This is a genomic window from Microbacterium sp. ZW T5_45 (assembly GCF_044987415.1).
Taxonomy (GTDB): domain Bacteria; phylum Actinomycetota; class Actinomycetes; order Actinomycetales; family Microbacteriaceae; genus Microbacterium.
Genome location: NZ_JBJDRJ010000008.1, coordinates 56177 through 113847, shown reverse-complemented (window position 1 = coordinate 113847; position 57671 = coordinate 56177). Strand labels below are relative to the sequence as shown.

51 protein-coding genes, 2 tRNA genes and 1 other RNA gene (2 of these 54 running past the window's edge) are annotated in these 57671 nt (G+C 69.1%); 17 read left to right on the top strand and 37 right to left on the bottom strand.

Annotation, left to right across the window (positions count from 1 at the left end; translation table 11 throughout):
- From pstA to ACI3KS_RS06190, 3 genes are all read left to right on the top strand, one after another.
- On the top strand, positions 1-1027 hold the 3' portion of the coding sequence (gene pstA, locus ACI3KS_RS06200) for a phosphate ABC transporter permease PstA (RefSeq protein ID WP_404916291.1). Its footprint begins 65 nt before the window's first position; the window shows 1027 of its 1092 coding nt (coding positions 66-1092); the start codon falls outside the window, past its left edge; its stop codon occupies positions 1025-1027.
- A 23-nt stretch (positions 1028-1050) separates the two neighbouring features.
- Positions 1051-1830 carry a phosphate ABC transporter ATP-binding protein PstB gene (gene pstB, locus ACI3KS_RS06195; protein WP_404916289.1) on the top strand — a complete coding sequence of 260 codons (780 nt, stop codon included), beginning with the start codon at positions 1051-1053 and terminating at the stop codon, positions 1828-1830.
- A gap of 251 nt (positions 1831-2081) precedes the next feature.
- Positions 2082-2930 (top strand): type IV toxin-antitoxin system AbiEi family antitoxin domain-containing protein, encoded by an 849-nt coding sequence (locus ACI3KS_RS06190; RefSeq protein WP_404916287.1) that lies wholly within the window; start codon positions 2082-2084, stop codon positions 2928-2930.
- Positions 2931-2992: 62 nt separating this feature from the next.
- Here ACI3KS_RS06190 and ACI3KS_RS06185 read toward each other — a convergent pair whose 3' ends face one another.
- The 5 genes from ACI3KS_RS06185 to ACI3KS_RS06165 form a co-directional block, all read right to left on the bottom strand.
- Positions 2993-3877, bottom strand: a complete 885-nt coding sequence (locus ACI3KS_RS06185; protein ID WP_404916285.1) for an aminodeoxychorismate lyase — start codon at positions 3875-3877, stop codon at positions 2993-2995.
- Positions 3878-4052: 175 nt separating this feature from the next.
- Positions 4053-4682, bottom strand: a complete 630-nt coding sequence (locus ACI3KS_RS06180; RefSeq protein ID WP_404916283.1) for a DNA-directed RNA polymerase subunit beta — start codon at positions 4680-4682, stop codon at positions 4053-4055.
- Positions 4683-4711: 29 nt separating this feature from the next.
- Entirely contained in the window at positions 4712-5590 is an 879-nt protein-coding gene (locus ACI3KS_RS06175; RefSeq protein WP_404916281.1) for an anti-sigma factor domain-containing protein, read from the bottom strand.
- Positions 5587-6186, bottom strand: coding sequence for an ECF RNA polymerase sigma factor SigK (gene sigK, locus ACI3KS_RS06170; protein WP_404916279.1), 600 nt, complete (start codon positions 6184-6186; stop codon positions 5587-5589). Before sigK ends, ACI3KS_RS06175 begins: the two co-directional genes overlap by 4 nt.
- 30 nt (positions 6187-6216) lie before the next feature.
- On the bottom strand, positions 6217-7926 hold the full coding sequence (locus ACI3KS_RS06165) for a cytochrome c biogenesis protein DipZ (protein WP_404916277.1): 1710 nt from the start codon (positions 7924-7926) through the stop codon (positions 6217-6219).
- A gap of 141 nt (positions 7927-8067) precedes the next feature.
- On the opposite strand from ACI3KS_RS06165, the gene ACI3KS_RS06160 reads away from it, so the two are divergent.
- Entirely contained in the window at positions 8068-8733 is a 666-nt protein-coding gene (locus ACI3KS_RS06160) for a fasciclin domain-containing protein (protein WP_404916275.1), read from the top strand.
- 589 nt (positions 8734-9322) lie between these two features.
- The gene (locus tag ACI3KS_RS06155; protein WP_404916273.1) at positions 9323-9871 is read left to right on the top strand and encodes a type 1 glutamine amidotransferase domain-containing protein; all 549 of its coding nucleotides are present in this window, start codon (positions 9323-9325) and stop codon (positions 9869-9871) included.
- Between the two features lie 15 nt (positions 9872-9886).
- On the opposite strand, the gene ACI3KS_RS06150 is transcribed toward ACI3KS_RS06155, so the two are convergent.
- A complete protein-coding gene (locus tag ACI3KS_RS06150; protein ID WP_404916271.1) occupies positions 9887-10405 on the bottom strand; it encodes a CGNR zinc finger domain-containing protein in 519 nt (172 codons plus the stop codon).
- A 25-nt stretch (positions 10406-10430) separates the two neighbouring features.
- On the opposite strand from ACI3KS_RS06150, the gene ACI3KS_RS06145 reads away from it, so the two are divergent.
- A complete protein-coding gene (locus ACI3KS_RS06145) occupies positions 10431-10634 on the top strand; it encodes a hypothetical protein (RefSeq protein ID WP_404916269.1) in 204 nt (67 codons plus the stop codon).
- Here the strand turns inward: ACI3KS_RS06145 and ACI3KS_RS06140 are convergent.
- The 12 genes from ACI3KS_RS06140 to ACI3KS_RS06085 all read right to left on the bottom strand — a co-directional run bounded on the left by ACI3KS_RS06140 (position 10624) and on the right by ACI3KS_RS06085 (position 21321).
- Positions 10624-11163, bottom strand: a complete 540-nt coding sequence (locus ACI3KS_RS06140) for a DUF1697 domain-containing protein (RefSeq protein WP_404916267.1) — start codon at positions 11161-11163, stop codon at positions 10624-10626. The two genes, ACI3KS_RS06145 and ACI3KS_RS06140, sit on opposite strands and share 11 nt — an antisense overlap.
- Positions 11160-11741: an isochorismatase family protein gene (locus ACI3KS_RS06135; RefSeq protein WP_404916265.1), complete on the bottom strand. Its 582-nt coding sequence runs from the start codon at positions 11739-11741 to the stop codon at positions 11160-11162. Before ACI3KS_RS06135 ends, ACI3KS_RS06140 begins: the two co-directional genes overlap by 4 nt.
- A gap of 65 nt (positions 11742-11806) precedes the next feature.
- Positions 11807-11882: transfer RNA gene (locus ACI3KS_RS06130), tRNA-Thr, on the bottom strand.
- A 51-nt stretch (positions 11883-11933) separates the two neighbouring features.
- Positions 11934-13487 carry an alpha/beta hydrolase gene (locus tag ACI3KS_RS06125; protein WP_404916263.1) on the bottom strand — a complete coding sequence of 518 codons (1554 nt, stop codon included), beginning with the start codon at positions 13485-13487 and terminating at the stop codon, positions 11934-11936.
- Positions 13484-14641: a DNA polymerase III subunit delta' gene (locus tag ACI3KS_RS06120; RefSeq protein WP_404916261.1), complete on the bottom strand. Its 1158-nt coding sequence runs from the start codon at positions 14639-14641 to the stop codon at positions 13484-13486. Before ACI3KS_RS06120 ends, ACI3KS_RS06125 begins: the two co-directional genes overlap by 4 nt.
- Positions 14642-14855: 214 nt before the next feature.
- The gene (gene tmk, locus ACI3KS_RS06115) at positions 14856-15488 is read right to left on the bottom strand and encodes a dTMP kinase (protein ID WP_404916259.1); all 633 of its coding nucleotides are present in this window, start codon (positions 15486-15488) and stop codon (positions 14856-14858) included.
- Entirely contained in the window at positions 15485-18337 is a 2853-nt protein-coding gene (topA, locus tag ACI3KS_RS06110; protein WP_404916257.1) for a type I DNA topoisomerase, read from the bottom strand. The genes tmk and topA overlap by 4 nt, the downstream gene beginning before the upstream one ends.
- 78 nt (positions 18338-18415) lie before the next feature.
- Positions 18416-18745, bottom strand: a complete 330-nt coding sequence (locus tag ACI3KS_RS06105; protein WP_404916255.1) for a helicase — start codon at positions 18743-18745, stop codon at positions 18416-18418.
- Between the two features lie 64 nt (positions 18746-18809).
- Positions 18810-19157: a TadE family type IV pilus minor pilin gene (locus ACI3KS_RS06100; RefSeq protein ID WP_404916253.1), complete on the bottom strand. Its 348-nt coding sequence runs from the start codon at positions 19155-19157 to the stop codon at positions 18810-18812.
- Complete coding sequence (locus ACI3KS_RS06095) at positions 19157-19354, bottom strand: DUF4244 domain-containing protein (protein ID WP_404916251.1); 198 nt, start codon at positions 19352-19354, stop codon at positions 19157-19159. Before ACI3KS_RS06095 ends, ACI3KS_RS06100 begins: the two co-directional genes overlap by 1 nt.
- A gap of 60 nt (positions 19355-19414) precedes the next feature.
- A complete protein-coding gene (locus tag ACI3KS_RS06090) occupies positions 19415-20314 on the bottom strand; it encodes a type II secretion system F family protein (protein WP_404916249.1) in 900 nt (299 codons plus the stop codon).
- Entirely contained in the window at positions 20308-21321 is a 1014-nt protein-coding gene (locus tag ACI3KS_RS06085) for a TadA family conjugal transfer-associated ATPase (protein WP_404916247.1), read from the bottom strand. The genes ACI3KS_RS06090 and ACI3KS_RS06085 overlap by 7 nt, the downstream gene beginning before the upstream one ends.
- Before the next feature lie 411 nt (positions 21322-21732).
- Here ACI3KS_RS06085 and acs point away from each other — a divergent pair, with 411 nt between their 5' ends.
- The gene (gene acs / locus ACI3KS_RS06080) at positions 21733-23700 is read left to right on the top strand and encodes an acetate--CoA ligase (RefSeq protein WP_404916245.1); all 1968 of its coding nucleotides are present in this window, start codon (positions 21733-21735) and stop codon (positions 23698-23700) included.
- A 140-nt stretch (positions 23701-23840) separates the two neighbouring features.
- Here acs and ACI3KS_RS06075 read toward each other — a convergent pair whose 3' ends face one another.
- Both ACI3KS_RS06075 and ACI3KS_RS06070 read right to left on the bottom strand, forming a co-directional pair.
- Positions 23841-24299: a RidA family protein gene (locus ACI3KS_RS06075; RefSeq protein WP_404916243.1), complete on the bottom strand. Its 459-nt coding sequence runs from the start codon at positions 24297-24299 to the stop codon at positions 23841-23843.
- Positions 24296-24520, bottom strand: a complete 225-nt coding sequence (locus ACI3KS_RS06070) for a hypothetical protein (protein WP_404916241.1) — start codon at positions 24518-24520, stop codon at positions 24296-24298. Before ACI3KS_RS06070 ends, ACI3KS_RS06075 begins: the two co-directional genes overlap by 4 nt.
- A gap of 78 nt (positions 24521-24598) precedes the next feature.
- Between ACI3KS_RS06070 and ACI3KS_RS06065 the strand changes: the two genes are divergently transcribed.
- The 5 genes from ACI3KS_RS06065 to ACI3KS_RS06045 all read left to right on the top strand — a co-directional run bounded on the left by ACI3KS_RS06065 (position 24599) and on the right by ACI3KS_RS06045 (position 29558).
- Entirely contained in the window at positions 24599-27187 is a 2589-nt protein-coding gene (locus tag ACI3KS_RS06065; protein WP_404916239.1) for a transglycosylase domain-containing protein, read from the top strand.
- Positions 27187-28122, top strand: coding sequence for a metallophosphoesterase (locus ACI3KS_RS06060; protein ID WP_404916237.1), 936 nt, complete (start codon positions 27187-27189; stop codon positions 28120-28122). Before ACI3KS_RS06065 ends, ACI3KS_RS06060 begins: the two co-directional genes overlap by 1 nt.
- Before the next feature lie 53 nt (positions 28123-28175).
- A tRNA-Pro gene (locus tag ACI3KS_RS06055) sits at positions 28176-28252 on the top strand.
- An 80-nt stretch (positions 28253-28332) separates the two neighbouring features.
- Positions 28333-28806, top strand: coding sequence for a VanZ family protein (locus ACI3KS_RS06050; protein WP_404916235.1), 474 nt, complete (start codon positions 28333-28335; stop codon positions 28804-28806).
- Positions 28803-29558: an HAD-IIB family hydrolase gene (locus tag ACI3KS_RS06045; RefSeq protein WP_404916233.1), complete on the top strand. Its 756-nt coding sequence runs from the start codon at positions 28803-28805 to the stop codon at positions 29556-29558. The genes ACI3KS_RS06050 and ACI3KS_RS06045 overlap by 4 nt, the downstream gene beginning before the upstream one ends.
- 63 nt (positions 29559-29621) lie before the next feature.
- On the opposite strand, the gene ACI3KS_RS06040 is transcribed toward ACI3KS_RS06045, so the two are convergent.
- From ACI3KS_RS06040 to ffs, 16 genes are all read right to left on the bottom strand, one after another.
- The gene (locus ACI3KS_RS06040; RefSeq protein ID WP_404916231.1) at positions 29622-30878 is read right to left on the bottom strand and encodes an alpha-hydroxy-acid oxidizing protein; all 1257 of its coding nucleotides are present in this window, start codon (positions 30876-30878) and stop codon (positions 29622-29624) included.
- 9 nt (positions 30879-30887) lie between these two features.
- Positions 30888-31598 (bottom strand): FadR/GntR family transcriptional regulator, encoded by a 711-nt coding sequence (locus ACI3KS_RS06035; RefSeq protein WP_404916229.1) that lies wholly within the window; start codon positions 31596-31598, stop codon positions 30888-30890.
- A gap of 175 nt (positions 31599-31773) precedes the next feature.
- Positions 31774-32391 (bottom strand): thymidine kinase, encoded by a 618-nt coding sequence (locus ACI3KS_RS06030; protein ID WP_404916227.1) that lies wholly within the window; start codon positions 32389-32391, stop codon positions 31774-31776.
- A gap of 8 nt (positions 32392-32399) precedes the next feature.
- Entirely contained in the window at positions 32400-33872 is a 1473-nt protein-coding gene (locus ACI3KS_RS06025) for a malate:quinone oxidoreductase (RefSeq protein ID WP_404916225.1), read from the bottom strand.
- 228 nt (positions 33873-34100) lie between these two features.
- A complete protein-coding gene (locus tag ACI3KS_RS06020; RefSeq protein ID WP_404916223.1) occupies positions 34101-35165 on the bottom strand; it encodes an aspartate-semialdehyde dehydrogenase in 1065 nt (354 codons plus the stop codon).
- Between the two features lie 237 nt (positions 35166-35402).
- Entirely contained in the window at positions 35403-36683 is a 1281-nt protein-coding gene (locus ACI3KS_RS06015; protein WP_404916221.1) for an aspartate kinase, read from the bottom strand.
- A 225-nt stretch (positions 36684-36908) separates the two neighbouring features.
- Positions 36909-37847 (bottom strand): DMT family transporter, encoded by a 939-nt coding sequence (locus ACI3KS_RS06010; RefSeq protein ID WP_404916219.1) that lies wholly within the window; start codon positions 37845-37847, stop codon positions 36909-36911.
- The gene (recR, locus tag ACI3KS_RS06005; RefSeq protein ID WP_404916217.1) at positions 37844-38437 is read right to left on the bottom strand and encodes a recombination mediator RecR; all 594 of its coding nucleotides are present in this window, start codon (positions 38435-38437) and stop codon (positions 37844-37846) included. The genes ACI3KS_RS06010 and recR overlap by 4 nt, the downstream gene beginning before the upstream one ends.
- Positions 38437-41010, bottom strand: a complete 2574-nt coding sequence (locus ACI3KS_RS06000; protein ID WP_404916215.1) for a DNA polymerase III subunit gamma and tau — start codon at positions 41008-41010, stop codon at positions 38437-38439. The genes recR and ACI3KS_RS06000 overlap by 1 nt, the downstream gene beginning before the upstream one ends.
- 78 nt (positions 41011-41088) lie before the next feature.
- A complete protein-coding gene (locus tag ACI3KS_RS05995) occupies positions 41089-42129 on the bottom strand; it encodes a DUF2207 family protein (RefSeq protein WP_404916213.1) in 1041 nt (346 codons plus the stop codon).
- 4 nt (positions 42130-42133) lie between these two features.
- Complete coding sequence (locus ACI3KS_RS05990; protein ID WP_404916211.1) at positions 42134-44641, bottom strand: glycoside hydrolase family 65 protein; 2508 nt, start codon at positions 44639-44641, stop codon at positions 42134-42136.
- Entirely contained in the window at positions 44638-45429 is a 792-nt protein-coding gene (locus ACI3KS_RS05985) for an HAD family hydrolase (RefSeq protein ID WP_404916209.1), read from the bottom strand. The genes ACI3KS_RS05990 and ACI3KS_RS05985 overlap by 4 nt, the downstream gene beginning before the upstream one ends.
- A 219-nt stretch (positions 45430-45648) precedes the next feature.
- The gene (locus tag ACI3KS_RS05980) at positions 45649-46869 is read right to left on the bottom strand and encodes an acetate/propionate family kinase (protein ID WP_404916207.1); all 1221 of its coding nucleotides are present in this window, start codon (positions 46867-46869) and stop codon (positions 45649-45651) included.
- On the bottom strand, positions 46866-48983 hold the full coding sequence (pta, locus tag ACI3KS_RS05975) for a phosphate acetyltransferase (protein ID WP_404916205.1): 2118 nt from the start codon (positions 48981-48983) through the stop codon (positions 46866-46868). Before pta ends, ACI3KS_RS05980 begins: the two co-directional genes overlap by 4 nt.
- Before the next feature lie 96 nt (positions 48984-49079).
- A complete protein-coding gene (locus ACI3KS_RS05970) occupies positions 49080-49679 on the bottom strand; it encodes a rhomboid family intramembrane serine protease (protein WP_404916203.1) in 600 nt (199 codons plus the stop codon).
- Between the two features lie 55 nt (positions 49680-49734).
- Positions 49735-49831, bottom strand: an RNA gene (gene ffs / locus ACI3KS_RS05965) — signal recognition particle sRNA small type.
- A 50-nt stretch (positions 49832-49881) separates the two neighbouring features.
- Here ffs and ACI3KS_RS05960 point away from each other — a divergent pair.
- The 5 genes from ACI3KS_RS05960 (at position 49882) to ACI3KS_RS05940 (ending at position 57286) form a co-directional block, all read left to right on the top strand.
- Positions 49882-51822, top strand: coding sequence for a DEAD/DEAH box helicase family protein (locus ACI3KS_RS05960; RefSeq protein ID WP_404916201.1), 1941 nt, complete (start codon positions 49882-49884; stop codon positions 51820-51822).
- Between the two features lie 84 nt (positions 51823-51906).
- Complete coding sequence (locus ACI3KS_RS05955; protein WP_404916199.1) at positions 51907-52770, top strand: hypothetical protein; 864 nt, start codon at positions 51907-51909, stop codon at positions 52768-52770.
- A gap of 89 nt (positions 52771-52859) precedes the next feature.
- On the top strand, positions 52860-53861 hold the full coding sequence (locus ACI3KS_RS05950) for an AAA family ATPase (protein ID WP_404916197.1): 1002 nt from the start codon (positions 52860-52862) through the stop codon (positions 53859-53861).
- Between the two features lie 7 nt (positions 53862-53868).
- Positions 53869-55059 carry a DUF58 domain-containing protein gene (locus ACI3KS_RS05945; RefSeq protein WP_404916196.1) on the top strand — a complete coding sequence of 397 codons (1191 nt, stop codon included), beginning with the start codon at positions 53869-53871 and terminating at the stop codon, positions 55057-55059.
- Entirely contained in the window at positions 55046-57286 is a 2241-nt protein-coding gene (locus ACI3KS_RS05940; protein ID WP_404916194.1) for a transglutaminaseTgpA domain-containing protein, read from the top strand. Before ACI3KS_RS05945 ends, ACI3KS_RS05940 begins: the two co-directional genes overlap by 14 nt.
- A 22-nt stretch (positions 57287-57308) precedes the next feature.
- On the opposite strand, the gene ACI3KS_RS05935 is transcribed toward ACI3KS_RS05940, so the two are convergent.
- Positions 57309-57671 carry the 3' end of a rhodanese-related sulfurtransferase gene (locus ACI3KS_RS05935; protein WP_404916192.1) on the bottom strand. The gene runs 528 nt beyond the window's last position, so 363 of the gene's 891 nt are visible here — the last part of the coding sequence; its start codon lies off the right edge, out of view — the gene reads right to left on this strand; its stop codon occupies positions 57309-57311.

Below are 57671 nucleotides of genomic sequence, written 5' to 3'. Positions count from 1 at the left end.
CAAGTGGGCGCCATGGGCCCTGCTCGGAGCATCCTTCGCCATCTCCGCCGCCGTCTTCGGCGTCGCGGCGATCGGCACCGACATCGCCGACTTCAACATCGCCGGCACGGTCGTCGTCGGCCTCGTGCTGTACATGGTGATCATCACCGTGATCTCCACCATCGTGGAGAGCCGGCGCAAGGCCGTCGACCGGCTGATGACCGCGCTGGTCGCCACCGCCTTCCTCATCGCGCTGCTGCCGCTGATCTCGCTGCTGTGGACCGTGGTCGCGAACGGCATCACCCGTTTCGACGCCGAGTTCTTCAGCTCGTCGATGCGCAACATCGTCGGCGACGGCGGCGGAATCGTGCATGCGATCTGGGGTACGGTCCTGATCACCCTCACCGCTACGGTCATCGCCGTCCCGGTCGGCCTCATGACCTCCATCTACCTCGTCGAGTACGGCAGGGGCCGCATCGCGAAGGCCATCACGTTCTTCGTCGATGTGATGACCGGCATCCCGTCGATCGTGGCCGGTCTGTTCATCTACGCGGTGTTCTCACTGATCTTCAAGCCCGGCATCTCGATGGGCATCATGGGCGCTCTCGCCCTGGCCGTGCTGATGACCCCGGTCGTCGTGCGAGGCAGCGAGGAGCTGCTGAAGATCGTCCCGAACGAGCTCCGCGAGGCGTCCTACGCGCTGGGCGTGCCGAAGTGGCTGACGATCCTCAAGGTCGTCCTCCCCACCTCGATCGCCGGCATCACGACCTCGGTCATGCTCGCCATCTCCCGCGTGATCGGTGAGACGGCGCCGCTGCTGCTGACAGCCGGCTTCACGCAGAGCCTCAACACGAACATCTTCGGCGGTCAGATGATGACCCTGCCGGTGTTCGCGTACAACCAGTACATGAACCAGGGCACGAACCCGGAGGCGTCGGTGGAGCGCGCCTGGGCCGCCGCCCTCACCCTCATCCTCATCGTCATGGTGCTGAACCTGCTCGCGCGTCTCATCGCGAAGTGGTTCGCCCCGAAGACCGCCGGCCGCTGAGCCGCAAACCGAAGGAACATCACGTGTCCAAGAGCATCGAAGTCAACGACCTCAACGTCTACTACGGCGACTTCCTCGCCGTCGAGGGCGTCTCCCTCGACATCCAGCCGCGCAGCGTCACCGCGTTCATCGGCCCGTCGGGCTGCGGCAAGTCCACGTTCCTGCGCACGCTGAACCGCATGCACGAGGTCATCCCGGGTGCACGCGTCCAGGGCGAGGTCCTTCTCGACGGCAACGACCTGTACGGTCCCGGTGTGGACCCCGTGCTCGTGCGTCGCCAGGTCGGCATGGTCTTCCAGCGTCCGAACCCGTTCCCTACGATGTCGATCAAGGAGAACGTCCTCGCCGGCGTCACCTTGAACAACGGCAAGATGTCGAAGAGCGATCAGGATGCTCTCGTCGAGAAGTCGCTCACGGGCGCGAACCTCTGGAACGAGGTCAAGGACCGTCTCGACAAGCCCGGTTCAGGTCTCTCGGGCGGCCAGCAGCAGCGTCTGTGCATCGCGCGTGCGATCGCCGTCTCGCCCGATGTGCTGCTGATGGACGAGCCCTGCTCGGCGCTCGACCCGATCTCGACGTACGCGATCGAGGAGCTGATCGGTGAGCTGAAGAACGAGTTCACGATCGTGATCGTCACGCACAACATGCAGCAGGCCAGCCGGGTGTCCGACAAGACCGCGTTCTTCAACATCGCCGGCACCGGCAAGCCGGGCAAGCTCATCGAGTACGACGACACCACGAGCATCTTCACGACCCCGTCCGTGCAGGCGACCGAGGACTACGTCTCGGGTCGCTTCGGGTGAGCGGGGCCCGGGGCGCGTTCCCCGGGTTGCTCCTTCGCACACGCGTGCGAAAAGTCGGAGTCTCGCGAAGACACGCCGGCGGCTGAGGCCGCAGGACGGCGTGTCGGGCCGAGGCTCCGACTTTGCGCACGTCCGGGGAGGCGGCAGAGGCGTCGTGCACAGGCGACAGCACGCGCGGGTTCTCCCCCGTCACCGGGTGCGGGGCCGGCTACGCCGGACGAACGGATGCCGCCACCCGGCACACTCTCGGCATGAGCTTCCGCAGCGCAACCAGGGCCCTCGCCTCCGAAGGCGGCATGGCGCGCACCAGTACGCTCCGTTCGTTGGGGGTGACAGCACGCGAGCTGGCGCGTGCGCGAGCCGCGGGTGAGATCGTGCGCCCGCGGCAAGGCCTCTACGCGTTGCCGACGAGGGATGCCGCGGAGTTCCACGCCGCGAGCCATGGCGGTGTGCCCGCTTCCGTCTCGGCCGCACGTCTGCACGGACTGTGGGTGATCGACGACGGGAAGTCCCACGTGTGGATGGGCGCAGCCGGACGCCGTCTGGGCACCTGCACCGAGTGCTGCCTGCACTGGTCGACAGGTCCGCTGACCGCCGCGGCCCTCCCCTCCGTCGCACGGACTCTGCTGCAGATCGTCCACTGCCGCGGAGACGAGGAGTTCTTCGCCGCTCTGGAGTCGGCGCTCCGACAGCGCCTGCTCACGGCTCGACAGCTGCGTTGGCTCGGCGACAAGGTACCGCCGCGCATGCGGTGGCTGATCGGCTTCGCGCGACCTGATGCAGACAGCGGACTGGAGTCGATCATGCGCCTGCGGCTGCATCGCCGCGGCATCGACGTCCGCGTCCAGGTCGTCTTCCACGGGCGACGACGCGTCGACCTTCTGATCGGAGAACGACTGCTGGTCGAGATCGACGGATGCCAGAATCACGAGGGCGAATCGCTGCGGCACCGAGATCTCACGCGCGACGCGGAGGCGGCGATCTGGGGCTACGAGACCCTGCGCTTCCATTTCGCGATGGTCATGCACGACGGCGAGCTCGTCGAACAGGCTCTGCTCGCCAAGATCGCCCAGGGCGCCCACCTCTGGCCCCGTCGCTGACAGCACGCCGCCGCCGCGGTGCCGATCCCCCGGCCGCGCGCCCGGCGAAGCGCGCCCCGCCCTCAGTCGCGCGGCGAGAGCAGGTACGCGTTCAGCTCAGCGGTCAGTGCCGCGTCCACCGGAAGCGAGACGCCGTCGACCGCCGTGATGGGCGCTGCCAGACGCACGCTCGACACCAGCCACGCGGCATCCGCCGTCGGCAGCACGGATGCCGCGACCCGGTCGTACCCGACCTCGAAACCCCGCGCGGCGAGGTACTCGTAGACGCTCAGTTGTGTCGTCCCGTGCAGGATCCCGCCGTTCGGCACCGGCGTCACGAACCGATCGCCGAGACGAAGGATCAGCGAGGCCGTCGGAGCCTCGAGCACGAACCCATCGCTGGAGAGGAAGATCGCGTCATCGGCGTCCCGACGATGAGCCTCGCGCAGGGCCGCCATGTTCACCGCATACGACAGCGTCTTCGCGCCGAGAAGCAGCCAGGGCGCCCGCTCCGCCGCACCGAGGTCGTAGCCGCGATCGAGTGTGACGACGCGGACACCACCGACCCGAGCCGTCGAGAAGTCCGCTGCCGGAGCCGCCGTCACCCAGGCCGTCGGCGTCGGTCCGTGCTCGACGCCGCGGCTGAGGATGAGCTTGATGACGGCCTCGCCGTCTCCGCACTCCGCGGCCGCGACCTGGATCGCCTGCCGCCACTGCTCCTGGTTCGGCACGGGCAGGTCGCAGAGCCGCGCCGAATGCGCGAGGCGCTCCAGATGCGGCACGACCTCCTGCGCATGGCCGTCGATCACCCCGATCGACTCGAACACGCCGTCGCCGCGCTGCGTACTGAGCTCGCCCACGCTGAGCGCGGGAGCCGCGGCGTCCACCATCGTGAACGTGTCGCCGAAGTCCACACGCTCCTCGGATGCCGTCACGGGATCGATCATGAGTGCAAAACGCCGAGTCATGATCAGAGCCTAGGGCGCGGGGAATACCTTCGTCTGCATCGCGTTACACTGGTACAGGCCGGGCCGCATAACCCCGGGCTCCAATTTTTGCCGCTGCGAGCGGCCTTCCGCCGAGAGGCGTTCTTGCGGCCCGGTCTTTTCACATCCGGGCACCGACTGCCCGGCCGCCGCCCGATCAGCCCAGGCCGCCCGATCGCCACAGCACCGCGGCCGCCGACAGGTCCTGGGCATACGCGCTCAGTCGCAGCGCACGCGACGTGAGCTCGCTCGCCCGCTCCGGTTCGGTGCCCTCGTAGTCGTCGGCCGTGTGTGTGGCTCCCGAGGCCTGAACCCGGCAGAACGCCGCGGCCCGGTCGAGCGCGACAGCGAAGTCCCCGCGGAACGCACCGCGAAGGATCGTGTCGATGAGCGCGACGATCTCATCAGGGCTCGCGGGCACTGGCGCCCCCGCGATCACCGGATCCGCTGACGACAGCTCGATCCGTCCGCGTTCGTACAGCAGCGCGGCCGTCTGCGGATCGCCATGGATCGCCAGCTGCAGCACGTAGAGCTGCCACAGCGCTCCCGGGAGGGTGCGCGAGGGCGCCTTCGACCACAGCTCCGCGATCTCGTCGATCCCGTTCTCCGAGGTGAACGCGACGAGACGCTCGGCGGACACGCCGCTCTCGTCCGCACGCACGCGCGCCAGCAGAGCGGATGCCGTGGCGTGGGCGACCCGCGTCTCCTCGGCAGGATCGTGCGATCCGACGAGGTTGTCGAAGGCGTGGGACGGGCGACGGACGGGGCGGTGGTGCGGCGCGGGCATCCCTCCAGGGTACGCGCGGGAAGCGCGCCTCAGGCCGTCGGGATGACGATCACAGGGTCGGAGGTCGGGATTCCCGTGGGGGATCCTCCGGCCTGCTCCACCGTCACCGCGATCACGTCTCCGGCATGCATCTCGCCCGACAGCTGTGCTGTCGCGTCTCCGTCGTTCACGTCGAACGTGCCCGCGGGGATCGCATCGTCGCCCCGGACGAACCACAGCTCGTAGGTCTCGCCGCTCGCGGTGGCCGGGATGCCGTCGGTGACGAGCACTGCGCTGCCGACCGACGCCGACCAGTGCGCGGTCGCCGACCCTCCGTCGGCGAGCTCGACACTGGCCTGCTGAGCATCGTCCGCACCTTGGATCTGCTCGAGTGCCACGACGGATGCCGGGCGGTTGAGGTAGCCGTTCAGGGCCACTGCGCCGATGCCGATGCCGACGACCAGGGCAACGCTCGCGGCGAGAGCGAACAGCAGGCGCAGCGGGCGACGTGCCCGACGTTCCTCGTCACCGCCACGGTCGGCCGCGGAGGCCGGGGCGCTCACGCCCGATGTCGTCTCGGGAGAACCCGGTCGGTCCACGGTGCCCGACGGATCGCGAGGGTCCGACACATCAGGGGCGTCCGACACATCAGGGGTCTCGCCGGCATCCTCGCGCTCAGCGGCCGGCACGTCTCCGCCGTCCTGCGGCGTCGATGCGATCCGGGCGAGGAGAGCGGAACGGAGCGCGGCGGGCGGCTCGACCGGAGCCACTGCTGCGGCGAGCGCCGCCGCAGTCTCGGCATCCGCTTCCGCACTGCGCCCCCACTCAGGGTGCGCGGAGAGAGCATCGAGATACCGCTGCCGGTCGGCGGGCGACAGCGCGTTCAGCGCCGCTCCTGCGGCGAGTTCGGAGAACTCCTGCTCGTTCATGCTGTCACCCCCAGTGCGTTCCGGAGACGGATGAGACCGTCTCGCATGCGTGTCTTGATCGTCCCCAACGGTGCTCCGACGAGCACCGCAACTTCGTTCTGACTGTATCCGCCGTAATAGGCCAGGACGAGGGCTTCGCGCTGCGCCTCGGGGAGTTCCGAGAGAGCCTGTACGACCTTCTCGCCCTCGATGCCCAGCTCCACCTGCTCGGCGACGCTGTCGTGGGCGACGCCGATGTCCCTGAGCCCCGCCCGCACATCGCGGTCCGCGCTGGACTGGGATGCACGCACCCTGTCCACGGCCCGACGATGAGCGATCGTCATCACCCAGGTTCGTCCCTGTCCCTTGTTCGGAGCAAACTTCGAAGCGGATTGCCAGATCTCGAGGAAGACCTCCTGCAGCACCTCTTCGCTCTGCGAGCGGTTGACGAGGACGCGGAGGATGAGGCCGAACACACGGGACGAGAGCACGTCGTACAGTTCGGCGAAGGCGCTCTGATCTCCGGAGGCGACGGCGACGAGGAGGTCGGCGACAGCATCCTGCGCCGTCCCGTCCTCCGGAACGTCCATTCCGTCGATGACCATCTCCATAAGCATGCCGCATCACCTCCCGTCGCGCCGACCGGCTCACCCGAAGGTGAACGAATAGACCTGGACGCCCTTCGGCACCTCGAGCGTGAATGTTCCCTCGCCGACGGCATCCGCCTCTTTCAGCGGGTAGGAGCGCGGCGTGCCGTCGATCCGGATGCTCTGCTCCTCGCCGTTCTCGTCGCGGACGGTGACCTCGCCGGAGCCGGCGACCACCATGCGCACCTCGGCCGCGTGATAGTTCAGCCGCACCTTCGCGGTGTCGTCCGTCGGTGTCACATACTGCGTCTGCACGTCCCACCCGCCCTCGAGCGCGAAGCTGTCGGCCGGCTGATCGTCGGGGAACGAGTAGTCCCGCTCGCCGGCGCGATACTCGCCGCCGCCGTAGTTGACGTCCTTCGACGAGCCGAGGAAGGTCTCACGCGTGGTCGAGCCGAGGTCGGGGGTGTCGTCCGCCACCTCGGTCGCCGGCGGCAGCTGCACCCCGGGATCGGCATCCTGCAGCAGTTCGCGGATCATCTTCTCGGTCTCGGCGTAGTTGCCTTCGCCGAACGAGATGTGCCGTACGGTGCCCTCGGCGTCGATCAGGTAGTGCGCGGGCCAGTAGCGGTTGCGGTAGTTCGTCCAGGTCGCGAGGTTGTTGTCGAGCGCGACCGGATATTCGATCCCGAAGCTCTCGGCACCCGCGGCGACGTTGGCCGGGTCCTTCTCGAACGCGTACTCGGGCGAGTGGATGCCGATCACCTGCAGGCCGAGATCGCGGTAGGTCTCATCCCAGGCGACGACGTGCGGCAGCGAACGCTGGCAGTTGATGCACGAGTAGGCCCAGAAGTCGATCAGAACGACCTCTCCCTTGAGCTCAGTCAGGTCGATCGCCGCGCCGTCCGGCGTGTTCAGCCACTGCTGGATCCCCTTGATCGACGGAGCCGTGCCGCAGGACTCGAGCTCGGATGCTCCGTTCGTGCACTTGTCGAGGTCCTTGTTCTCGTCGGTGACGAGTCCGCCGAGGTCGAGCGCGTCGTTCACCTGGTCGGAGTCGGCCAGCTGCTCCTGCAACGGGGCGGTGTAATCCGGAAGGAGTCTCTGCAGCAGCTGCGGCACGTTGAAGACCAAGCCGACGGCGAGTGCGATCATCGCGATGCCGGCGGCGATCCGCAGCGCGCGCTCCTTCGTACGGAAGGCACGGATGCGCTCGATCACGCTGCGTCCGGCCAGGGCGAAGAAGAGCAGCGGCACGGCGACGCCGATCGCGAAGGCGACTGTGAGCAGAACGGTTCCCGGACCGATCCGCCCGGTCGACCCGGCCACGATGATCGCGGCGAGCACGGGACCTGCGCACGGAACGAACACCGCTCCGAGGGCGAGACCGACACCGAAGCCGTTGCCGCGGTTCTTCACCTCGCGCTGACCGAACCGTTGGAACGGCCGCTCCAGGATGTGCTGCAGGCGGGGGACGATCAGACCGATGCCGATGACCAGGAGCACGACGATCCCCGCCCAGCGGAGGATGTCCTGCGGCAGGTTCAGAAGCCCCAGCACGAGGGAGCCGACGAGCGTCACCAGCGTGAAGCTGATGATCAGACCGGCGATCACGAGGAACGGGCGGCTGCGTCGCGCGGCCACCACCTCTCCGTCGTACTTCGCGGACTGCGCGCCGCCGGTGAGGAAGATGACCGGGAGCACGGGCAGGATGCACGGCGAGATTCCGGTGATGAGCCCGCCGAGCAGGCCGATGATGATCAGGTCCATGAGTCCTCGCTTCTGTTGCGAGATGTTCGCTCCCGAGGGGCGAACGGATTGGTTTCAGAAAACTCCCATCCGATCTCGGAGGGGCTCCGAACGACTGTCAACGCCACGGAGAGGCCGTGGCGAAGTCTGAAGGAGCTCGAGATGTTCAGCACCAAGAAGAAGGTCACCGCAGCGATCACCTTGACGCTGGCGAGTGCGTTCCTGCTCTCGGCCTGCACGATGGGCGGGACCAGCACCAGCACCGATGAGTCGTCTGAGCCGACGACCCCGGAGACGTCGGAGTCGTCCGCCCCCGAGACGATGGATCCTGCGGCGAACCTCGTCGGCCCCGGATGCGAGGCCTACGCGGAGGCCGTTCCGGATGGCGACGGATCGATCATGGGCATGTCCCAGGACCCGGTGGCCGTCGCCGCGTCCAACAACCCGCTGCTCACCACGCTGGTCTCGGCCGTGAGCGGCCAGCTCAACCCCGACGTCAACCTGGTCGACACCCTCAACGGCGACGAGTTCACCGTGTTCGCCCCGGTCGACGACGCGTTCGCGAAGATCGACCCCGCGACGATCGAGGCGCTCAAGACCGACAGCGCGACCCTGTCGTCGATCCTGACGTACCACGTGCTTCCCGGCCAGATCGAGCCGTCCGACATCGTCGGCACGCACACCACCGTGAACGGCGCCGACCTCGAGGTCACCGGAAGCGGCGACGACCTGATGGTCAACGACGCCACCGTCATCTGTGGCGGCGTGCAGACCGCGAACGCGACCGTGTACCTCATCGACACGGTGCTCCTGCCCCCGGCCCAGTAAGGCACGGGATGCCGGGATGGGGAGAGCCCGGCACCACACTTCATGCCGCTCGGGGAGGACGGCGTGAAGGTGAGACGAGGCCTCCGGCGATCCCCCGATCGCCGGAGGCCTTTGACGTTCTCGTTCGGCGTTCCCCTTAGACTGGGAGCACACGGGCCTCTAGCTCAGTTGGCAGAGCATCGGACTTCAACAGAATAGGAGCGCCTCGGGGGAAACCTCGAGGATGACACCACTCAAAGTCGGGGAACCCTTCCTGGGAGACCAGTTGGCGATCCCGAGCCAAGCCGCACGAAAGTGCGGAAGGTGTAGAGACTGGACGGGTGGCACCTACAGCGAAAGCCATGGTGAAGGGACAGTCCAGACCACGAACGCCCCAGTGGCGGCGGCGAAAGCCGAAGTGGCAAGTTAATCCGCGGGTCGAGGGTTCGAGCCCCTCGGGGCCCACCGTGCAGCACGTTCAGGCGGGAGAGTCATCTCTTCCGCCGCTGAGCGGTAGCATCCGCCCCGCCATCTGGCCACCCCCTTCTCGTCGCCCGCGCACGGCGGAAGAGTCGAGTCATCCGCAGACGACTCCACGAAAGGACGGATGATGGCGACTCTCACCGACAATCACGTGGCCTTCCTCGCGACAGACGGATTCGAGGACAGCGAGCTCACCAGCCCCTGGGATGCCGTGGCGAGCCAGGGCGCCAGCGCGACCATGATCGCTCCCGACGGCGGCGCCATCACAGGCAAGAACGGGCACGTCCAGAAGGTCGATGTCACCTCGGCCGATGCGCAGGTCGACCGATTCGATGCGCTGTTGCTTCCGGGCGGCGTCGTGAACGCCGACCACCTGCGGCTCGACGAGCCGTCGATCGACCTGGTGCGATCGTTCTTCGCCCAGCACAAGCCCGTCGGCGTGATCTGCCACGGCGCCTGGATCATGATCGAGGCCGGCGTCGTCGACGGACGCACGCTCACGAGCTACCCGAGCCTGCGCACGGACCTCCGCAACGCCGGCGCGACCTGGGTCGACGAAGAGGTCGTGGTCGATGAGGGCCTCGTCTCCAGCCGCACCCCCGACGACCTGCCCGCGTTCAACGCGAAGGTCGTCGAGGAGATCGCCGAGGGGCGGCACGCGGGTCAGACGGCCTGACCTCCGACGACGTCATCACGCGAACCGGGCCCGGTGCCGACGCACCGCGGCCCGGTTCGCGCATCTCACGGAGCAGAAGCGCTGACGGCCGTTCCGAGTGACATCGACCACCACGTTGGTGCAGGGAGACGCCTCGCAGCGGCCCAGTCGGCTCATGCCTCGCGTCACCAGGTGCAGCGAGGTGCCCACGTTGATGATCGCCTTGAGCACGTAGGGCAGCGACTGCACATCATCGCGATAGTGCAGGTGCCAGCCCTCTCCGTCGTGATCGGTGAGTCGCGGGTAGGCGCCGACCTCCGCCATCTGCGAGTTCAACAGTTCCGCCCGGACGGCCGGCTCGCTCTCGTCGACGACGCGCAGCCAGTCGTCGATCACTTCTCGCACCCGAGCATGGTCGTCGGATGCGGCGGGGAACGTCATGGTCATCCCCATCTCGAGCGTGCGCTGCTCGATGCCGGACCGATCCTCGGGCCACTCGTTCGCGAGAGAAGCCGCCAGCAGCACGGCATATTCTCCGTAAGGGTTGAGATGCATAAGAGCATTACATCACGCTGGACGCATGACCGCACCGCAGACTCTCCCCCTCCCACTCGCGCCCCTCACCGAGCACGAGCACGCATGGATCATCGACTCCCGGCATTCGACCAGCGAGGGCGTCGTCGCCTACGTCCGCTGCCTCGACTGCGGCAGTCGCCGCGTCGACCTGCAGACCCACCCGCAGCAGCCGATGACCGCTCTCACGCGGGCGACCGTCACGCCGTGAGGTCGACGAGCGCCCGTACCGTGCGGAGGTTCCGGGCAGTGCCCGCGACTCCGAGAGCGCGGTCGAGCACCGCCTTCGTGAGCTTCGTGCTCTGCACTCCGCCGTCGCCATAGTCGATCCAGAGATCGTCTCCCACGAGTTCGAGGCGCTCGCCTGCACCGGCTCGCTCGCGCAATGCGGCCACCGCGCCGGGAGCCGCGGCGCCCTCGAGGAACATCGCGTGCAGCATCTTCTCCGACGCATCGGGAAAGGGATTCTCCTGCAGCGCCTTCAGCAAGGCATCGTGCGAGCGAAGGATGACCGGGGTATCGACGCCGAATTGCGCGGAGATCAGCGATCGCACGCGCGCGCGGGCGGCACCGGGATCGGACGGATGCTCGCACACGATGTTTCCGCTCGCGATGTAGGTCGTCACCTCCCCCAGGTCCGCCCGCATCTCGGCGCTCAGCAGCGCGCGCAGCTCCGCCATCGGCACCCGGCTGCGCCCGCCGACGTTCACCGCCCGCAGCAGCAGAACGCTGCGACTCACGCGTCGCTCGATGCGAGGAGCGATGCTCCGGCGTGAGCGAGCTCGGCCAGGGCCTCCGCGCTCGACTGCTCGCCCACGCCCGCAACGAGGTCGGTGAGCACCCGCACCTCGACCCCGTGCGCGATCGCGTCAAGCGCGGAGGCGCGCACGCAGTGGTCGGTGGCGATGCCCACGACGTCGGCGGTGAGCACCCCGGCGTCCGCGAGCACCACGGAGACGGTCTCACCGTCTTCGGTCGTTCCCTCGAACATCGAGTATGCAGGGCGACCCTGCCCCTTGCGGATGTGGTGGGTGACGGCATCCGTCGCCAGCAACGGGTCGTACTCGGCGCCGGCCGTGCCCGCGACGCAATGCACCGGCCAGGTGTCGACGTAGTCGGGGTCGTCTGCGAAATGCCCACCGTTGTCGCCGTTCGCGTCATGCCAGTCGCGCGAGGCGACGATCACGTCGTAGTCGGCGGCGTGCCCGGCGAGGAAGGCCGATACGGCCGCCGCGACGGCGTCACCGCCCGCGACAGCAAGCGCCCCGCCTTCGGTGAAGTCGTTCTGGATGTCGACGATGAGAAGCGCTCTGCTCATGCTCCGAGCGTACGCGCTCGGGGAACCAAAAGGCCCCGTGATGTTCTTCGCATCACGGGGCCTGGTGGAGCCGCTTGTCAGAATCGAACTGACGACCTTTTCATTACGAGTGAAATGCTCTGCCGACTGAGCTAAAGCGGCGCGATCTCCGATATTACATGGTTCGGAGTCCGCTCGCGAATCGAGCGAGGATCACCCGCATCGCAGGCCGTCTTCGGGCACCGTGCCGTCGAGGAAGAACGCGTTCACCGCGTCGTCGACGCACATGTTGCCCTTGTTGTAGCCGGTGTGCCCCTCGCCCACGCGAGTGATCAGAACGCCCTGTTCGAGTTGCTCTGCGAGCGATACGGACCAGTCGTATGGCGTCGCGGGATCGTTCGTCGTGCCGACGACGAGGATCGGCGCTGCGCCCTCGGCGTGGATCTCACCGCGGGTGCCCGTAGGCGGGTACGGCCACACGGCGCACGGGTCGGGGCCCTCCCAGTACTTCGCGATGGTCGGGGCTCCCTCTGCGATCTGCGCTTCGGTGGCGGCCTCCGCATCGGGGTCGTCCTCGACGGGGTAGTCCATGCAGTTGTACGCCCGGAAGGCCTCGGTGGAATTGTCGGTGTACGAACCGTTCTCTCGGCCGTTGTAGAAGTCGGCCAGTACATATGCGGTGGACGGATCGCCCTGCAGCGCCTGATCGAGCGCCTGGCGCAGGACCTGCCAGTTGTCCTCGGAGTACAGAGCGGCGATGATGCCCGTCATCAGCGCGTCGGCGCCGAGCATCCGCCCGTCGCCGTTCTCGAGCGGAGTGGCATCGACGCTTGCGAGCAATGCACCGAGATCGGTCATCGCCTCGTCGACGGAGCCGTTGAACGGGCACTCCCCGGAGTCCAGGCAGTCCTGCATGAACGCCCGCAGCGCCGACTCGAATCCGACAGCCTGCGTCGCGCTCACCTCGAGCCCCGATACCGCAGGGTCGATCGCCCCGTCGAGTACGAGGCGTCCCGCGCGCTCGGGGTAGAGCTGCGCATAGGTCGCGCCGAGGAATGTGCCGTAGGAGTAGCCGAGGTAGTTGAGCGATGTGTCGCCGAGCACCGCGCGGATGAGATCCATGTCGCGGGCCGAGTTGACCGTGGTGATGTAGGGCAGGATGCCGCCGGAGTTCGCCTCGCAGGCGTCGGCGAAGGTCTGCTGCGACGCGGTGAGCTCCGCTTCCCACTCGGCCGAGCCTCGGCTGCCGGTGGGGATCGTGTAGAGGTAGTCGTCCATGCCCTCGGCGTCCAGGCAGGTCACGGCGGTCGACTGGCCGACGCCGCGCGGATCGAATCCGATCACGTCGTAGTTCTCGATCAGGTCGGCACCGACCGCGAAGTCGAGGTTGCCCTGGATGAGGTCGACGCCGCTGCCGCCGGGCCCGCCGGGGTTGGTGAGCAGCGAGCCGATCGCCTCCCCCTCGGCCTGGTGACGCACCACCGAGAGCGAGATCTCCCCCGCGCTCGGGTTCTCCCAGTCGAGCGGCGCGGTGACATCGGTGCAATCGAAGCCGATGCCGCACTCGGTCCAGGTCAGCGTCTGCCCGTAGAACGGCAGCAGCTCCTCGGAGACACCGGAGGTGTCGGGTGCCCTGGTCGCGGACGGCTTCGAGACCTGTTCGGGGATCGCCGCGTACAGACAGCCCGACAGGGCGACGGATGCCGCGGCGAGGCCCGCGAGAACCGCGGCGGTTCGTCGGATTCGGGAGGTGAGACGTACGTTCACGGTGTCCTTCCGCTCGTGACTGTCACGAGAAAGCTCTCCAGCGCCAGGAGCGGGGCGACGTTGCGCTCCAGCGCCTGGCGGGTGTCGGCGAGATGATCGAGCACGATCAGGGTCCGTTGCTCGGGCCACGCCTGGGCGAGCGCGGTGAGCTCATCGCGGAGTTCGCGGTTGATCAGGTCGTCACCGCGTCCGAACTGGAGCATCACGACATCGCGGAACAGCGACTGGAGGTCGGTGAGCACCCGGTCGATGCCGTCGCGAAGGCTGCGCGTCGCGCGCTTCTTCTGCTCGTCCTCCAGGGCCGAGATCTGGGCGCGCAGCGCGGGCGGCACGGCCTGGCCCTCGGCGATGCCCACGGTGCGCAACAGGGAGGCGCGCTCGGCGGCATCGCGCTCTGCGGTGAGGGTCTTGGCGTCGTCGGTGGCCGCCTGGATGATCCGACCCGCGACGTCCACGGCATCAGACACGCCTCGTACGCCGATGACGGCACGCAGAGTGCCATCACGGCGGCGACGCGCGGCATCGTCGGTCGCGAGCCTCTGTGCCATGCCGATGTGGCGCTGGGCGTGACGGGCCGCCTGCTCGGCGACGGCGGGGTCGACGCCGGTGCGCAGGCTGATCAGTCGGGCGACGTCGTCGACGTCGGGTTCGCGCAGCCGCAGCGAGCGCACGCGCGAGCGGATCGTCGGGAGGAGGTCGGCCTCGCTGGGCGCGCAGAGGATCCAGACGGTCTGCTCCGGCGGCTCCTCGAGCGCTTTCAGCAGCACGTTGGACGTGCGCTCGACCATGCGGTCGGCGTCTTCGACCACGAGCACCCGGTACCGCCCTGCAGAGGGAGCGAAGTACGAGCGCTCGACCAGGGAACGGGCCTCGGCGATCGTGATGATCACCTTGTCGGTGCGCAGGGCCGTGACGTCGGGGTGGGTGCCGGCGAGCACCTGCCGCATGGTCGCCTCGTCGTGGGCGCCGTCGGCGACGAGGGCCGCGGCGAATGCGTAGGCGAGGGTCGAACGTCCGGATCCCGGAGGACCGGTGATCAGCCACGCGTGCGCGAGAGACGCCGGATCGGATGCCGCGGATCGCAGCGTCTCGACGGCGGCGTCCTGCCCCCAGACGTCGCCCCAGGGGAAATCGGCGGCGACGGTCTGAGGCATGCCTTCAGCGTAACGTGCGGTTCCGACAGGGCGTCCCGGCTACGCCGCGCGCTCGCGTCCGTGACCGCGGTCATGAGCACTCTGTCCGACGGTCGCGAGCCCCCTGACAGACGGTTCTACTCGAGACAGACGGTTCTACTCGAGACCGACGAGCAGGGCGTCCATGTCGTGCGAACTCGTCGGTCTCAGCAGCCACCATTCCCTCGGGGGGGGGCTATGCCGCGAGGAGCTGCTCCACCCGTGCGCGGATTCTCGCAGCGATCTGTTCCGGCGCTTCGGCAGCGTCGAGCACGAGGAAGCGCTCGGGTTCTGCCGCGGCGAGGGCGAGGTACGCCTCGCGGACGCGGGTATGGAACTCGGTCTTCTCGGCTTCGAGCCGGTCGAACGGCTTGTCGTCGGAATCGAGCCGCGCCCGAGCCGCGACGGGGTCGAGGTCGAGCAGAAGCGTGAGGTCGGGCAGCGCCCCCTCGGCCGCCCAGAGCGACAGATCGCGGATCTCGGTGCCGTCGAGCACGCGGCCCGCGCCCTGGTACGCGACGGAGGAGTCGAGGTAGCGGTCCTGGAGGACGATCTCGCCGCGGTCGAGCGCCGGCTGCACGACGGTGGCGACGTGATGCGCGCGATCGGCTGCGTACAGCAGCGCCTCCGCGCGTGGGGCGATGTCGCCGCGATGATGCAGAACGATGTTCCGGATGAGTTCGCCGACCTCGGAGCCGCCGGGCTCGCGGGTGCGCACAACCGTTCGTCCGGCACCCGTCAGCCACTCGTTGAGCAGGTTCGACTGGGTCGTCTTGCCCGAGCCGTCACCGCCTTCGAGAGTGATCCACACCCCGCGGCGTGAGGTCACGAGCCTGCCTTCGCCTTGGCTGCGGCGTTCGCGGCGCGCGTGGCAGCGGCCTTCTTCGCTGCGGCCGAGCGGGCGGCGGCCTTCTCGGCATCCGTCTTGGTCGGCGCTTTCTTGGCCGGCGCTTTCGCGGCGGTCTTCTTCGCGGGGGCCTTGGCAGCCGTCGCCTTCTTTGCGGGTGCCTTCTTGGCGCCGCGCTTGGGAGCGGGGCCCTTGGCGCGCTTGTCGGCGAGCATCTGCACGGCGATCTCGAACGTGATGTCTTCGACCTTCTGTCCGCGCGGGATGGTGACGTTCGTCTCACTGTCGGTGACGTATGCGCCGAAGCGACCGTCACGGATGCGGATCGGCTTGCCGCTCACCGGGTCGGCGTCGAACTCGGCGAGCGCGCTGGACGCTCGGCGCGAGCCCGCACCGTACTTCGGCTGCGCGTAGATCGCGAGGGCCTGCTCGAGGGTGACGTCGAAGATCTGCGATTCGCTCTCGAGCGAGCGGGAGTCCGTGCCCTTCTTGAGGTACGGCCCGTAGCGTCCGTTCTGCGCAGTGATCTCCTCGCCCGATTCGGGGTCGGTGCCGACGACGCGGGGAAGGCTCAGCAGCTGCAGCGCGGTGTCGAGATCGATCGTCTCGACCGACATCGAGCGGAACAGCGATCCGGTGCGCGGCTTGGGTGCCGCCTCCTTCTTCGCGCTCTTGCCCCGTGTGGGCTTGGGAGCCTCGACGACCTCACCGGTCGCCGTGTCGACGGATGCGTCGTCGGTCACAGGGTCGTTCTCCTGCACGTACGGCCCGAATCGACCGTCCTTCACGACGATGATCTTGCCGTTCTCGGGGTTCTCGCCGAGGACGCGGTCGCCGGCGACGGGAGCCTCGATGAGCTCGGTGGCCTTCTCAGCCGTGAGCTCGTCGGGCGCGAGATCTTCGGGGACGTTCACGATGCGCGGCTTGGCATCGGGGTTCGCGGGGTCTGCGACCTCGAGGTAGGGCCCGTATTTGCCGAAGCGCAGCGTCGCCGTGTCGGTGATCCGTGTGGAGTTGAGTGCGCGCGCGTCGATCTCGCCGAGGTTGTCGACGACCTGGCGCAGACCCACCTGCGAGTCGGTGCCGTAGTAGAAGGACTTCAGCCACTCGACGCGCTTCTGCTCGCCGCGGGCGATGGCGTCGAGGTCGTCCTCGAGCGCTGCCGTGAAGTCGTAGTCGATGAGATCGGCGAAGTGCTCCTCGAGCAGCCGGACGACGCTGAACGCGAGCCAGGTCGGCACCAATGCCTGGCCGCGCTTGGTCGCGTAGCCGCGGTCGATCACGGTGCCGATGATGCTCGCGAAGGTCGAGGGACGCCCGATGCCGTGCTCCTCGAGCGCCTTGACGAGCGAGGCCTCGGTGTAGCGGGGCTTCGGCGTGGTGCGGTGCCCCTTGGCCTCGGCATCCGACATCTTCAGCGCGTCGCCGACGGTCACGGCCGGCAGCGACTGGTCGTCGGAGTTGTCCTGCGAGTTGCGCTTCTCATCGCGACCCTCTTCATAGGCCTCGAGGAAGCCCTTGAAGGTGTAGACGGTGCCGGATGCCGTGAACTCGGCGTTCTGGCCGTCGGCATCGACCGAGAGCGTGACGGTGGTGGTCTCGTACTTCGCGTCAGCCATCTGGCTGGCGACGGTGCGCTTCCAGATCAGGTCGTAGAGACGCAGCTCTTCGCGGTCGAGCTGGGAGGAGACGGATGCCGGCGTGCGGAAGTTCTCACCGGACGGGCGGATGGCCTCATGGGCCTCCTGCGCGTTCTTGCTCTTGGACTTGTAGACGCGGGGCTTCAGGGGCACCGCGCTGTCGCCGTAGAGAGCGACGGCCTGGCTCCGCGCCGCCTGCACCGCCTGGGTGCTCAGCGCCGTGGAGTCGGTGCGCATATAGGTGATGTACCCCTTCTCGTAGAGTCGCTGGGCGGCGCTCATCGCCTGCTTCGCGCTCATCGAGAGCTTGCGTCCGGCCTCCTGCTGCATGGTCGAGGTCGTGAAGGGCGCGTAGGGGCTGCGGGTTCCCGGCTTCGCTTCGACCTTGGTGACCGTGCCGACCCCTGCGGACTCGACCGCTGCGGCCAGGGCGGCGGCCTTCTTCTCGTCGAGGACGACGACGGCCTTCTTGAGCTTTCCGAGATCGTCGAAGTCGGTACCGCGAGCGAGCTGTCCGCCGTCGACGCGCACGAGGCGCACTTTGAACCCGGAGGTCGAGGTCGCCAGCGCCTCGACGTCCCAGTAGTCCGCCGACACGAAGGCCATGCGCTCACGCTCGCGGTCGACGATCATGCGGGTCGCCGCGGACTGCACACGTCCGGCGGAGAGGCCGGTCTTGACCTTGTACCAGAGCACCGGCGACACGTCCCAGCCGTAGAGCCGGTCGACGATGCGGCGCGTCTCCTGCGCGTCGACGAGTGCGGTGTCGAGCTCGCGGGTGTTGCCGACGGCCGCCTGGATCGCGTCCTTGGTGATCTCGTGGAAGACCATCCGCTTGACGGGGACCTTCGGCTTGAGAGTGTCGAGCAGGTGCCAGGCGATGGCCTCGCCCTCACGGTCTTCATCGGTGGCGAGCAGGAGCTCGTCCGCCGTCTTCAGAGCTCGCTTGATCTCGGCGACCGTCTTCGTCTTACGATCGGACACCACGTAGTAGGGGTCGAAGTCGTTGTCGACGTCGATCGAGTACTTCCCATACGCCTGCTTGTCCTCGGCAGGGATGTCCTTCTTGTCGGCGAGGTCACGGATGTGACCGACCGAGCTGAGCACCTCATAACCGTCGCCGAGGTATCCCTGGATAGACCTCATCTTCGTCGGGGACTCGACGATGACGAGCTTCTTGCCTGCAGCCAAGGGTGCGTCCTTTCTTCGAAGCACACCATACACACCGCTGCGAGGGGTTCGTCGCAGGGATCCGTGTACGTTCCGCCGTCATTTCCCCTCGGGTGGCCCTGCTCGGGCTCGGGAGACGGCAGCGAGTCCAGCGTACGCCGCCTCGACCTGGACGGATGCCACGAAGCCTTCGAGGGCGCATCCTGTGAGCGTCGCGCCTGCCGCCGCGGCCACTCTGGCCGCCAGCGCGCAGGGATCGTCACCGGTGGCGACGGCTCCGCTCGCGGCGTCGGCAGCGGCCAGTGCGGCGGCATCCGCCGCACCGGCCGCGCGCTGGGCGGTGACGGCGGCCCCACCGACCGCGGCGAATCCGATCGAGAGCGCGGCGGCGACCGCGAGGATGCCAGCGGCGAGCGCGGAGCCGGCCATCAGCCCGACCTCGGGAACGGTCGGATCTTCGGCGCGCCCGCCTCGTCCTCGCGCGGCGGCACCATCACAGGCCTCCGCTCAGAGCGCAACTGGACGCGCGGATCGGAAGGGTGAGCAGGGTGCCCACCCTGACATCGGCGCTGGCAGTCGCGCAGACCAGATCTCCGGATGCCGAGCTAGACAGCGAGGCGCCGGGCACGGCCGCGGACACCGCGCTCTGCGCGGGCCCGAGGCCCTCACCCCGGCCCAGCAGCCGGGCGGCGTCGGCCGCAGCATCCTGCAGCGAGACCTGACGCGCCGCTGCGCCCAGAGCACCCGCTCCGAGCAGGAGCGCGAGCAGCACCGCGGGCAGGGCGATGGCGAGCTCTGCCGCCGCGGAGCCGCGGTCGTCACCGAGATGCGGGCGGCGCATCACGACACCGTGAGAGCGCGCCGCACGAGGTCGGTGAGGATGCCGCGCACCTCATCGGAACGCATGATCACGACCAAGAGGCCCGCGAAGGCGACGGCGGCCATGGTCGTGATCGCGTACTCCGCGGTCGCGGCGCCGGAGTCGTCTCCGAACAGCGTGGCCGCGCGGCGGCGGGTCAGCGGGGGAAGAGTGGTCATGATGGTCCTTCTTTCTCGTGGTGGTCGGTTCTCTTACGTGGTCGGTATCAAGAGGTCGGGTCAGATCGGCAGCGGCGTCGACGACAGCACGCTCAGCAGGAGCGGCGCGACGCCGAGGAGGAGGAATGCGGGGAGCGTGCAGACTCCGAGCGGGATGAGCAGCCGGGTCGAGAGCTTCGCCGCGCGCAATCGTCCGTCGATCCGCGACGTGTGCCGATCCTGCGCGGCGGATGCTCGAAGGAGCTCTCCCGCCGGGACGCCCGCCGCTCGGGAGAGGTCGAGCACGGTGCGCACTCTGTCGGCCGCCCCGAGATGCGAAGCCCGCGTGTCGGCCACCAGCTGCAGCGCCCGCTCGACCGACGCTCCTCCGGAGAGCGCCACAGCGACGAGTTCCGCCTGCATGCCTGGGGTTCCCGGCGCGGCCTCTGCACGCCGCAGCAGGCGGCGCGTCCATAGCCGCGCAGCAAGGACGAGAAGCATCCCGAGCACCACACACGTGGCCCCCATCGGGGTTCCGACGATCACGCCGAGCGTGTCGAACCCGAGCGCGAAGCCCAGCAGAAGCCCGGCGAGCGGCATCCACAACAGCAGCCGTGCGGTCCCCGCCGGCTCGGCGAGCGCGATGCGCACGTCATCGGCGGCCGAGGCGGCATCGCGCAGAGACTCGGCGATCATGCGCAGCACTTCTGCCAGCGGAGCCCCCACGGTCGTCGCGACCTCCCAGGCCGCAGCGAGATCGACCCACGCACCGCCCTCCGCCTCGATCGCAGCGACCAGGGGCGCACCGTCCTCGGCGCGGGCGACGATCGCCGCGGCGTGCGGGTCCCCGGTCTCGGCGAGGTGCCGCCAGGCGACGAGCGGTACCGCCCCTGCCTGCAGGAGCACGGCCAGAGTCTGCACCGAGGTCGCGGCATCCGCACCGCCCGTCGCCTCGGCGCGGCGGCGGCGCAGGCTCACCATGGCCGCACCTCCTCGATGCTCAGCCGGTCGGCGACGAGCCCGAACGTCCCTGCCTGGGCGATGCGCCTGCGTCCGCCAGGGTCGCGAGCGAGATGGAGCACGACCGTGAACGCACTGACGGCCTGGCGGGCGAGAGCCGTCGCGTCCATGCCGGCCAGTGCGCCGAGTGCTTCAAGCCGCGCAGGTACGTCTCGAAGGCCGCTCGCGTGCAGCGTTCCCGCACCGCCGTCATGGCCCGTGTTGAGCGCGGTGAGCAGCTCGCGAACCTCTTCTCCGCGGCACTCCCCCACGACGAGCCGATCAGGGCGCATCCGCAACGATTCCCGCACCAGCCGGGCCAGGGTGATGCCGCCGGCACCTTCGAGATTGGATTGCCGCGCTTCGAGCGCCACGTGATGCGGATGCCGGGGCTGAAGCTCTGCGACGTCCTCGATCGTCACGATCCGTTCGGTCGCCGAGACCGCGGACAGCAGCGCGGAGAGCAGCGTCGTCTTGCCCGTCCCCGTGCCGCCGGTGATGAGGATGTTCGCTCGCTCCGCTACCAGCTGCTCGAGCCACGCCTGCTGCCGGGCATCGAACGCGCCGAGCGCCGCCAGGGCGTCGAGATCGGCGGCCCGCACTCTCGGAATGCGAATCGACAGCGCCGTTCCGGATGCGGCGACGGGTGAGAGGACGGCATGCACGCGGATTCCGGAGGCGAGCCGCACATCGACGCAGGGCGCTTGATCGTCGAGGTGCCTTCCGCCGAGGCCGACGAGGGCGACGGCGAGATCGCGGACTTCACGCTCGGAGGCGGCCCACTCCGCGACCGGCTCGGCTCCCTGTCCGCGGTCGACGAACAGCCCCGCTGTGCCGTTCACGAAGAGATCGGTGACCGCGTCATCCGCGCAGTGCACCGCGAGCGGACCGAACGCCGGATCGACGACAAGCGGCACCGCCGCGGGCGGGGTCGTCCCCGGGGCGGCGGGGGTACCGCTCCGGGGTCGGATCACGAAGGATTCGGTCATGCCCCGACGGTAGGCGCGAGGGCCCCCTCGGGAACCGGCCTCGACGGCGGATCCCCACGAGCTGTGCACAACTCGTCGAGAAGCCACGCGGTGCAGAGCGCGGCTCGTCGAGATCCTCGCGCCGCACGCGCCCGGCGAACACGCCGGAATGCCGAAGGGCGGCATCTCGCGGGGGGAACGAGATGCCGCCCGGGGCGGGCCCGCGATCGGGGGAATCGGGCACGCCAAGGCCGGAATGAGATTTTCGGCTGTGGTCGAGTGTACGCAAGGCAGCCGTCCTGACAAAACCTGTCCGACTACTCACTTTCGGCAGTATGCGGTGTCGGTGGCCGGGTTTAGATTCGGCATGACGCGATCTCGCCGCCGAGACCCGTCGAGCTCGACCACATCGCCGCGAAGGAGCGCCTGAAGATGAGCAGCCAGATCGATCATCTCCTCGATGAGACCCGCACGTTCTCACCGTCCCCTGAGTTCGTCTCGCAGGCGATCGCGTCTCCGGATCTCTACGCGAGAGCATCCGCCGACCGCGAGGGGTTCTGGGCGGAGCAGTCCCGCGACCTCGTGCACTGGCATACCCCGTTCAGCGAGGTGCTCGACTGGTCGACCCCGCCGTTCGCGAAGTGGTTCGCCGATGGCGAGCTGAACGTCGCCTACAACTGCCTCGATCGCCACGTGGAAGCAGGCCATGGCGCTCGGGTCGCGCTGCACTGGGAGGGCGAACCCGGCGACTCGCGCACGATCACTTACGCCGAGCTCACCGATGAGGTCAAACGCGTCGCCAATGTGCTCGAGGGTCTCGGCATCGGCCAGGGTGACCGTGTCGCGATCTACCTGCCGATGATCCCCGAGGCCGTCGCTTCGATGCTCGCAGTCGCACGCCTCGGCGCGATCCATTCGGTGGTGTTCGGCGGGTTCAGCGCCGACAGCCTGAGATCACGCATCGACGACGCCGGAGCGAAGCTCGTCATCACGGCCGACGGCGGCTATCGCAAGGGCCGTGTCTCGGCTCTGAAGCCTGCCGTCGACCAGGCCCTCGCCGATCGCGGCGACGGCGAGCAGCAGACCGTCGAACACGTCCTCGTCGTGAAGCGCGGCGGCAACGACGTCGACTGGGACGACGAGCGCGATCTGTGGTGGCACGAGGTCGTGCCCACGGCATCCGCTGAGCACACCGCGCAGGCCTTCCCGGCCGAGAATCCGCTGTTCATCCTGTACACCTCGGGGACGACCGGCAAGCCGAAGGGCATTCTGCACACGTCGGGTGGTTACCTCACGCAGGCCGCCTACACGCACAAGAACGTGTTCGATCTGCATCCCGACACCGACGTGTACTGGTGTACTGCCGACGTCGGCTGGATCACCGGGCACACCTACGTCACCTACGGGCCGCTCGCGAACGGGGCTACCCAGGTCCTCTACGAGGGGACTCCGGATGCTCCGCACCCCGGTCGCTGGTGGGAGATCATCGAGAAGTACAAGGTGTCCATCTTCTACACCGCTCCGACCGCCATCCGATCGTTCATGAAGATCGGCCGGGCGATCCCGGCGAAGTTCGACCTCTCCTCGCTCCGCGTCCTCGGCTCGGTCGGCGAACCCATCAACCCCGAGGCCTGGATCTGGTATCGCGACGTGATCGGTGCCGGGAAGACCCCGATCGTCGACACCTGGTGGCAGACCGAGACCGGCGCGATCATGGTGTCGGCCCTGCCCGGCGTCACCGCGACCAAGCCCGGATCCGCCCAGGTGCCGCTGCCCGGCATCTCCATCGATGTCGTCGATGACGCAGGTGCCGAGGTCGGCAACGGCAACGGCGGTCTGCTCGTGATCACCGAACCGTGGCCCAGCATGCTCCGCGGCATCTGGGGAGACCCGGAGCGCTACCGCGAGACGTACTGGGAGAAGTTCGAGGACAAGGGCTACTACTTCGCCGGCGACGGAGCGCGTCTCGACGCCGACGGCGACCTCTGGCTGCTCGGTCGCGTCGACGACGTGATGAACGTGTCGGGACACCGCCTGTCGACGGCCGAAATCGAGTCGTCGCTCGTGGCGCACGAGGCGACCGCCGAGGCCGCCGTCGTCGGAGCATCCGATGAGACGACGGGCCAGGCGGTCGTCGCCTTCGTCATTATCCGCGAGAACTACCTGCGCGAGCACGACCCCGCAGGACTCGCCCAGCAGCTGCGGCTGTGGGTCGGGGAGCAGATCGGCGCGATCGCGCGACCGCGCGACGTCTACATCGTCGGCGAGCTGCCGAAGACCCGCTCGGGCAAGATCATGCGCCGCCTGCTGCGTGATGTCGCGGAAGGCCGGGAGGTCGGCGACACTACGACCCTCGCGGACACGGCCGTCATGAGCATCATCTCGGCCCAGGTGAAGTAGGCCCGCATCCGCTTCGGACGATAGATGGAAAATGCGCCTCCCGAGGCTTCGGGAGGCGCATTTTCGATCTCTCAGCGGATGCCGGAGCGAACGCCGGGCGGATGCCGGAGCGAACGCTGGGCGGATGCCGAAGCAGGAGCTCAGGCGAGGATGAAGGTGACCTCGACCTCGACGGGGCTGTCGAGCGGCAGCACGGGAACACCGACGGCGGCGCGCGCGTGACGGCCGGCGTCTCCGAAGATCTCGCCGAGCACCTCGCTCGCACCGTTGATCACACCGGGCTGGCCGGAGAACTCCGGGACCGAGGCGACGAAGCCGCCCACGCGCAGGACGCCGGCGATGCGGTCGACTCCGCCCGCGGCATCCGCTGCCGCAGCGAGGGCGTTCAGCGCGCAGGTGCGGGCGTAGCCCTTCGCGTCGTTGGCGTCGACCGCCGCGCCGACCTTTCCGGTCGCGGGCAGCGCACCCGCGGTGAAGGGCAGCTGGCCCGAGGTGTAGACGAGGCCGCCGTGCACCACGGCGGGCACGTACGCGGCGACGGGAGCGGCGACGGCAGGCAGTTCGATGCCGAGCTCGGCGAGGCGGGCGGAGATGCTCATGCCGCACCTCCCTCGAACTGACGAGCAGCCTCGGCGGCAGCGGCGAGGCCGGCGTTCGCCGAACCGTCAGCAGTCACCGGACGCTTGAAGTACGCCACGAGTCCGCCCTCGGGCCCCTGGACGACCTGCACCAGTTCCCATCCCTGCTTGCCCCAGTTGTTGAGGATCGCTGCCGTGTTATGGATCAGCAGCGGGGTGGTGAGGTACTCCCACGTGGTCATGGCACTCCTTGTCCAGGCGGCATCCGCATGCAGATGCATCAAAGGCGGTATTCAGGGAACTCCCCTACGATCAAGCGTATGCCTCAAAAGAATCGCACGGTGAAAGGCGTGCTCGGCGGCCTTCTGGGCCTCGTCGGGCTCAGCGCGGTCGCCGGCCTCCTCGTCGCAGCCAGCGTGACTCCCGTGCTGGCCATGGCGGGTATCTCCGGAACCAAGGCCTTCTCCCTGTTCGAGGAACTCCCCGAGAACCTGAAGGTGGGCACTCCCATGGAGCAGTCCACCATTTGGGCGACCGGGGCAGACGGCAACCCCTTCGTCCTCGCGTCGTTCTACGAGCAGAACCGCATCCCGGTGAACTACGACCAGATCGCCCCCGTGATGTACGACGCGATCCTGTCCAGCGAGGACAAGAACTTCTACACGCACGGCGGCGTGAACCTCGGCGCGACCATCAAGGCGGCCGTAGAGAACGTCGCCGGCCTCGACGACCGCGGTGCATCGACCATCACCCAGCAGTACGTGAAGAACGTGCAGGTGCAGGAGTGCGAGCAGAACGTCGACACCGCCGCCGAGGACTACGCCGAACAGGTGCAGCAGTGCTTCCTCGACGCGGCGGTCGCCACCGGCACCGCGGGCATCGAGCGCAAGCTGCAGGAGATGCGCTACGCGCTCAAGATCGAGAAGGACTACTCGAAGAACGAGATCCTGCTCGGCTACCTCAACATCTCGAGCTTCGGCGGCACCGTCTACGGCGTCGAAGCCGCAGCTAACCGCTACTTCTCGACGTCCGCCTCGAACCTCACGGTCGCTCAGGCCGCGACCATCGCCGGCATGGTGCAGGAGCCGAACCGTCTGCGGATCGACCTCCCCGACGGCACCTACACAACCAAGGACGGCGTCGCGCACAACAGCGCGGCCGACGGCTACGCCGACACTCTGGAACGGCGCAACTACGTTCTCGAGCGGATGCTGATCGACGGCAAGATCACCCAGGCCCAGCACGACGAGGCCTATGCGACGCCGATCACCCCCGCGATCCACGACGTTCAACAGGGCTGCAGCACGGCGGGCGACAACGCGTACTTCTGCTCGTACGTGAAGTCGGTCATCGAGAGCGACACAGCCTTCGGGGACACCCCGTCCGAGCGCAGCGCGAACCTGCGCCGGGGCGGACTGCAGATCTACACGACGCTCGACATGCGTCTGCAGCAGACGGCGCTCGACGAGGTCCACTCGCGGGTCCCCCAGACGATCCCCGGTATCCAGGTCGGCGGGACTGCGGTGTCGATCGAAGCGACGACGGGGCGCATCCTCGCGATGGCGCAGAACACCCAGTTCAATGAGACGGCGACCGCCGACATCAATGCCGGTCAGACCTCCCAGGTGTTCGCTGCCGACCGTGCACACAACGGCAGCACATTCGGATTCGAGACCGGATCGACGTACAAGCTCTTCACACTGCTGGAGTGGCTCAACACCGGCCACTCCGTGAACCAGGTGCTCGACGGCCGGATCAAGACCTACAGCCCGTTCAAGATCTGCGGCGACACGGTGCCGAACAAGACGAAGATCAACAACTTCGGCAACGGCGGCGGATCCATCGGGACCGTGCGCTCGTTCACCGCATCGTCGCTCAATACCGGCTTCCTCGCAATGGCGCAGCAGCTCGATCTGTGCGACATCAACGAGGTCGCCAAGAGCCTCGGCGTGCACTACGGCAACGGCGATGACATCACGGTCGGCGGCACGGAGTTCAACACCTCACCGAACGCGCCCTTCCCCTCCGTGCTCGGTTCCAAGAGCGTCGCGCCGCTGCAGATGGCCGGCGCCTACGCCGCCGTCGCGAACAACGGCATGTTCTGCGAGCCGAAGGCCATCGACCGCGTGGTCGGAGGCGACGGTCAGGATCGGGAGCCGCCGCAGACGAACTGCTCCCAGGTGCTCACGCCCGAGGTGGCCCACACCGCCGCTTATGCTCTCCGTGCGGTGATGGAGGGTGGAACCGGCGCCCAGGCCCGCCCGAACGACGGCATCCAGGTGATCGGCAAGACCGGTACGGCGGAGAAGGAGCACACGATGCTCATCGAATCGAGCACCAAGGTCACGACCGCTGTCTGGGTCGGGAACATCCAGGGTCGAGAGTCGCTCACACGCTTCCGCAACGATCAGGGCACCCCTCTCAACAACATCCGCTACGGTCTCGCCAAGGCGGTCCAGACACAGGCGAACGCCCTCTACGGCGGAGACGACTTCCCGCCGCCGGACAACAACCTCACCAAGCAGGTGATGACCGATGTGCCGAACGTCGTCGGCCAGACGATCGACCAGGCCACTGCGACGCTGACGGATGCCGGGTTCACCGCCGTCGTCGGAGCACCCGTCGACAGCGACCAGCCCACCGACGTCGTGGTCGCCCAGGATCCGTCCGGCCAGGCCGCGACCGGCACGACCGTCACGATCTCGCCCAGCAACGGTCAGGGCGCGACGGTGCCCGCCGGGGTGATCGGCCAGTCGAGATCGGATGCTCAGAACACGCTGTTCGGTGCGGGGTTCACCTCGATCGCTTTCGACAACTCGTGCAACCCGCCGACCTCCAAGGTGACGAGCACCGACCCCGCAGCCGGGACGGCGACGAGCAAGGCCACGACGATCAGGATCATGTGCTGATGACGTCGGCGCGATCGACGCATCCGGCCCTCATCGCGCTCGGCGCGGTGGGGGCCGTCGGCGCTGCCGCCGCGGTGTGGGGCATCGGCATCGAGCGCTACCTGTTCACTGTGCGTGAGGCGACGGCATCCGCTCTCGCCCCTGGCTCCGCTCCCCTCCGCGTGCTGCACCTGTCGGACGCGCACATGGCGCCCTGGCAGCACCGCAAGCAGGACTGGCTCGCATCTCTCGCCCAGTTGAAGCCCGACCTCATCGTGAACACGGGCGACAACCTCGGCCACCGCGACGGCCTGGACGGCATTCGCCGGGCCTTCGAGCCGTTCGCCGGCATCCCGGGGGTGTTCGTGCACGGCTCCAACGACGTCGCCGAGCCGTCACCGCGCAACCCGTTCCGCTACTTCATCGGACCGTCGCAGAAGAAGCAGGCCGCGCCCCTCCTCGACACCGCCGCCATGGACTCGTTCTTCACCGACGAGCTCGGTTGGACGGATCTGAACAACACGGCGGCACGACTCGACGTGGCCGGCAGCACCATCGACTTCTTCGGCGTGAACGACGCGCACCGCGACTGGGATCGGCTGGATGAACTCCCCGAGGCGATCGCCGACCTCGGCCCGCGGCCGGAGGCCACGTCGGTCATCGGCGTGACGCACGCGCCGTACCAGCGGGTGCTGAACGGCTTCCTCGATCTCGAGGCCGATGCGATCTTCGGCGGGCACACCCACGGCGGCCAGGTCTGCCTCCCCGGCTTCGGCGCCCTGGTCGCGAACTGCGACATCCCGCTGAAGCAGGCGAAGGGGCTCAGCACGTGGACGCATGGAGGACGCACCGCGCCGCTGAACGTCAGCGCGGGCTGCGGGCATTCGATCTACGCGCCGGTGCGCTTCGCCTGCCGGCCGGAGGCGACCCTGCTCACGCTCACTGCGCGTTCCTGAGCCTCGATTCGTCGTTTCCCGCTGTCGTCTTGTAGACTCGGAGGGTTGCAAAACGGGGTGTGGCGCAGCTTGGTAGCGCGCTTCGTTCGGGACGAAGAGGTCGCAGGTTCAAATCCTGTCACCCCGACCAGTAACACCGGAAGGCCGCCCTCAGGGGCGGCCTTCTCTGTACACGGACTCGCTGTACACGGACTCGTGAAGGGAAGGCCGATGAGCTCTCTGCTCCCCTCCCCTCGTCCGCGTACGCGCGTCATCGCCCTCCTTCTCGGCATCCCGTTCCTCGCCGGCATCGCGTTCCTGACCCTCACCCCTGTCCGGGTGGAGGAGCGGATGCCGAACCTGCTCGACGTCGTCCTCCGCAGCGCGCACCGACTGGGCTGGACCTCGCTCGACTTCACCCGGCTCGAGATCCTCGCCAATGTGCTCGTCTTCGTTCCGATCGGCGTCCTGGCGTTCCTGCTGCTCCCCCGCCGGGTGTGGCTGCTCTCACTGCTCGTCGGCCCCGCGATCTCCATCGCGATCGAGACGTCGCAGCTCCTGCTGCTCTCCCACCGCGCCGCGACCGCGATGGACGTCATCGCCAATTCGACCGGGGCCACGTTCGGTGTGGTCGTCGCGCTTCTCTGCACTCTGCTGTTCGCCCCGCGCTCTCCGCGCTCCGCACTCGCCCAGGAGGCCCCATGACCACGCCCGCCCTCGTCGCGTTCGACCTCGACGACACGCTCGCGCCGTCGAAGAGCGCGATCGATCCGCGCATCGCCGATCTGCTGCGCGCCCTACTGCGTCGGGTCGACGTGGCCATCATCTCCGGCGGCAACGAGCAGCAGTTCCGGTCCCAGGTCGTCAGTCGGCTGGGTGACGCGGATGCCGCCGACCTCGCTCGCCTGCACCTGCTGCCCACGTGCGGCACGCGCTACCTGCGCCACGACGGCGTCGAGTTCGTGCCGCTGTACGCCCACGATCTGACCGACGAGGAGAAGACTGCGGCACTCACAGCGCTGCGCGAAGAAGCATCTCGCCTGGGGCTCTGGGAGGAGAAGCCGTGGGGTGACATCCTCGAGGACCGCGGCTCGCAGATCACCTTCTCCGCCCTCGGGCAGAAGGCGCCCGTCGATGCCAAGCACGACTGGGACCCGACCGGCGCCAAGCGTCTCGCGCTGCGCGATGCGGTCGCCGCGCGTCTGCCCGGACTCGAAGTGCGTGCCGGAGGCTCGACGTCGATCGACATCACCCGTGCGGGCATCGACAAGGCCTACGGCATGACGGAGCTGGCCGAACGCACCGGCATCCCCCTCGCTTCCATGCTCTTCTACGGAGATCGTCTCGACGAGGGCGGCAACGACTACCCGGTGCTCGCGCTCGGCGTGCCCTCGGTCGCGGTCGAGGGCTGGGAGGACACCGCCGACAAGCTCGACGCCCTGCTCTCCACGCTCTGAGCCGCCCCGGATACGACTGAGGCCCCGCTTCCCGGCGGGGCCTCAGTCGCATCCGGCTTCACATCACACGCGGGCCTCCGCAGCCGCACGCGCGACCGGCACCAGGCGGGTGAGCTGGGTCACGTGGCCCGGCTCGAGCTCGGCCAGAGACGAGACCCCGAGCAGGCGCATGGTGCGCTCGATCTCGGTCTTGAGGATCTCGATCGTGCGATCGACACCGGAACGGCCTCCGGCCATCAGGCCGTAGAGGTACGCGCGGCCGATCAGCGTGAAATCGGCTCCGAGAGCCACAGCGGCGACGATGTCGGCTCCGTTCATGATGCCGGTGTCGATCATCACGGTGAAGTCATCACCGACCGCCTTGCGCACTTCGGGCAGCAAGTGGAACGGGATCGGTGCACGGTCGAGCTGACGTCCGCCGTGGTTCGAGAGCACGACGCCGTCGACGCCGGCATCTCGCAGGCGCACCGAGTCCTCGACGTTCTGCACGCCCTTGATGAGGATCTTCCCGGGCCAGATGTCGCGGATCACTGCGAGGTCGTCGTAGCTGATGGTCGGATCCATCGCCGCGTCGAGCAGCTCGCCGACGGTGCCGCCCGTGGTGCTGAGCGACGCGAACTCGAGCTTCGGGGTCGTGAGGAAGTCGTACCACCACCACGGCCGAGGGATCGCGTTGACGATCGTCCCCAGCGTGAGCTGCGGCGGGATGCTGAAGCCGTTGCGCTTGTCGCGCAGGCGGGCGCCGGCGACCGGGGTGTCGACCGTGAACTGCAGGGTGTCGAAGCCGGCCGCCGCCGCACGGCGGGTGAGCTCGTAGGAGATCTCGCGGTCGCGCATGACATACAGCTGGAACCAGTTCCGCCCGTGCGGGTTCGCGGCCTTCACGCCCTCGATCGACGTCGTGCCGAGCGTGGAAAGGGTGAACGGGATGCCCGCCGCCGCAGCGGCACCGGCCCCGGCGACCTCGCCCTCGGTCTGCATGAGGCGCGTGAAGCCCGTCGGCGCGATCCCGAACGGGAGCGCGGAGGGACCGCCGAGGATATCGACGGTGGTGTCGACCTCGGGTGCGGGCTTGAGGATGCCGGGGTGGAACTCGACGTCCTGGAACGCCTGGCGCGCACGCGTCAGCGACAGCTCACCTTCGGCGGCGCCGTCGGTGTAGTCGAACGCCGCCTTGGGCGTGCGGCGCTTGGCGATCGTGCGGAGGTCGTCGATCGTCAGGGCCCCCTGCAGACGGCGGCGCTTGCCGTTGAGATCGGGCTTCTTGAACTTCATGAGCTCGAGGAGCTCGACGGGATTGGGAACCTGGCGCTGGACCATGGTGCTCCTTCAGTCGGCGGGTCTCAGACCCGGTACGTGGGCGTAGTAGCCGGTGATGTGCTGGTGGACGAGAGCGCGCGCGGCATCCGCCTCTCCCCTGTCGATCGCATCGACGATGGCGTGATGTTCGGCGCGGAGACGCGCAGACATCCCCTGCCAGTCGTCGATGGCCTCGGATCCGGCGAGGACGTAGGACTCGATTGCGGTGCGCAGCCCCGCCATGGTCGCGGCGATCACGGTGTTGCCGCTCGACTCGGCGAGAGCCAGATGCAGCTGTGCATCGAGTGCGAGGAACTCGCTCGCCGTGAGCGTCTCGTCGTCCATGGCGGCGAGCACGCGCCGGGCCACGGTCGTGTCGCGGTCCGATGCCGATGCGAGCGCCGCGACGACCGCGTCCTCGAGCACGAGACGGGTCTTCACGACGTCGTCGAGCGGGAAGCCGTGTGCGGCGACCTGTAGGCGCAGCAGCGTCGACATGCCGCCGTTGGGCGTCGCGATCACGATCGCTCCGGCCTGCGGGCCCGATCCGGTCGAGGTGCGGATGAGTCCCATGACCTCGAGCACCCGCAATGCCTCGCGGACACTCGATCGACCGACGCCGAGATCGGCGGAGAGGTCGCGCTCCGACGGCAGGCGGTCTCCGGGGCCGAGGCGCCCGTCGAGCAGGTCGCGCTCGATGTGCTCGAGCACGACGCGCCAGGCGCGGGGCTGTTCCGGCATCCGCTCTCCTCGTGATCCTGGGGCACCGCTATGTGGTCTGACCACAGTACCGCGTGTGGTCAGACCACGCAAGATCGGCCCACAGCTCCTCGACGGCGGGAACACAAAGGAGTCCTGTCCGCGCGGTGCGCGCGAACAGGAGCCGGGAAAAAGGAGTTATGAACAGACGCGGGCCTCAGCCCAGGCGTCCGCCGGACTCTTCGAGGTAGCAGGAGCCGCACAGCGACTCGTACGTCGTGACCTCGACCGCATCTGCGAGGGCGCCCTCGGCCCCCTCGTCGATCGCGACCTGATCGCCGTCGAAGACGAAGCGCCCGCCGATCACACGACCGTTGAACACGGCCTTGCGACCGCAGCGGCAGATGGTCTTCAGCTCCTCGAGCGAGTGCGCGATCGCCAACAGGCGAGCGGAGCCCGGGAACGCGTGCGTGAGGAAGTCGTTGCGGATGCCGTAGGCCAGCACCGGGATGCCCTCAACCACGGCGATGCGGAACAGATCGTCGACCTGCTCCGCGGTCAGGAACTGAGCCTCGTCGATGAGCAGGCAGGCGATGTCCTTGCCGCGGTCGTGCGCGGCGAAGAGCTCTCGCACATCGTCAGCCGCCCCGATGAGGAAGTCGACCTCGCGCGTCATCCCGAGGCGACTCGAGATCTCCGACGCACCCTTGGTGTCGATCGCCGGCTTCGCGAGCAGCACGTGTTGACCGCGCTCCTCGTAGTTGTACGCCGCCTGCAACAGCGACGTCGACTTGCCGGAGTTCATCGCTCCGTAGCGGAAGTAGAGCTTCGCCACGTCGAAGATCAGGCGTTGATGCCGAGGACCTCGGCGGTCGCGGTCGTCGACCGCTCCGCGAGCGCTGCATCGTCGTTCAGCTTCTCTCCGAACGTGGGGATCAGCTCGCGCAGCTGCGGCTCCCACCCCGCATACTCCTTCGGGAAGCACTTCTTCAGCAGGTCGAGCATGATCGGCACGGCGGTCGATGCGCCCGGAGAAGCACCGAGAAGACCGGCGATGGATCCGTCGGCCGAAGAGACGACCTCGGTGCCGAACTGCAGCACGCCGCCCTTCTTGGCATCCTTCTTCATGACCTGGGCACGCTGGCCGGCGTTGATGAGGGTCCAGTCCTCATCCTTCGCCGTGGGCATGAAGGTCCTGAGGCTCTGCACCTTCTTGCGGTGGTTCTTGAGGAGTTCGCTCACGAGGTACGTGATGAGGTCGGGGTTCGCGAAGGCGACGCGCAGCATCGGCCAGAGGTTGTGGGTGCGCACCTGGGTGACGATGTCGAGCATCGACCCGTTCTTGAGGAACTTCGGGCTGAAGGTAGCGAACGGACCGAACAGCAGCGAAGCCTCACCGTCGACCACCCGGGTGTCGAGGTGCGGCACCGACATCGGCGGCGCGCCGACCGACGCCTGCGAGTACACCTTCGCCTTGTGCTGGGCGACGATCTTCGGGTTCGAGGTCTTCAGGAACTGTCCACCGATCGGGAAGACGCCGTACCCCTTGATCTCGTCGATACCCGACCGCTGCAGCAGCTTGAGCGCCCACCCGCCGGCACCGACGAAGACGAACTTCGCCTTGATCTGGTTCGGGGTGTGCCCGAGGGTGTTGCGGAAGTTCAGCAGCCAGCCGCCGTCCTTCTGCTTCTTGAGGCTCTTGATCTCGTGGTTGAGACGGAGGTCGACGCCCGAGGACTTCAGATGGTCGAACAGCTGGTGGGTGAGCGCGCCGAAGTCGACGTCGGTGCCGGCGGGCACCCGCGTGGCGGCGAAGGGCTCGCCCTTGCGACGCTGCTGCATGAGCAGGGGCGCCCACTGGTTGATGACGCGCGAATCCTCGCTGTACTCGATGCCCTCGAACAGGGGCTGTTCCTTGAGCACCTCGTAGCGCTTCTTGAGGTACGCCACATCCTTCTCACCACGTACGAAGGTCATGTGCGGCGTGGCGTTGATGAACGTCGACGGCTCGTCGAGCACGCCCTTCTCGACCAGCGTCGACCAGAACTGGCGGCTCTGCTGGAACTGCTCGTTGATCGAGATCGCCTTCGCCGGGTCGAGCGGCGCATCGCCCTGCTGCGGCATGTAGTTCAGTTCGCAGAGCGCGGCGTGACCGGTGCCGGCGTTGTTCCAGGGGTTGGAGGACTCCTGCGCCACATCGGAGAGTCGCTCGAATGCGACGATCTTCCACTCCGGCTGCAGCTCGTGCAGGAGGGTACCCAGGGTGGCGCTCATGATGCCACCGCCGATCAGGACGACATCGACTGTTTCGGTCACCAGGACAGTCTAGTTCGCGGCATCCGACACGCTGACCATGCGGGAGCCCTCGGCGAGACCGGTTCCGGATCGCGGGGATGCCGTGCGGCTATCATCCACGACGGGGCGAAACCGGATGCCGAAGCCACAACTTCGGCGGCCGGATTGAACTTCTGCGGCCCATTTCGAGGAAACGGGCCGCAGAAGTTCACATCCACCGCAAAACCTCCGCGGCGATCAGCGGGAGGGTCAGGCGCTGAGGCGCTCCGCGAGGACCTCGGCGATCTGCACGGCGTTGAGCGCCGCACCCTTGCGCAGGTTGTCATTGCTGATGAACAGCACGAGGCCCTTGCCCTCGGGAGCCGACTGGTCGGCGCGGATGCGGCCGACGAAGCTCGGGTCCTTACCCGCGGCCTGCAGCGGGGTCGGGACCTCTTCGAGCGCGACGCCGGGGGCGGTCGCGAGGATCTCCGTGGCGCGAGCGGGGGTGAGCTCGTTCGCGAACTCGGCGTGGATCGACAGCGAGTGCCCGGTGAAGACGGGGACGCGCACACAGGTGCCGGCGACGCGCAGATCGGGCAGCTCGAGGATCTTGCGGCTCTCGTTGCGGAGCTTCTTCTCCTCGTCGGTCTCGTTGTCGCCGTCGTCGACGAGGTTGCCCGCGAACGGGATGACATCGAAGGCGATCGGGGCGACGTACTTCTCGGGCTGCGGGAAGTCGATCGCCGAGCCGTCGTGCACGAGACGCAGGGTGTCACCCTGTGCGAGCACGCCCTCGACCTGGCCGAGGAGCTCCTGCGCACCGGCGAGACCTGAGCCGGAGACGGCCTGATAGGTCGACACGATGAGGCGCTCGAGACCGGCTTCGGCGTCGAGCACCTTGAGCACCGGCATCGCGGCCATCGTCGTGCAGTTCGGGTTCGCGATGATGCCCTTGGGACGGTCGTCGATCGCGTGCGGGTTGACCTCGCTCACCACGAGGGGGACCTCGGGGTCGTTGCGCCATGCGCTCGAGTTGTCCACGACGACAGCTCCGGCCTCTGCGAAGCGGGGCGCATAGGCACGGCTCGCGGTGGCGCCGGCCGAGAAGAGGGCGATGTCGATGCCCTCGGCATCCGCCTTCTCGACGTCCTCGACGATGACGGTCGCGCCACCGAACTCGATGGCGGTTCCTGCGGAGCGGGCCGACGAGAACAGGCGCAGTTCGCGGATCGGGAACGCCCGCTCGGCGAGAATCTCGCGCATCACGGTGCCCACCTGGCCGGTGGCGCCCACGATGGCGACGGAGAGTCCTGAGTCGGAGATGCGGGTCATGTTCTTCCTTGGCGTCGTACGGTATTGCGTGCGAAGCGCGAGGCGCGGCGTCGGGATGCGGATGCCGCGCCTGGCGCCGATGTCAGGTTTCGGCGAGTCTACCGTGGCGGATCGGTGTCACGGTTCGCCGACGGTGTCACGATGCGCCGATGGAAGTCGCGGATCCTTCAGCGGATCGGGACCGGGTCAGCGGATCGGGACCGCTCGGCCGGGCGCAGTGACCGGTCGGCCGGGGGGTCAGCGGCCGGTGCCGGCGTGAACCGTGGCCTCGACGTCGCCGTCGAGTCCGTACGCGGTGTGCACGGTGCGCGCGGCCTCGGCGAGGTCGGCGTCGCGGAGTACGACCGAGATGCGGATCTCGGAGGTCGAGATCATCTCGATGTTGATGCCGCCGGCCGAGAGAGCCTCGAACAGCACGGCGGAGACGCCGGAGTGCGTGCGCATGCCGGCGCCGACGACCGAGAGCTTGCCGATCTGGTCGTCGTGCACGAGGTTCTGGAAGCCGACCTCGGTCTGCTCGGCGGCGAGCGACTTGAGCGCCGCCGCAGCATCCGCCTTGGGAACCGTGAATGAGATGTCGGTGCGGCCCGTCGCCGACACGTTCTGCACGATCATGTCGACGTTCGCACCCGACTTGGCGACGATCTTGAAGATCTCCGCGGCCTTGCCGGGAACGTCGGGGACACCCGCGACGGTGATCTTGGCCTGTCCGAAGTCAGTGGCGACTCCCGCGACGATCGGCTCTTCCATGGCTTCTCCCTCGGATTCGCGGGGGTTCTTCATGCCCTCGCCCAGAACATAGGTGCCCTCGGCCGACGAGAACGTCGAGCGGGCGTGGATCAGGACGCCGTGACGGCGTGCGTACTCGACCGCGCGGATGTACAGCACCTTGGCGCCGTTGGCGGCGAGCTCGAGCATCTCCTCGCTGGAGATGTGGTCGAGCTTCTGCGCCTTGGGGATCACGCGCGGGTCCGACGTGAAGATGCCGTCGACGTCGCTGTAGATCTCGCACACGTCGGCCTTGAGCGCCGCGGCCAGCGCGACGGCGGTGGTGTCGGATCCGCCGCGGCCGAGGGTGGTGATGTCGCGGGTGTCGCGGTTGAAGCCCTGGAAGCCGGCGACGATGACGATCGCGCCCTCGTCGAGCGCTTCGCGCAGGCGCACCGGCGTGACGTCGACGATGCGTGCCGCGCCGTGCTGCGAGTCGGTGATCATGCCGGCCTGACTGCCGGTGAACGACCGGGCCTCGAAACCCATCGAGTGGATGGCCATGGCGAGCAGCGCCATCGAGATCCGCTCTCCGCTGGAGAGCAGCATGTCGAGCTCACGCGGCGCAGGGATCGGAGCCACCTCGTTGGCGAGGTCGAGCAGCTCGTCGGTGGTGTCGCCCATCGCGCTGACGGCGACGACGACGTCGTGCCCTGCGCGGCGGGTGTCGACGATGCGCTTGGCGACGCGCTTGATGCTCTCTGCGTCGGCGACGGAAGAGCCGCCGTACTTCTGCACGATGAGGGCCACGTTCACTCCCTGGGATGTCGGGCGGATCCGCCCACGCTCATTCTACGGAAGGCTCGTATGCCCCGTTTCGCATGTGACGGGTGGCCCCGCGCTGTCCCGCGTCGAGTGCACGTGAAGTCGCCGAGCGCACGGGAACTTGACGTCGACAAGCCGTGCACTCGCCGAGTGCACGTGAAGTCGACGGCAGCGGCGCCCGGCAAGAGGGCCACGGCCCGGGCGAGAGGATCAGGGCGCGGGCGGAAGTGTGCCCGGGGACAGATCGGGAACAGCGGATGCCGGTGGCCTCAGCCGTCCGCCGGTCGCGGCGAACCAGCATCCGGCGATGATCAGCGGGAAGCCGATGAGCAGACCCGGCGTCAGCGGCTCGGCGAGCACCAGCGCACCGAGCACGATCGCGACGACCGGGTTCACGTAAGTGAACAGCGGTGCTCGCACCGGACCGACCTCGCGGATCAGCGCGAAGAACGCGAGGAAGGCGACGGCGGTGCAGACGACGGCGAGCACCAGGAGGGCGGTGACCGAGGTCGCCGTCGGCACCTCGTGCTGCGTGAGCGCAGCGATCGGCAGGTACAGGATGCCGATCATCAGCAGCGAGAGCGTTATGGTGCCGATCGATGGCACGTCGGCGAGCTTGCGCGCGACGATGAACGGGGCGGTCGCGTAGAGCACGGCCACGAGCAGGATCTCCCCCGCGGCCAACAGGCTCACCTCGCCGCCGAAGAGACCGGGACCGGCGACCACGATCGCCACTCCGATGAATCCGATGACGAGACCGATGGCGCGTGCGGGGCGCAGCACCCCGCGGTCGCCGCCGCCGAGCGCGATCAGGGCGGCGAACAGGGGGACCGTCGCGACGAGCAGACCCGTCATACCCGAGTGGAGGGTCTGCTCGGCATGCCCGAGAAGCACGAACGGCCCCGCCATCTCGACGAGTCCGAACGCGAGCACCCATGGCCACTGCTTCCATGCGGCCTTCAGCGCGCCCGATCGGATCGCGAACGGGAGCAGCAGGAGAGCCGCGATGAGCGTGCGGCCGGCGACGATCGCGGGCGGCGAGATGGAGTCGACGGCGATGCGGATGAGCAGATACGGCACGCCCCAGAGCAGGCACATCGCGGCGAAGAGCAACCACCCTCGCCGGGTGAACGCTCCGGACGCGTTCACAGCACGCGCCGGCCTTCGAAGGCACGACCGAGGGTGACCTCGTCGGCGTACTCGAGGTCTCCGCCGACGGGAAGGCCCGAGGCGAGACGCGACACGGTGATCTGCATCGAGGTGAGCAGGCGGCTGAGGTAGCTCGCCGTGGCCTCGCCCTCGAGGTTCGGGTTCGTCGCGAGGATGACCTCCTGCACGGTGCCGTCGGCGAGGCGGCTCATCAGCTGGGCGATGCGCAGGTCATCGGGGCCGATGCCCGCGATGGGACTGATCGCTCCACCCAGCACATGATAGAGACCACGGAACTCCCGCGTGCGCTCGATCGCTGCCACGTCCTTCGCGTCCTCGACCACGCAGATGAGCTCGGGGTTGCGGCGAGGATCGCGGCAGATCGCACAGCGGTCCTGCTCCGCGACGTTCCCGCAGACCTCGCAGAACCGCACCCGGACGCGGATCTCGGTGAGCAGCTCCGAGAGCCGCGCGACATCGAACGTCGGGGTCTGCAGGATGTGGAACGCGATGCGCTGGGCCGACTTGGGCCCGATGCCGGGAAGCCGGCCGAACTCGTCGATGAGTTCCTGGACGATGCCGTCATACATCAGTTGAACCTCGTCGGGGGCTCGTAGGGCTCTTCGCGCACGAAAGTCGCGCCGAGCACCTGTCGGATCACGGCCTCGCCGTAGCGCTGCACTCCGCCTGCGGGTGCGCGCTCGGTGACGACCGGTGCGGCGGCCTGCGGACGCCGCGGTTCGGGGGCAGCGGATGCCGCGGCTGCCGGCTGCGGCGATCCGGAGCCCGACAGTGCCGGACCGGACGATGCGGAGCCCGACGATGCCGCTGCGGAGAATCCGGATGCCGCGGTGCCGGCGGGGCCGCGGCCGTAAGGCGATCCCGAGCCGGGAGCCGGCTCATCGTAGGGATCGTAGGGCGGTTCGTCGTCGTAGGGCGGCGGCTCGTCCGGGAACGGAGGGTCGTCGGCGCGCGGTGCAGCGGATGGGGATGCCGGAGCGGAGAGCTGCGCGGCAGGAGCATGCGCCGCACCGGGCTGCGCGGCAACTGCGGCCGCAGGGGCCTCGACCGTGGCGACGCCCCTGGCACCCGCCGGGGTTGCGGGGACGCCGGCCGATTCCGGCGAGGGCGAGCCTGCATCGTCCTGGTGGCGTGAGCCCCGGTCGGGAGCGGCCACGGTCGACGGCGATGCAGCAACCGTCGGGGTGCCGCCGAGAGGGGCAGCATCCGACGACGGGATGGACGCGACCGCCCACTCCGTCACGGGAGCCGAGGACTCGGCGCGGACCTGAGGGCGGGATGGCCTCGCTGACGCAGGCTCCGATGCGGAAGGAGCGTCGGTTGTCGGCACGCCCGGCGAGGCGGGCTGACGCGGTGCCCCGCCCGCGGGCAGGGGAGCCGGACGGTACTTGACCTTGACGCCGAGCTGGCTCTCGATCGCCGTGCGCAGATGGTCGGACGGCCCGTTGCCCGGAGTCGTCCCCTTGAACTTCTGCACGTCGTGCTGGCTCGTGAATCCGAGCGTGAGCACCTCGCTGTCGGTGTCGTAGGCGAGCGGCTGCACGGCGGTCGCCAGCAGCCACGAGGAGCGGCTGATGTCGGCGAGCCGGGTCAGGACGTCATGCCAGGATGCGACGATCCGGTCGAAGGTGACCGGCCCCGACGGCGCGGGAGCCTGTGCGGGGACGGCAGACTCGGTCGCTGCGACTGTCTGCTCGGCCACACGCTCTTCTGCGGGCGCGGGCGCGGTAGGGGCGTGCTTCGTCTCGCTCGCTGCGCTCGCTCGCTCAGCAACCGGAGTCGCGGACGGGCTGGCGGACTCGACAACCGGAGAGGCAGGGGTACCGGCGGGCTCCGCAACCGGAGAGACAGGCGTACCGGCGGGCTCCGCAACCGGAGACGCGGGCGCGCTCGCTCGCTCAGTGACCGGAGCGGACTGCGCGGCGGAAGCAGACTGTGCGACCGGGCGGGACACGGGCGCAGCGGCCGGAGGAGTCGAAGCGGCGGGGCGGGAGGTCGGCGCGGCGGCCGCAGCCGCGGCATCCGCTCCCCCGGCGAGCACGCGGGCGACGAGGAGTTCGAGGTGCAGACGCGGCGACGTCGCGCCCGACATGTCATCGAGGGCAGCGCTCACGATGTCTGCCGTGCGCGACAGGCGCCCAGCGCCGAACACGGCGGCCTGGCCGCGCATGCGGTCGAGCTCGTCCTCGGCGACTCCACGGAGCACCGCGGACGCGCCCTCGCCGACGGCGGCGATGACGATGAGGTCGCGCAGCCGTTCGAGCAGATCGTCGACGAACCGACGAGGATCCTGACCGGTCTGCACGACCTTGTCGATCGCGGGGAACGCGGCTGCGGCATCGCCCGCGGCGAGCGCATCGACGATCTCATCGAGCACGGCCGCGTGCGTGTAGCCGAGCAGCGCGACCGCCCGCTCGTAGGCGACGGTGACCGTCTCGGAGCCCGCAGGAGAGTCGGAGCCGGCGATCAGCTGGTCGAGCAGCGACAGCGTGTCACGCGGCGACCCCCCGCCGGCACGGACGACGAGCGGCAGCACTCCCTGCTCCACGACCACGCCCTCTTCGGCACACAGCTTCTCGACGTACTCGAGCATGGCCGCGGGCGGGACGAGCCGGAACGGGTAATGGTGCGTGCGCGAACGGATCGTGCCGAGCACCTTCTCGGGCTCGGTCGTCGCGAAGATGAACTTCACGTGCTCGGGCGGCTCCTCGACGAGCTTGAGCAGGGCGTTGAACCCCTGCGGCGTCACCATGTGCGCCTCGTCGAGGATGAAGATCTTGTACCGGTCGCGGCTGGGCGCGAAGGTGGCGCGTTCGCGCAGGTCGCGCGCGTCGTCGACGCCGTTGTGGCTCGCGGCGTCGATCTCTACGACGTCGAGCGACCCGCCGCCGGCGCGCGAGAGCTCGACGCAGCTGTCGCAGGTGCCGCATGGCACGTCGGTCGGCCCCTCAGCGCAGTTCAGGCAGCGGGCCAGGATGCGCGCGGACGTGGTCTTGCCGCAGCCACGCGGACCGGAGAACAGATAGGCGTGACCGACCCGATCACCGCGCAGCGCGGTCATCAACGGATCGGTCACCTGGGACTGCCCGATCATCTCGCCGAACGACTCGGGCCGGTAGCGGCGGTAGAGGGCTGTGGTCACCAGAACAGCCTACGGCGTGCCACGGACACTCGCTCCTCGAGCTCCTCGAGCATCCACCCCTGTGGAGCTCCCGAACGATCAGAGTCCGTCGAGCAGTCCACCGATGCCCTCGACGAGTCCGCCGACGCCGTCGGAGAGCTCGCCGAGCGACAGCACGAGGTCGATCGCGCCCCCGGTCAGCTCGATGATCGTGAGCAGATCGCTGATGCCCGCCAGCGCGTCGATCACCCCCTCGGAGCGCGACAGCGCATCGCCTTCGAGCCGCAGCATGCGCGCCCAGCTCTTCTCCTCGCCGAAGATCACTGCGTAGGGCAGCAAACGCTCGTTCAGCAGGAACCGTTGCAGCTCGGCATCCGAGGCCACGTCCGCGCGGAGCTCCGCGCCCTGCACCGACTGCAGGTATCGCAGCGGTTCGCGTTCGGCCACAGCGATGTACTCGCGCATGCCCTCGAGATGCGCGCGCAGCGGGTCGGATGCGGGCAGGAAGCGCCGCCACGCGGTCGGCGTGATCGCCAGCGCGGCGACCACCGCGAGCAGAGAGCCGATCGCCAGCGCCGCGGCGAGGTCGTCCTCCTCCACCGCAGCCGCGATCGCGAGCAGCGCCGTCGCGATGACACCGCCGACGCCGAAGAACCACAACAGCACGATAGGCAGGCGGCGTTTGCCGCGCCGGATCAGGCCGGCATCGGCGAGGCGTCCGTCCGCTGCATCTCTGATGCGCTCGAGTCGGTTCGCGAGCGCGACACGGTCCTTCGAGAACTTCCGCACCCGCCCAGGGGAGTTCTCCGGACCGAACAGGGCCTGCAGCACGGCGGACTCGTCTGCGGTGAACTGCGCGCCGTCGACGATCTCGGCGCCCATCGTCGAGCGCTTGCCCTTGATCTCCTGGGCGATCAGCCGGATCTTCCGGTTCACAGCGAGATCCACGACGACCGCCGAGATCGCCCGGCGATCCTGCCCCCACAGCAGCGCGTCGTACAGCACGGACGAACCGGGAAGCGGCGCGAACCACACGCCGAGCGACGGCGGGCGCCTCGAAGAGCGCCACCGCGCGAGCACGGCGCACAGCAGCAGGATCACCGCGGGGATGACCGCCGCGGTGACGACCATTCCGGTCATCGGGTCAGTCGAGCGAGTCCGCGTCGACGATCGGGATCGCCGACGTGATCACGGGCACGGATGCCGACAGCCGCGTCCCGTCGTCTCGTCGGGCGTCTTCGAACTGGCGCAGCGTGGGCCGCCCCGGGATCCGCGGGCCCTGGTCCGCGAGCGCGACGACCGCGGCATCCGACACCGACGCCGTGAACGACTCGCCGCGCACCGTGAAGGCGACCGCCTCGCCGGAGCGCACCTCGACGGTGAGCGTCTCAGCCGTGAGCGTGATCTGCAGCGACGATCCCTGCCACTGCAACCGGTACGACAGCGAGGGCCAGTCCGCGGGCAGCCGGGGGTCGAAGCTCAGCTCTCCGGCGTAGTCGCGCATGCCGCCGAAGCCGCTGACCAGGGCCGTCCAGACGCCACCCGCCGAGGCGACGTGCACGCCGTCGGCCGCATTGTGGTGCAGGTCGTGCAGGTCGACGTAGATCGACTGCTCGAAGTACTCCAGTGCGAGGTCCTGATAGCCCACCTCCGCCGCGAGGATCGACTGCACCACGGCCGACAGCGTCGAGTCACCGGTCGTCAGCGGGTCGTAGTAGTCGAAGTCGGCCTTCTTCTCCTCCGGCGTGAAGTGGTTGCCCTGCAGGAACAGGGCGAGCACGACGTCCGCCTGCTTGAGCACCTGGAACCGGTAGATCACCAGCGGGTGGAAGTGCAGCAGCAACGGGCGCTGCGAGTCGGGCGTGTGCGCGAGGTCCCACACCTCCCGCTCGAGGAACAGCGAGTCCTGCGGGTGGATGCCGAGGCCGGGGCTGTACGGGATGAACATCGCCTCGGCGGCGCGATCCCACTCTGCCGCCTCGTCGGCGCCGAGCCCGGTGCGCTGGGCGAGCCGCTCGTACTCCTCGGGGTGCGTGTCGGCGATCTCGCGCACGATCCGCGCCGCGTAGCGCAGGTTGTAGCGCGCCATGACGTTCGTGTAGAGGTTGTCGTTCACGACCGTGGTGTACTCGTCGGGCCCGGTGACGCCGTGGATGTGGAACGTCGACACGCCCTCCCCGGCATCCGTCCGCGAGCTGCGCCAGAATCCCAGTGTCGCCCACAGGCGTGCCGTCTCGATCGCGATGTCGGCGCCCTCGCGGCGCAGGAAATCCTCGTCGCCGGTGGCCCGCACATACTTGCCGAGCGCGAAGCTCACGTCGGCGTTGATGTGGTACTGCGCGGTGCCGGCGGCGTAGTACGCCGAGGCCTCCTCGCCGTTGATCGTGCGCCACGGGAACAGCGCTCCGGCCTCGTTGAGCTGGGCGGCACGGCGACGGGATGCCGGGAGCATCTGCACCCGAGCGCGCAGCGCGTTCCGCGCCCACTGCGGCGAGGTGTAGGTGAGGAACGGCAGGACGTAGATCTCGGTGTCCCAGAAGTAGTGGCCGCTGTAGCCGGAGCCGGTGACGCCCTTCGCCGCGACGCCGACGCCGTCTGCGCGGGCGGATGCCTGGGCGAGCTGCAGCAGGCACCACCGGGTCGCCTGCTGCAGGTCGTCGTGACCGCCGATCTGCACGTCGCTGCGCTCCCAGAACGCGGCGAGCCACTCGGCCTGCCGGGCGAACTGGATGCTGACGCCCTCGAGCGCCGCGCGGTCGAGGGAGCGACGGCACCGGTCGACCAGTTCACGAGCGGGCACGCCGCGCGACGTGTGGTAGCTGACGAGCTTGGTGACCGTGATCGGCACTCCCGCCTTTGCCTGCACGCGGAAGACGTTCTTCGCGATGTCCGGCTCGACGAGGGTGCGCGCGGTGTACTCGTTCTCGGTCTCGATGATGTGGTCGGCGACGACCGCGACGGTCATGCCCGAGGCCGCGACGCGGTACGACAGCGCAGACCGCAGACCGTCCTGCCAGTACTCCGCCGGCTCGAGGACGCGGTCGTCTGAGATCTTCTCGGCCTTGCGCGGGTCGAACCCTGCTCCGCCCTTGGCCTCGGCCGGGGTGCCGGCGTATACCCCCGCGCCATCCTGCCGGTTCAGAATCTGGCAGCTGATCGTCACAGGAGCGTCGGAGTTCTCCACGACCACCTCGAGCCGCAGGATCGCCAGATGGCGCGCCTCGAAGCTCACGATGCGCTCGTCGCGCATGCGCACGCGCTTGCCCGAGGGGGTCTCCCACACGACGACGCGCTCGAGCACGCCGGTGCGCATGTCGAGCGTGCGACGGTACTCGCGCACATCGGCGTCATCGAGCGAGACGGGCTCGTCGTCGACGTAGACGCGCATGACCTTCGCATCGGGGGCGTTGACGATCGTCTGGCCGACCTCGGCGAAACCGTAGGCCTGCTCGGCGTGACGGATCGGCCAGGTCTCGTGCAGCCCGTTGATGAAGGTGCCGTGCTCATGCGAGCCGCGGCCCTCGATGTGGTTGCCGCGCAGACCCAGGTAGCCGTTGCCGACGCCGAACAGCGTCTCACCGACCCCGTCCTCTGAATAGCGCGTCTCGATCAGGCGCCAGGGGTCGACGGGGAAGCGGTCGCGGTCGATCACTCGTTCTCCTCGGGGTCGGAGGGTGCTGCGGGGGTGGAAGAAGCGGATGCCGGTCCGGCATCCGTCAGAAAGGCGTCGAGGTCGTCTACGACGGTGGTCGCACCGACGGCGCGCAGGGCCTCGGCACCGGCGCCGCGGTCGACGCCGACGACGGTCGCGAAGCCGGCTGCGGCCGCCGAGGCGACGCCGGAGGTCGCGTCCTCGACCGCGACGCTGCGCAGCGGGTCGACGCCCAGCGCCACGGCGCCGGCACGGAACATGTCGGCGGCGGGCTTGGAGGCGAGACCCTCCCGCTCCGCGACGACGCCGTCGACGACCACGCGGAAGTAGGAGCGGATGCCGGCGGCACCGAGCACCTCCTCGGCGTTCTTCGAGCTCGAGACGACCCCGATCGGGACGCCCGCGGCGTGCAGGCGCTGCACCAGGGCGAGCGATCCGGGATAGGGAGCGATGCCCTCGGCGCGGAGCGCGGCGGCGAAAGCGGCGTTCTTGCGGTTGCCGATGCCGCAGATGGTCTCGGCCTCCGGATCGTCGTCGACGGTGCCCCACGGGATCTCGACGTTGCGGCTGTGCATGAGGCTGGCGACGCCGTCGTAGCGCTTCTTGCCGTCGACGTAGTCGAAGTAGTCGGCGTCGGTGTACGGCGGCTCGATGCTCCAGCGGGCGAACACCTCGTCGAACACCGACTTCCAGGCGCGCATGTGCACTTCGGCGGTCGGGGTGAGCACACCGTCGAGGTCGAACAGCACGCCTTCGGCGGTCATCAGGTCGGGCAGATCTTCGGGCACGGGAACCTCCAGGAGAAGGACAGGGGGGTTCGGCACCTCTCGTGCCACATCCAATGAGGACGACTGCCAGCGTAGTGCCGTCCGAGGGCAGAGTTAACCCCCTTGCACACCCGCCACGCCGTCGACTTCACGTGCGGTCGGCGAGTGCACGCGAAATCCGCGTCTACAGGTCGTGCTCTCGGCGAGTGCACGTGAACTCGACGACGTTCGCGAGCGCCGTCAGAGCAGCTCCGCGGTCTGCCGGGCGATCTGCAGCTCCTCGTTCGTCGGCACCACGAGCACGGTCACGCGCGAGTCATCGGTGGAGATGCGACGGATGCCGCGTCCGCGCTCCGCGTTGCGGTCGTGGTCGATCTCGACGCCCGCGAAGCCCAGCGTCGCCATGGCCTCGGCGCGCACCGCCGCGGCGTTCTCGCCCACGCCCGCGGTGAACGAGATCACGTCGACGCCGCCGAGCTGGGCGATGTACGAGCCGGCGTAGGCCCGCAGGCGGTGGATGTAGACGTCGAACGCCAGCGTCGACGCCTCCTCCCCCGCCTCACGCCCGGCGAGGATGTCGCGCATGTCGCTGCGACCGGCGAGACCCTTGAGTCCGCTGCGGGAGTTCAACAGCGCGTCGAGCTCGTCGATCGAGTACCCCGCGCGGCGGGCGAGGTGCAACAGGGCGGCAGGATCGATGTCCCCCGAGCGGGTGCCCATGACGAGACCTTCGAGCGGGGTGAGACCCATCGACGTCTCCACCGAACGTCCGCCGTCGATCGCCGTGACCGATGCGCCGTTGCCGAGGTGGAACACCAGCTGCCGCAGCCCCGCGAGGTCGCGTCCGAGGAACGCGGCGGCGGACTCGCTCACGAACTGGTGGCTGGTGCCGTGGAAGCCGTACCGGCGCACGCGGTGCTCGCGCGCGAGCTCGGCGTCGATCGCGTAGGTGAATGCGGCAGCCGGAAGCGTCTGGTGGAACGCGGTGTCGAAGACGGCGACATGCGGGACGTCGGCGAACACCGCACGCGCTGCACGGATGCCCGCGAGGTTCGCCGGGTTGTGCAGCGGAGCGAGCACCGCGAGTTCGTCGATGTTGCGCTCAACGTCGGCGTCGATCAGCGTCGGCGCGAAGAACCTCGCCCCTCCGTGGACCACCCGGTGCCCGACGGCGGCGGGCGGGGTCGTCTCGAGCGAGGGCCCGTGCTCGGCGAACTGCTCGAGCATCACCGCGAACGCCGCGCGGTGATCGGCGATCGGGCGCTCGCTCTCATAGGTGGCGCCGAGCATCGTGGGCGCGGCACCCGTCGTCGGTGCCGGGCGCACCTTGTGCTGCACCGGGCTGGTCTCCTGACCGATGCGCTCGACGAGGCCTGCCGCGAGCTCGTGCCCGAGCTCGACGTCGATGAGGCTGTACTTCAGCGACGAGGATCCGCTGTTGATGACGAGGATCGCGCTCATGCCGTCTCTCCCTGCGCCTGGATGGCGGTGATCGCCACGGTGTTGACGATGTCGTCGACGAGCGCTCCGCGCGACAGGTCGTTGATCGGCTTGTTCAGCCCCTGCAGGACCGGCCCGATCGCGACGGCACCGGCGGAACGCTGCACCGCCTTGTACGTGTTGTTGCCGGTGTTCAGGTCGGGGAACACGAACACCGTGGCGCGTCCGGCGACCTCGGATCCGGGCAGCTTGGCCTTCGCGACCGCGGCGTCGGCGGCCGCGTCGTACTGGATCGGCCCTTCGACCAGCAGCTCGGGTGCGCGCTCGTGCACAAGGGCGGTCGCCGCTCGCACCTTGTCGACGTCGGCTCCCGACCCGGACTCCCCCGTCGAGTACGACAGCATCGCGACCCGCGGATCGATGCCGAACTGGCGCGCCGTCGCCGCGGACGAGATCGCGATGTCGGCGAGCTGTTCGCTGGTGGGGTCGGGGATCACCGCGCAGTCGCCGTAGACGAGCACCCGGTCGGCGAGCGCCATCAGGAACACGCTGGAGACGACGTTCACGCCCGGCTTGGTCTTGATGATCTCGAACGACGGACGGATCGTGTGCGCGGTGGTGTGCGCGGCGCCGGAGACCATGCCGTCGGCAAGGCCGAGGTGCACCATCATCGTGCCGAAGTACGAGACGTCGGTGACGGTGTCGGCGGCCTGGGCCAGGGTGATGCCCTTGTGCGCGCGCAGGCGCGCGCACTCCTCGGCGAAGCGGGCGACGAGCTCTGGATCGGTGGGGCTCAGCACCTGGGCCGCGGAGATGTCGACCCCCAGTTCGACGGATCGTGCGCGGATCGCGGCCTCGTCGCCGAGGATCGTGAGGTCGGCGACGTCGCGTGCCAGCAGCGTCGCTGCGGCCTGCAGGATGCGGTCGTCGTCGCCCTCGGGCAGGACGATCCGGCGACGGTCGGCCCTGGCGCGCTCGATGAGCGCGTACTCGAACATGAGCGGCGTCACCACGCGGGACTCGGCGAGACCCAGCTGAGTGGTGAGCTCGGTCACGTCGACGTGCGACTGGAACAGCCCGAGCGCCCGGTCGTAGCGGCCGCGGGACTCGACAGAGATGCGTCCTCGCGCACCCATGACGCGCACCGCGGTGTCGTAGGTCCCGAGATCGGTGGCGATGATCGGCACCGTCGAGGAGAAGCCGTCGAGCAGCTGCACGATCGGCTCCGGCAGCGGGAACGGCCCGTTGAGGATGATGCCGGCGACGCGTGGGAACGTACCGGAGGCGTCGGCCAGCAGGGTCGCCAGCAGCACCTCGGTGCGATCAGCGGGGATCACCACGACGGATTCCTCGGTGATGCGCGGCAGCACGTTGACCATCGACATGCCGGCGACGACGATGGACAGCGCCTCGCGGGCGAGCCGGTCGGGATCGCCCTTCAGCAGGCGCCCGTCCACCGCCGAGAGGATGCCGCGGATCGAGGGAGCGACGAGCGTGCGGTCTTCGGGGATCGCCCAGACGGGCGTGCTGCGATCGGGGCGAACCGCGGCGACGGAGGCGGAGATCTCGGGGAGCGCATCACGGTCTGCGCGGTTGACGATCACCGCGAAGAGCTCTGCGCGCTCGGCCTCGAGCTCGGCCAGCGCGAGAGCGGCGACCTGTCCGACGGCGGATGCCGGACGGGCGGTCGTGGTGCCGAGCTGCTCGGCCTGACGCTGCTGGTCGCGACCGGAGAGCACGAGGAGCACGGGTGCGGCGAGATTCGCGGCGATGCGTGCGTTGAAGCCGAGTTCGGCGGGGCTGCCGACATCGGTGTAGTCGCTGCCGATGATGACGACCGCGTCGCACTGCGCTTCGACGGCCTTGAACCGGGCCACGATCGTCGCCAATGCGCGGTCGGGATCGTCGCGCACGTCGTCGTAGGTCACGCCCACGCAGTCGTCGTAGTCGAGGTGCACGCCGTCATGGGCGAGCAACAGCTCGAGGATCTCGTCGCGCTCGGTGACCGAGCGCGCGATCGGCCGGAACACCCCCACGCGCGGGGTGACCCTCATCAGTGCGTCGAGCACTCCGAGGGCGATCGTCGACTTGCCGGTATGGCCTTCGGCCGAGGTGATGTAGATGCTCTGCGCCACGACTCCAGCTTAGGCGGCCCTTCCTTTGCGCCGTCCGGGGACGGAGAGCATCCGCACGATCCTGATGTGCGGAGCATCCGGATCGTGGGCGCCGCGTCAGCCGGCTCGGCGGTCGACAGCGCCCCGTCGTCCGACGAACGCGGCGAGCGCGCCGCCGACCGCCCCGAACAGGTGCCCCTGCCACGAGATCCCCGCACTGACGCCGAAGACTCCGGCGAGCATCGTGCCGCCATAGATCCCGATCACGATCAGCGCGATCACGGCGTACAGGATGCGGTGCGAGACACGGCCAGGCGCGAACACCCGCGCCACGAGGTAGCCGAAGTACCCGAACACGAGGCCGGACGCACCGACCGTGAGAGTCCCCGGGGTGTTGACGATCCAGGTGCCGACGCCGCCGATCACAGCGATCACGCCGGTCACCGCCCAGAAGCGGCGCGTGCCTTCGGCCGCGACGATGCAGCCGAGCACGAGGAACGGGATCGAGTTGCCGATCAGGTGCGGCCAGCCCGAGTGCAGCAGCGGCGCGAAGAGGATGCCGAGGAGTCCGGAAGGATCCCAGGAACGGATGCCCCACCCCGAGAAGGATCCGGGGAGGATCGCATCGGCGAGCTGCACGACCCACATGAGCGCCAACAGGGCGAGCGGCGAGAGGAAGCGGCTGAGGGTTCCGGACGGCTGCGCGGCGGTGGTCACCTGCCGATTCTTCCAGGCGATGCCCTGAGACGGCTGGGCGAGCACCCCCGAGAAGAGAAATGACTCTCCGCGCACCCAGCAGAGCCCGGTTACCCTTGCTGCGTCTCCGCCCTGGGGGAATTGGCCTGGATGCCGCCACGCGGAGAGCCGTGGATCAGTCTAGCCGATGTTCGGGGCACCCCTTTGACAGACTGGGACGGCCATGGATGAGCCGACGCCCGCACCGCTGCTGTCGTGGTCGTTCGACGGCGTGCTGCGCACGTATCAGGCGGAGGTGCTCGAGCGGATCTCCGCGGGCACTGACGGGCCCTGGCACATCGTCGCCCCTCCTGGTTCCGGCAAGACGCTCCTCGGCCTCCTGCTCGCAGCGCGCGAAGGACGCCGCACGCTCGTGCTGACGCCGAGCCTGACCATCAGAGAGCAGTGGCTGCGCACCGCCCGTGGCCTCGTGCCGGAGCCGGACCGCGCCTCGGATGATCCGGCTGCGGACGCCGATCTCACCGTTCTCACCTACCAACTGCTCAGCGTCACCGGAGACGGGTCTCCGTTCGAGCAGCTCGCACGCGCGGTGTGGATCGACGAGCTCGTCGCCGCCGGACGCACCGAGACGGATGTCGCCACCTGGCTGGCCGAGCTCGCGATCGACAACCCGAGCGCGCACCGTGCGGGTCTGCGGCGACGGGTGAGGTCGCTGCGCTCCCGTTTCGCCCGTCGGCATCCGGAAGAGCTCGCGCGGGTGCTGCATCCGAACGCCGTCGCGCTGATCGACGGGCTCGTCGCATCCGGAGTGCGCACGATCGTGCTCGACGAATGCCACCATCTGCTCGATCACTGGGCGCTCGTCGTGGCCTACCTGGCCGCGCGCATCCGCGCGTCCGGTGGCCGGCCGCTTCTCATCGGCCTCACGGCGACGCTGCCGTCTCCCGACGACGGGAACGAGTTCGAGAACTACACGCAGCTGCTGGGCGACGTCGATCACGAGGTGCCCACCCCGGCGGTCGTGAAGGAGGGGCACTTGGCTCCTTATCGGGATCACGTGCGGTTCACCGAGCCGACGCCGGCCGAGATGTCGTTCCTGCACGGTCGGGAGCGGCTGCTCGGCGATCTGCTCGTGCAGGTGCTGTCGACCCCCGACGGTGTCTCGTATCTGGAGCAGAGGCTGCAGCCTCCCGCCGGGCCCGACGATCCGCAGGCGAGGCTCGATCTCGCCCTCGCCGAGGACTTCACCGCAGCGCGCACGAGCGCCGTGGTGCTGCGCGAACTCGTGCCGGAGCATCCGCTCGTCGCGCTCCTGCCCGCGGTGCTGCTCGATCGGTGCACGAGCGACGATCTGCTGACCACGATCACCCGATTCGCGCTCGATCGCCTGCTCCCCGACCCCGGTGCCCGCCGGCAGTGGGAGTACGTGAAACGCGCTCTCGCCGACTTCGGCCTGCAGCTCACCGACCGGGGACTGCGGCGAGGGCGAGATCCCATCGACACGGTTCTCGCACATTCCGAGGCGAAGGACAGGGCCGCCGTCGAGATCCTGCACGAAGAGCTGGCCGGTGACGAGGGCGACCGGGTGCGCGCCGTCGTGGTCACCGATTTCGTCGAGCACGGCAACAGCCGAGGGCAGGCAGGGGCGTTCGCCGCAGGCGCCCTGCGCACCTTCGATCTGCTCGTCGCAGACCCCGTCACCGCGCGACTCGACCCTGTACTGCTCACGTCTCGGCACCTCCGCGTCGCCGCGGCCTCCGCCGATCGGACGGCCGCCGCTCTCTCCCGACTGCTCGGGAGCCCGGTCGAGGTGCTGCCGAGCACCGGCGCGAGCCGCGACCTCCGCACGCCCGAACGGGGCGGCGCCGTCGTGACGGCGGTGTCGGAGCTGATCCGCCGCGGTGACGTCCGGCTGCTCGTGGGCACACGGGGACTCCTCGGCGAGGGGTGGGACTGCCCCGCCGTGAACACGCTCATCGACCTCACCTCGGTGACCACGTCGTCGGCCACGCAGCAGCTGCGCGGCCGCACGCTGCGCCTGGACGCGGCCTGGCCCGACAAGGTCGCGCACAACTGGTCGGTGGTGTGTCTCATCCCGCCGCATCTGGCGATCGACGACACCACCGAGACGAGCCGCCTGCGCCGCAAGCACGCCCATCTGTGAGGCCTCGATGCCTCAGGGGACGGCCGCATCGTCAGTGGGCTCGACCATCTGCTCACCGATGATGCAGCGAGCGCTCTGCGGGCGGTGCAGGAGAAGCACGTAGCGGCGACGATCGACGGCATCGAGGCAGTGCTGCACGCGAGTCGCGCGACCAGATCGCAGACCAGGGAGCAGTGGCGTGTGGGCGAACCGTACTCTGCGACCGAACGCGAGAGCGTCGTCGTGCACGGCACGCGAACCGCGCCGTTGCTGCTCTCGGCGTCGAACGCACGGACGCGGGCGGTCCCGGTCTTCGCCGGCGGCACGGCGATCGGTGGCGCGGTGCTCGGCGGTGTCGCCGCGCTCTCGAGTGTTCCGCTCACTCCCCCGATGGGCGTCGGCATCGCTCTCGCGGTCGGAGCCGCAGCTGCCACCGCATCCGCCTTGCCCGCTCTCATCTCCGCGCTGCGCGATCGACGCCGACCTGCCGAGGTCTACCGGCGCGCGACGGTCGCGATCTCACGGGCCTTGCACGATGCAGGACGCCTCGGACCTGTCGACGAAGCCGCGATCCGAGCGCTGCCGGACGACGATGCTCGGGTACGCATCGAGATGGGCGGCACGCCGACCGAGCGACGTCTGATCGCGGATGCCGTCGAGGAGCTGTTCTCGCCGGTGCGGACTCCGCGGTTCCTGCTGCGCGTCGACCGCGGCGGCGCCCGTCGGACGCCGCTCGTGGATCGCATCGCCGATCGCCTCTCGCCGGGGCGGACGCTGCTGCCGGTGCCACGGGCGATCGCGCGCCGACGCGCCGACGCCGAAGGATTCGCAGGGCACTGGGAGCAAGCGGTCGGTCCGTGCGACCTGATCGAGCTCCGCGGCCCCGAGGGGCTCGCCCTGCTGCGCGTGGCCCGCAGCGCCGAGGGCCGCCTCGACCCGACGGACGCCCGCGCCCGCACCTGGGGCTGAGGAGTCGAGTCGGGCGGATGCGCTCCCGCGCGGCATCCGTCAAGTTACGATCGGATCACGCGCACAGTCGCGCTCGCGAGAGGGTACGCATGCCTGACAACTCCACGGCCATCACGACGACCGTCACCGCCACCATCACCGCCGAGCAGTTCGCCGCGCGCACCGACGAGATCATCCGCTCCGTGAGCCGTGTCATCGACGGCAAGCCGGATGCCGTGCGCAGTGCTCTCGTCTGCCTCCTCGCCGAGGGCCACCTGCTGATCGAGGACGTGCCGGGCGTGGGCAAGACCATGCTGGCCAGGGCGCTCGCGGCGAGCGTCGACGCCACCGTCCGACGCATCCAGTTCACCCCGGATCTGCTGCCCGGAGACGTGACCGGTGTGAGCGTCTACAACCCCGTCGACCGCGAGTTCGAGTTCAAACCCGGCGCCGTCTTCGCACACATCGTGATCGCCGACGAGATCAACCGCTCCTCCCCCAAGACGCAGTCGGCGCTGCTCGAGGCGATGGAGGAGCGCCAGGTCACGGTCGACGGATCCACGCATCCGCTCCCCGAACCGTTCCTCGTCGTCGCGACCCAGAACCCGCTCGAGATGGAGGGCACCTACGCACTCCCCGAGGCGCAACGCGACCGGTTCATGATGCGCATTTCGATGGGGTATCCGGATGCCGCGGCCGAGGCGCTGATGATCCGCCAGCGCGACGTCGTCAACCCGCTCGCCGACATCTCTCCTGTCGCCGACGCCGCATCGATCGCCGAGCTCATCGCCTGGGCGCGCGCCGTGCACGTCGCCCCTGCGATCGAGGAGTACACGGTGGCGCTCGCTCAGGCGACCCGCTCCGACCCCAGCCTGCACCTCGGCGCGAGTCCGCGCGCGACCCTGCAGCTGATCCGCTCCGCAAAGGTGTGGGCGGCGCTGGACGGGCGCGATTTCGTGATCCCCGATGACGTCGCCGACCTGCTCATCCCGGTGTTCGCCCACCGCCTGCTGCCCGCCCGCGGCGCGAACCGCTTCGGCGCCCAGCCCATCGAGACCGCGCTGCGACAGATCATCGACCGGGTGCGCGTTCCCGTCCAGGCCCGGGCCTGAGGATCCTATGCGTCCGCGGCGAGCCCTCACGCTTCGAGGAACGGGTGCGCTCCTCGCCGGTCTCGGCTGCCTCGTCGCCGCCAACCTCGTCGCCGCCCCGGTGCTCATCCACGTCGGCATCCTGCTGCTCGCACTGACCTGCTTCTCTGTACTGTCGGTGCGGTTGCCGCGTCGGTCGGGCACGGTCGCCCGTCAGATCTCGACCGATCTGCTCACGGTCTCCGAGACCTCGAGGGTCGCCGTACGTCTCGATCTGCGGTCGCTCCGCACTCCGCGGGGTCTGTGGCGGGATGTGCTGCCCGACGCCGTCTCCGGGGACGCGTCCGGAGAGTTCCCGCCGCCCGACGGCCGGCTCTCGTACCCGATCACGGGGGTCCGCCGCGGCGTCTGGCAGATCGGACCTCTGGTGCTGCGCACGGTCGACCCGTTCGGCCTCGCGCAGCGCGAACAGGCGTTCGGCGACACGCGCACGGTCACGGTCGTGCCCGAGGTCTTCGCCCTCATGCCGCTCAGCGTCCGCGTGGGCGCGGCAGGCGGCACCGCCCACACCTCCTCGAGCAGGCTCGGCCAGGGGGCCGACAACCTCTCCCCCCGCCGCTACGTCCCCGGGGACTCCATGCGCCGCATACACTGGCGCGCCAGCGCGCACCGCGGACAGTTGATGGTGCGTCAGGAAGAGGAGGAGTCCAGTCCCGACGCCCTCGTCGTGCTCGATCGCAGCGCCGACCGGTGGCGCACACCAGACGGCGAGGCGGACCCCGCGTTCGAGACCGCGGTCTCGCTGTGCGCCTCTGCTGCCGTCCACCTCATGCACGAGGGATACGGCGTCGATGTGATCGACAGCGCCGGCACGCTCCTGGGTACGCTGCGCGGACATGAGGACGATCGCGAGACCATGCTCGTCGCCCTCGCCTCGGTCGCGCCGCGGGGCACCTCGCGCGACCTCGCCGCCCTCGTCGCCGGCAATCCGCCTGGCCCCCTCGTCTATGTGACCGGTGCGCTCGATGAGGCTGCCGCCGAGCGGCTGCGGCCGTCGGGGGCCGCGGTGCCGCTGCTCTTCGCCACCGGACCGGGTGAAGGCGTCACCGCGACGGTCGAACCGCACGGCTGGCATCTGGCCCGCCTCGGTGACGACGTCGCCGAGGCCTGGGAACGCGCCCTCCCCGAGCGAGGGGGTGCTCCGGATGCCGCGCGCTGAGAAGCGCCCCGCCCTGTTGTCGTGGCGGAGCGGGGAGGATGAGCGTCAGGAGCCTCTGCGCACGGGCGCCCTCGCCGCCGGTGCCGCACTGGTCGCGGCCTGGCCGTACACCGCGGTGATCTCGCCGGGCGCGTGGTCGTTCGCCGTCATCGCGGTCGCGATCGTGGTCGCGCTCGTCGGCATCGCCGCGCGCACGCTGCTGCGGCGCCGCCCCGCCTGGGCACGCGAACTCGTCACGATGCTCGCCCAGATCCTGACCGCCGGCGGTGCGCTCACCGCCCTCGTCGCCGGCGACACCGCCCTGTTCGGAGTCATCCCGACACCGACGACGGTGTCGCTCTTCAGCACGCTGCTCTCGTCAGCGGGCGAGCAGATCGTGTTCGGCTCGGCGCCGCTCGACAGCACCCCCGGTCTCCGACTCGCGCTGGGCGGCGGGTTCGCGATAGTCGCCGTGCTGCTCGACCAGCTCCTCGTTCAGCGCGGGGCGGTACTCGCGAGTGTTCTCGTGGCCGCCGTCGGCGCGGTACCGATGATCGTGACCGTCAGCGGCGTCGATGTCGTGTGGTTCGCGGTACTCGGCGTGACAGTGCTCGTCCTGTTCCGGGCGACGGCACGACGGCATCCGGAGTCGCCCCGCCGCACCTCGTCGACCGTCGCCGTCGCGGTGGGTGCTGCCGCCGTCGCCGCCGCCCTGGTGGTGGCCCCGATGGTTCCGGTGTCGGCGACGCTCGCCGGCACCGGTGTCGGTGTCACCGTCGACGCCTCGCTCCGGCTCGGCGACGACCTGCGCCAGCCGCATCCCGTCGAGGTGCTCACGCTCGCCACCGCCGGAGACGCCGCCCCCTACCTGCGCCTCACGACCCTGTCGCACTTCAACGGCCGGATCTGGCAGCCCGACCGAGGAGATCTGCAGTCCGTGAGCGAAGGATTCGGCCCCGCGGACTGGGGTGAGGAGGTCGCGGTCAAGGACGTGCAGACCTCGATCCGCATCCTGCGCATGTCGAGCTCGTGGCTCCCCGTGCCCTATCCCGCCACCGAGATGTCCGGAGTGGGCACCGCGTGGCGGGTGATGCCCGAGAACCGCACGGTCGTCTCGCGCAGCGCGGACGCCGTCGGCAACGACTACACCGTCTCGTCGACGAGGATCACTCCTTCGCTGGAGCAGATCAGGTCGCTCACCGCCGCGCCGGTCACGGTCGATCCCGACGAGGAGCCCGTCGAGCTGCCCGAGATCATCGGCGCGACAGCCGCCGAGGTCACCGCCGACGCCGAGAGCGACTACGACCGGTTGATCGCTCTGCAGTCGTGGTTCCGCAGCGCGTTCACGTACTCGCTCGAGACGCCGGTCGAAGAGGACTTCGATGGCACGGGGGCGGACGCCGTCGCACGGTTCCTCGAGGTGCGCTCGGGCTACTGCGTGCACTTCGCCGGGGCGTTCGCCCTCATGGCGCAGAGCATGGGCATGGAGACGAGGATCGTCGTCGGCTATCTCCCCGGCACCCGCACGCAGGAGAAGCGCGGCGAGGAGACGGTGTTCTCGGTGACCAGCGATCAGCTGCACTCCTGGCCGGAGGTTCTGTTCCCCGGCATCGGCTGGGTGCCGTTCGAGCCGACCGCCTCCCTGGGCGTGCCGACGGCCTTCACGACCTCGGCGACGATCGGCGGCGGGACGGGCGGTTCCGCATCGACCGCTCCGAGCGCGGCGCCCGAGACCGAGGCGAGCGCAGCGCCCGAGATCGAGCGGGGCGACGCGGGCGACAACACCGACAGCGGCGCCCAGCAGCGCCGCCTCGACTCGGCGCCCGTCGCCCTCATCGTCGTCGGCGCGCTCCTGGTCCTGCTGCTTCCCGCCCTCATCCGGTTCGTCGCCGGCACGGCACGCCGTCGCCGCGCACGCCGGGGGGACCCGGCGTCCGCGTGGAGCGAGCTCAGGGCGACCCTCATCGATCTGCAGCTGCCGATGTCGGATGCCGACTCCGTCAGGGCACGCGGTGCCGCCCTCGTCAGCGAGCGCAGTGTGGACCCCGCGGCGATGCGTCGACTGACGGATGCCGTCGAGCACGCGGTCTATGCACGAGAGGCAGCGTCGACCGATGTCGCCGACGCGCTCGACGAGGTGCTGCGCCAGATCCGCCGCACTGTCGACGGACGGCGGCGGGTACAGGCGCGGCTGCTGCCCCTGTCGCTGGTCGTGGCACGAGCATCCGACGCTCCGCTGCGCGTGTAGCGGGCGCTCGGACCGTCCGGCATCAGGCCGCGTGCACCCGGCAGGGCACGGCGTCGCAGGTCTCGCACGCGACCGACTGCGACTGGCACGACGGGTCGGGGCAGTTCGCGGTGCGGTTGGTCGACGCCCCGCACCCTGCGCACTCGCCGATGACGGCGGCGTGGTCGGAGAAGTCCGTCGACCGACGCTTGTCGAAGACGTAGAGCGAGCCCTCCCACAGTCCGTCGTCGCCGTACTTCTCGCCGTAGCGGACGATTCCGCCCTCGAGCTGATACACCTCGCCGAATCCGCGTGCGGTCATCAGACTCGAGAGGACCTCGCATCGGATCCCGCCCGTGCAGTAGGTCACGACCGGCTTGCCCTTGAGATCGTCGTACATCCCCGA

What these genes read in the sequence shown, in the direction of transcription:
- ACI3KS_RS06075 (WP_404916243.1), bottom strand. Translation starts at nt 24,299, where the DNA reads ATGAGCATCTCCGCCCGCCTCGCCGAGCTCGGCATCGAACTGCCTGCC.
- ACI3KS_RS06095 (WP_404916251.1), bottom strand. Translation starts at nt 19,354, where the DNA reads ATGACCACTCTTCCCCCGCTGACCCGCCGCCGCGCGGCCACGCTGTTC.
- ACI3KS_RS06060 (WP_404916237.1), top strand. Translation starts at nt 27,187, where the DNA reads ATGACGTCGGCGCGATCGACGCATCCGGCCCTCATCGCGCTCGGCGCG.
- ACI3KS_RS05940 (WP_404916194.1), top strand. Translation starts at nt 55,046, where the DNA reads ATGCCGCGCGCTGAGAAGCGCCCCGCCCTGTTGTCGTGGCGGAGCGGG.
- ACI3KS_RS06190 (WP_404916287.1), top strand. Translation starts at nt 2,082, where the DNA reads ATGAGCTTCCGCAGCGCAACCAGGGCCCTCGCCTCCGAAGGCGGCATG.
- ACI3KS_RS06165 (WP_404916277.1), bottom strand. Translation starts at nt 7,926, where the DNA reads ATGGACCTGATCATCATCGGCCTGCTCGGCGGGCTCATCACCGGAATC.
- sigK (WP_404916279.1), bottom strand. Translation starts at nt 6,186, where the DNA reads ATGCTTATGGAGATGGTCATCGACGGAATGGACGTTCCGGAGGACGGG.
- ACI3KS_RS06135 (WP_404916265.1), bottom strand. Translation starts at nt 11,741, where the DNA reads ATGAGCAGAGCGCTTCTCATCGTCGACATCCAGAACGACTTCACCGAA.
- ACI3KS_RS06180 (WP_404916283.1), bottom strand. Translation starts at nt 4,682, where the DNA reads ATGCCCGCGCCGCACCACCGCCCCGTCCGTCGCCCGTCCCACGCCTTC.
- ACI3KS_RS06035 (WP_404916229.1), bottom strand. Translation starts at nt 31,598, where the DNA reads ATGCCGGAACAGCCCCGCGCCTGGCGCGTCGTGCTCGAGCACATCGAG.
- recR (WP_404916217.1), bottom strand. Translation starts at nt 38,437, where the DNA reads ATGTATGACGGCATCGTCCAGGAACTCATCGACGAGTTCGGCCGGCTT.
- ACI3KS_RS06160 (WP_404916275.1), top strand. Translation starts at nt 8,068, where the DNA reads ATGTTCAGCACCAAGAAGAAGGTCACCGCAGCGATCACCTTGACGCTG.
- ACI3KS_RS06020 (WP_404916223.1), bottom strand. Translation starts at nt 35,165, where the DNA reads ATGACCCGCATCTCCGACTCAGGACTCTCCGTCGCCATCGTGGGCGCC.
- ACI3KS_RS05945 (WP_404916196.1), top strand. Translation starts at nt 53,869, where the DNA reads ATGCGTCCGCGGCGAGCCCTCACGCTTCGAGGAACGGGTGCGCTCCTC.
- ACI3KS_RS06150 (WP_404916271.1), bottom strand. Translation starts at nt 10,405, where the DNA reads ATGCATCTCAACCCTTACGGAGAATATGCCGTGCTGCTGGCGGCTTCT.
- ACI3KS_RS06050 (WP_404916235.1), top strand. Translation starts at nt 28,333, where the DNA reads ATGAGCTCTCTGCTCCCCTCCCCTCGTCCGCGTACGCGCGTCATCGCC.
- ACI3KS_RS06175 (WP_404916281.1), bottom strand. Translation starts at nt 5,590, where the DNA reads ATGAACGAGCAGGAGTTCTCCGAACTCGCCGCAGGAGCGGCGCTGAAC.
- ACI3KS_RS06070 (WP_404916241.1), bottom strand. Translation starts at nt 24,520, where the DNA reads ATGACCACGTGGGAGTACCTCACCACCCCGCTGCTGATCCATAACACG.
- ACI3KS_RS06120 (WP_404916261.1), bottom strand. Translation starts at nt 14,641, where the DNA reads ATGCCTCAGACCGTCGCCGCCGATTTCCCCTGGGGCGACGTCTGGGGG.
- ACI3KS_RS06090 (WP_404916249.1), bottom strand. Translation starts at nt 20,314, where the DNA reads ATGGTGAGCCTGCGCCGCCGCCGCGCCGAGGCGACGGGCGGTGCGGAT.
- ACI3KS_RS06085 (WP_404916247.1), bottom strand. Translation starts at nt 21,321, where the DNA reads ATGACCGAATCCTTCGTGATCCGACCCCGGAGCGGTACCCCCGCCGCC.
- ACI3KS_RS05960 (WP_404916201.1), top strand. Translation starts at nt 49,882, where the DNA reads ATGGATGAGCCGACGCCCGCACCGCTGCTGTCGTGGTCGTTCGACGGC.
- ACI3KS_RS06145 (WP_404916269.1), top strand. Translation starts at nt 10,431, where the DNA reads ATGACCGCACCGCAGACTCTCCCCCTCCCACTCGCGCCCCTCACCGAG.
- acs (WP_404916245.1), top strand. Translation starts at nt 21,733, where the DNA reads ATGAGCAGCCAGATCGATCATCTCCTCGATGAGACCCGCACGTTCTCA.
- ACI3KS_RS06100 (WP_404916253.1), bottom strand. Translation starts at nt 19,157, where the DNA reads ATGCGCCGCCCGCATCTCGGTGACGACCGCGGCTCCGCGGCGGCAGAG.
- ACI3KS_RS06185 (WP_404916285.1), bottom strand. Translation starts at nt 3,877, where the DNA reads ATGACTCGGCGTTTTGCACTCATGATCGATCCCGTGACGGCATCCGAG.
- ACI3KS_RS06045 (WP_404916233.1), top strand. Translation starts at nt 28,803, where the DNA reads ATGACCACGCCCGCCCTCGTCGCGTTCGACCTCGACGACACGCTCGCG.
- ACI3KS_RS06065 (WP_404916239.1), top strand. Translation starts at nt 24,599, where the DNA reads ATGCCTCAAAAGAATCGCACGGTGAAAGGCGTGCTCGGCGGCCTTCTG.
- ACI3KS_RS05950 (WP_404916197.1), top strand. Translation starts at nt 52,860, where the DNA reads ATGCCTGACAACTCCACGGCCATCACGACGACCGTCACCGCCACCATC.
- ACI3KS_RS05995 (WP_404916213.1), bottom strand. Translation starts at nt 42,129, where the DNA reads ATGACCGGAATGGTCGTCACCGCGGCGGTCATCCCCGCGGTGATCCTG.
- ACI3KS_RS06040 (WP_404916231.1), bottom strand. Translation starts at nt 30,878, where the DNA reads ATGGTCCAGCGCCAGGTTCCCAATCCCGTCGAGCTCCTCGAGCTCATG.
- ACI3KS_RS06155 (WP_404916273.1), top strand. Translation starts at nt 9,323, where the DNA reads ATGGCGACTCTCACCGACAATCACGTGGCCTTCCTCGCGACAGACGGA.
- ACI3KS_RS05980 (WP_404916207.1), bottom strand. Translation starts at nt 46,869, where the DNA reads ATGAGCGCGATCCTCGTCATCAACAGCGGATCCTCGTCGCTGAAGTAC.
- ACI3KS_RS06105 (WP_404916255.1), bottom strand. Translation starts at nt 18,745, where the DNA reads ATGGCCGGCTCCGCGCTCGCCGCTGGCATCCTCGCGGTCGCCGCCGCG.